The following is a 57,299-nucleotide window of genomic DNA, read 5'->3' as shown; positions in this document are numbered from 1 at the left end:
CCTCGCCCGCGACCGTGAACACGAAGTCGGTCTGCTGCTCGGGCACGAACTGGCCGGTGGTCTGCGAGCCGTGGAAGAGGCCGGAGCCGGTCAGACCGCCGGAACCGATGGCGATCCGCGCCTGGTTGGTGTTGTACCCGACGCCCGCCGGGTCGAGCTCGGGGTTGGCGAACGCGGCGAACCGGTTGATCTGGTACTCGTCCAGGACGCCGAGCTGCCAGATCGCCAGGGCGCCCAGGGTGCCCGTGCCCAGCAGGCCGAACACCCAGCGGTTGGAGGCGCCGGAGGCCAGCAGCACGCCCAGCACGATGATCACCATGACCATGACCGAGCCGAGGTCGGGCATCAGCAGCACGACCACCATCGGCACCGCGGCCAGGCCGAGGGCCTGGAGCACCGTGCGGTGGTCGGGGTAGGGCTTGTCGCCCGCGTCGACTCTCGCCGCCAGCAGCACCGCCATGCCCAGGATGATCGTGATCTTCACGAACTCCGAGGGCTGGAGGGAGAAACCGCCGCCGAGCACGATCCAGGAGTGCGCGCCGTTGACCGTGGAGCCCAGCGGGGTGAGCACCAGCAGGATCAGGAACACCGAGGCGCCGTACAGGACGGGCACGGCCGTGCGCAGGGTGCGGTGGCCGAGCCAGACCGTGCCGAGCATCAGGGCGAACCCGATGCCGGTGTTCATGAGGTGCCGGATCAGGAAGTAGTACTGGTCGCCCTGGTTGATCTCGGTGCGGTTGCGGGTGGCCGAGAAGACCAGCAGCGAGCCGATCAGCGACAGCGCGATCGCGGCCAGCAGTATCGGCCAGTCCAGCCGGCGGGCGAGCGAGTCGCGGGCGAGCAGCCGCGTCCAGCCGGCCCGCTCGGGTCCGTAGCCGGAGACCTGGAAGCTGTTGACGCCGGTCATGAGCACTTCCTCCGGCCGGGGCGGCGGGTCCGCCGTCGGCGCCGTGTCTCGCGGTTGCCGGTCTCCGGGGAGGCCACGGTCGCCGGCTGCTGTCCGTCCGCCGTGCCGGTGGCGTCGTCGTCCGGGTTCGCGGCGACCGTCTCCACCGTCTGCTCGGCGGGCTTCTGGTACTTCTGCTGGTCCTTCGCCGGGTCCTTGGACACCTTCGGCGCGGTGATCGAGCCGTCCGAGCGGATCGTCGGCAGGTTCCGCTGCGGGGTCGGCAGCAGCGCGTTCTTCTTGCTGATGACGCCGTCGTCGGAGATGCCGTACAGCGCGTCGTATATGTTGCGCACGGCCGGTCCGGAGGCCCCGGAACCCGTACCACCCTGGGAGATCGTCATCACGATCGAGTAGTCCTTGGTGTACGTGGCGAACCAGGAGGTCGTCTGCTTGCCGTAGACCTCGGCCGTACCCGTCTTGGCGTGCATCGCGATCTTGTCCTGCGGCCAGCCGCCGAACCGCCAGGCGGCCGTACCGCGCGTGGCCACACCGGCGAGGGCCTCGTCCATCTGAGCCAGCGTCGCCTTGTTCACCGGCAGCCTGCCGTGCGACTTGGGCTCGATGGGGGTGACCTTGCTGCCGTCGGCGCTGATGACCGCCTTGCCGACCGTCGGGTCGTACAGCGTGCCGCCGTTGGAGATGGCCGCGTAGATCGTCGCCATCTGGATCGGCGTCACCAGGGTGTCGCCCTGGCCGATGGAGTAGTTGATCTCGTCACCGGCGCGCATCTTGTTGCCCTCGAGGCAGTTCTCGTAGGAGATGCGCTCGACGTAGTCGCCGTCCTTCTTGCCGGTCTTGCACCAGGCGTCCTTGTTGGCCTTCCAGTAGTCCTGCTTCCACTGGCGGTCCGGGACGCGGCCGGTGACCTCGTTGGGCAGGTCGACACCGGTCTCCTCGCCCAGGCCGAACTGGTGGGCGGCCCTGAAGAACCAGTCGCTGGGCTTCTTCTTCGGGGCGATGCCGCCGTCCTTCTGCCACTGGGCGTGGGCCAGCTGGTAGTAGACGGTGTCGCAGGAGACCTCCAGCGCCCGGCCGAGGTCGATCGGGCCGTGGTTCTGGGACTCGAAGTTCTTGAAGACCTGGCCGCCGACGGAGTAGGAGCTGGAGCAGTTGTAGCGGCCGTCGAAGTCGTAGCCGGCCTGGACCGCGGCGGCCGTGGAGACCACCTTGAAGATCGAGCCGGGCGCCGCCTGGCCCTGGATGGCCCGGTTGAGCAGGGGGTAGTTGGAGTTCTTCCCGGTCAGCCGCCCGTAGTCCTTGGCGGAGATACCGCCGACCCAGGCGTTGGGGTCGTAGGTCGGGTTGGATGCCATGGCGACGATCCGGCCGGTCCTGGACTCCATCACCACGACCGCGCCGGCGTCCGCCTTGTAGCGCTCCTGGGTGTTGCGGTCCCACTCCAGACGGGCCGCCTTCATCGCCTCGTTGAGCTCGAACTCGGCGACGCGCTGCACCCGGGCGTCGATGCTGGTGACCAGGTGGGAACCGGCCTGGGCGGGGTCCGCCTCGGCCTGGCCGATGACCCGGCCCAGGTTGTCGACCTCGTAGCGGGTGACGCCCGCCTTGCCGCGCAGCGCCTTGTCGTACTGCCGCTCCAGTCCGGAGCGGCCGACCTGGTCGGAGCGCAGGAACGGCGAGTCGGTGTCCTCGGCCTCCTGGATCTCCTCGTCGGTGACCGGGGAGAGGTAGCCGAGCACCTGCGCGGTGTTGGACTTGCCGGGGGCCGGGTAGCGGCGGACGGCCTGCGGCTCCGCGGTGATGCCGGGGAAGTCCTCGGCGCGCTCACGGATCTGCAGGGCCTGGCGCGCGGTGGCCTCGTCGGTGATGGGGATCGGCTGGTACGGCGAGCCGTTCCAGCAGGGCTGCGGGGTCTCGGAGTCGCACAGCCGGACCTTCTCCTTGACCTCCTTCGGCCGCATGCCGAGGACGCCCGCGAGCTTGGTGAGGACGGCGTCGCCGTCGTCGGACATCTTCAGCAGCTCGGTGCGGGAGGCGGAGACGACCAGCCGGGTCTCGTTGTCCGCGAGGGGAACGCCGCGCGCGTCCAGGATCGAGCCGCGCACGGCGGGCTGGACGACCTGCTGGACGTGGTTCCCGGAGGCCTCCTTGGCGTAGGCCTCGCCCTCCCGGATCTGGAGGTACCACAGGCGCCCGCCGAGCGTGCCGAGCAGCGAGAGGACGAGGATCTGGATGACGACGAGCCGGATCTGGACGCGTGGGGTCCGCCCGGTCTCGGGAATGTTGGTCACTGCTGCCTCCCCCTCTCAGGCTGCGTGCGCGAAGGCTGCGTGCGCGAAAGCCGGTGCGACGACAACGGGTGCGTATGTGCGGACGGGCGACGACGGTCCGCGGCCGCCGGGAACCGGCCCGCGCACCACGGACACCGGTCCGCTCACGAGTGATGAACGAAGGGCACCCGCGCCGCGGTTCCGGCCCGGTTCCCCCGTCCGGGTGAACTCCTCCCTGCTCACAGCCGCTTGACCCCCTTGATGCGCCCGGCGCGTGCCGTGCGGGCGCGGGCCGCCTTCACCTTGAGGCCGCCGAGTCCCCCGCGCTGGCTGCCGATCCGCAGCCCGGTGCCGGAGGACAGCCAGCCGGAGGAGATGTCCGCCGCCTTGGTTCCCGAGCCCGACTCGACGAGCGGGTCGTTGTCCGCCCGGCGGGCCAGCGCCATGACCCCCGGCACCACGAAGGGCGCGAGCAGCAGGTCGTACAGCGCGGCGGTGAACAGCAGGCTGGGCAGGCCCACATGGCGGGCCGCGGTGTCGCCGACGAGGGCGCCGACACCGGCGTACAGCAGCGTCGTGCCGACGGCGGCGACGGCGACCACGGCCAGCGGGCCGGTCGCCGACTTCAGCCGGCCGTTCTCCGGCCTGACCAGGCCCGCCAGATAGCCGATGACGCACAGCACGAGCGCGTAGCGGCCGACCGCGTGGTCGGCGGGCGGGGCGAGGTCGGAGAGCAGTCCGGCGCCGAAGCCGACGAGGGCGCCGCCGACATGGCCGTAGACCAGCGCCAGGCCGAGGACGGTGAGCAGCACCAGGTCGGGCACCGCGCCCGGGAGATGCAGCCGGGCCAGCACGCTGACCTGGAGGACCAGGGCGACGACGACCAGGGTGACGGAGAGCAGGATCCGGTTGAAACGCATCGAGTTCGGCTCCCCTACTGCTGCTCTTGCTGGAACTGGCCGTCGGCCGGCGCGGACGGCGTGACGGTCACCGTCACGGTCGGCGTCGGGGTGGGCCTGGGCTTGGCCGGGAGCACGGTGTCGCGCGGATCCTTTACGGGTGCCTGGACGACGACGCCGACGATGTCGAGCTTGGTGAAGCCGACGTACGGCGTGACGTACAGGGTGCGGGTCAGGCCGCCGCCGGAGGGGTCGACGCGGGAAACCACGCCGACGGGGACGCCGGGCACGAAGGGCCGGTCGGCCTGGGAGCCGAAGGTGACCAGGCGGTCGCCCTTCTTGATCTCGGCCTTGCCGTTGAGCAGTTCGACGCGCAGCGGGCGGTCGCCCTGGCCGGAGGCGAAGCCGAGTTCGTCGGAGCCCTCCATACGGGTGCCGACGGTGAAGTCGGGGTCGTTGGCGAGCAGCACGGTCGAGGCGTTGGGGCCGACCGTGGTGACGCGGCCGACGAGGCCGTCGCCGTTGAGGACGGTCATGTCGCGCCTGATGCCGTCGTTGGCGCCGATGTCGATGGTGATGGTCCAGGAGAAGCCCTGGGCCGCTCCTATCGCGATGACCTCGGCGCCCTTTATGCCGTACTGGCCCTCGCCGGCCACCTTCAGCATCCGGTCGAGCTGGCGCAGCCGGCTGCGGTTGCGGTCGTCGGAGCCGAGCCGGGCCTTGAGCGCGGCGTTCTCCTTCTCCAGTGCGGCGACGCGGTCGTGGCGTTCACCGGAGTCGCGGACGGCGGCGACGGCGTTGCCGACCGGGTCGACCGCGGAGGCGACGCCGTTCTCGATCGGGCCGAAGACGGAGGCCGCGGCCTGGCGGGCACCGTCGACCGGCGAGTCCTCCCCACCACGGATGTCCACCGTGATCAGTGCGAACGCGATGGCAACCAGCAGCACCAGAAGCAGCCGGCTCTCTCGTGTGTCCCTCACGTGCGGCGGCCGTGCCCTTCCTCGATCGGAATTCGGGTAGCCCCTGGGGAAATCCGAGGGGCTCGTTTTGTGGCAGCTTATGCCTCTATATCAACGATCCGCCGTACGAGAGGAGATCATCTCGTACGGCGGAATCGAAGAGTTACGTCATCTGCGCGGCTGGGCGTCCAGAACCTGCTGGAGCGCCTCGAACTCCTCGACGCACTTTCCGGAACCGAGCGCCACGCTGTCCAGCGGGTCCTCGGCGATGTGGATCGGCATACCGGTCTCCCGGCGCAGCCGCTCGTCCAGCCCGCGCAGCAGGGCTCCGCCGCCGGTCAGAACGATTCCGCGGTCCATGATGTCGCCGGAGAGCTCCGGCGGGCACTTGTCCAGCGTCGTCTTCACGGCGTCGACGATGGCGTTGACGGGTTCCTCGATCGCCTTGCGCACCTCGGCGGCGGAGATGACGACGGTCTTGGGCAGCCCGGAGACGAGGTCCCGGCCGCGGATCTCGGTGTGCTCGTCGGCGTCGAGGTCGTACGCCGAACCGATCGTGATCTTGATCTGTTCGGCCGTGCGCTCGCCCAGCAGAAGGGAGTACTCCTTCTTGATGTGCTGGATGATCGCGTTGTCCAGTTCGTCGCCCGCGACCCGGATCGACTGGGCGGTGACGATGCCGCCGAGGGAGATGACCGCGACCTCCGTGGTGCCGCCGCCGATGTCCACCACCATGTTGCCCGTGGCCTCGTGGACCGGCAGGCCGGAACCGATGGCCGCGGCCATGGGCTCCTCGATGATGTGCACCTGACGGGCGCCGGCCTGGGACGACGCCTCGATGACGGCGCGGCGCTCGACGCCCGTGATGCCCGAGGGCACACAGACGACGACCCGCGGCCGGGCCAGATACCGCCGCTTGTGGATCTTCAGGATGAAGTAGCGGAGCATCCGCTCGGTGATCTCGAAGTCGGCGATCACGCCGTCCTTCAGCGGCCGCACGGCGACGATGTTGCCGGGCGTCCGGCCGATCATCTTCTTCGCCTCGGCGCCGACCGCGAGGATGCCACCGGTGTTGGTGTTGATCGCGACGACGGACGGCTCGTTGAGTACGATCCCGCGACCCCTGACGTACACCAGCGTGTTGGCGGTCCCGAGGTCGACAGCCATGTCACGGCCGATGAACGACATTGAGTTCCCCATCAGGATTCGTCTGGCCTTCCCGCTGGCTTTTGAGGGCTTGTCAGGTCGGCACGGTGGGTGCTGTGACGTGAAGTGCTTCCATCGTAGACGCGCTTTCACGGACCCTGCGTGAGGGTCATGGCCATTGTCAGCAGATGATGTGCGGGTTCGCTTCTGGAGACGGGCGTTCGGGGGCTCTCGTTCCCTCGATCGCCGCCCCCATGCCAGAAAAGTCCGGGGCGTCGCCCCGGACTTTCCAAGCGGCTTGCGGCGAAGAGTACGCCGTTACGCGCGCCCGGGGAAGAAGATCTTGACCTCGCGCTCGGCGGACTCCTCGGAGTCGGACGCGTGGATCAGGTTCTCCCGGACGATCACACCGAAATCGCCCCGGATGGAGCCGGGCGCGGCGGCGATCGGGTCGGTCGGACCGGCCAGCTGGCGCACACCCTCGATGACCCGCTCACCCTCGACGATCAGGACGACGACCGGGCCGGACAGCATGAACTCGACCAGCGGCTCGTAGAAGGGGCGGCCGACGTGCTCCGCGTAGTGCGTCTCCAGAGTGGCCCGCTCCAGGTTCCGCTGCTCCAGCGCGGTGATCGACCAGCCGGCCTTGCGCTCGATACGGCTGATGATCTCGCCGGTCAGGCCGCGACGGACGGCGTCCGGCTTGAGGAGGACGAGGGTGCGCTGGGTCACGACGGGACTCCTTCATACCTACAGGTGTGCGGTGTCACGAGGCTACAGGGCGCACCCCCGCGCCCGTTACGCAGCGTCAGGCTGGGAGGGTCCGCCCTCCGCGGCGAACCGCGCCTTCGCCTCGTCGACCTTCCGGCCGAAGTGCACCGACGCCCACCACAGGGCCGCGAACATCAGGCCCAGGACGTACATCAGCGGGACGAAGAAGCCGGAGGCGATCAGCCCGAGCTGGAGCGCCCAGCCGAGGGCGACGCCGCCCGGCCGGGTCACCAGGCCGCACAGCAGCAGGCTGAGGAGCATGGCGGTACCACTGACCGTCCAGACCGTCGCCATGGACAGGTCCGGGTCCTTCATCGCGACCAGAGCGGCGAAGCCGATCACGAAGAACTCGCCGATCAGGGTCGAGGAGCACAGCGTACGCATCGGAGGGTTCAGCCCTTCCCCAGGAGCAGGCGGGCCTCGCCCACCGTGATGACGGAACCGGTGACCAGGACGCCACCGCCGGTGAACTCGCCCTCCTCCTCGGCCAGCGTGATCGCGGCCTCCAGAGCGTCGGGCAGCCGCGGCTCGACCTGGACGCGTTCCTCGCCGAAGACCTCCACGGCGATCGCGGCCAGTTCGTCGGCGTCCATCGCGCGATGGCTGGAGTTCTGCGTGACGACGATCTCCGCGAAGACCGGCTCGAACGCCTCCAGCAGCCCGCGCACGTTCTTGTCGCCGCTCGCCCCGACCACGCCGATGAGCCGGCTGAAGTCGAAGGCCTCCCCGATCGCCTCGGCGGTCACCCGGGCGCCCGCGGGGTTGTGGGCGGCGTCCAGCACGACGGTCGGCGAGCGGCGCACGACCTCCAGCCGGCCCGGCGAGGACACGGCCGCGAACGCCTTGCGCACGGTGTCGATGTCCAGCGGCTCGGCCCGCAGCGCCCCGACGCCGAAGAACGCCTCGACCGCGGCGAGCGCCACGGCGGCGTTGTGCGCCATGTGCGCGCCGTGCAGCGGCAGGTACACCTCCGGGTACTCGCCGCCCAGGCCGCGCAGGGTGAGCATCTGGCCGCCGACGGCGACCTGCCGGGAGACGACGCCGAACTCCAGGCCCTCACGGGCGACCGTGGCGTCCACCTCGACGGCCTTCTTCAGCAGCACCTGCGCCGCGTCGACCGGCTGCTGGGCCATGATCACACCGGCGTCCTGCTTGATGATGCCGGCCTTCTCCCCCGCGATCTCGGCGGGCGTCTCGCCCAGCCGGTCGGTGTGGTCGAGGTCGATCGGCGTCACGACGGCCACGTCCCCGTCGATGACGTTGGTGGCGTCCCACGAGCCGCCCATGCCGACCTCGACGACCGCCACGTCGACCGGCGCGTCCGCGAAGGCGGCGTAGGCCATGCCGGTGAGCACCTCGAAGAAGGAGAGCCGGTACTCCTGCTGGGCGTCGACCATCTCGACGTACGGCTTGATGTCGTCGTACGTCTCGATGAACCGCTCGGCCTGGATCGGGGCGCCGTCCAGGCTGATGCGCTCGGTGATCGACTGCACGTGCGGGGAGGTGTAGCGGCCGGTGCGCAGTTCGAAGGCGCCGAGCAGGGCCTCGATCATGCGGGCCGTCGACGTCTTGCCGTTGGTGCCCGTGATGTGGATCGACGGGTACGACCGCTGCGGCTCGCCCAGGACGTCCATCAGCGCGGCGATACGGCTGACGGAGGGTTCCAGCTTGGTCTCGCCCCAGCGGGTGGCGAGGTCCGCCTCGACCTCGCGCAGGGCCTTGTCGACCTCGGGGTCCTCGGGGCGCGCGGGTACGTCGGCCTGCGGCCGGCCGCCCTGGGTGCGCAGGGTGCGGCTGCCGGCCTCGATGACCGCGAGGTCGGGGTCGCGGTCGGTCTCGGCCTCGACGATCTCGTCGAAGGGGTCGAAGGGGTCGGGCTGGTCGTCGCTGGGGTGGGTCACGGTGCCCAGTCTACGGAGCGGGGGTGACATCGCGGGCGGGGGCTTGAGTGTGCCTTGTGCCTCCGGCGGGGAGGCCGTGCGCCCACGGGGTGGGGAGCTTCTGCCGTCCGGCGGGCGCGGGTACGTCGTGGCTTGTCGCGCCCACGCGGCGGAGCGGCATATCGATACAGCCCCGCGCCCCCTGCGGGACGCGCAGGGCCCCGGCGTTTTCAGCGCCGGGGCCCTTCGAGACAACACCTACGCCGTAGGCAGCTTGTCCAGCTGGCTCTGGATGCGGGCGATGTCCTCGTCCGCCTTGGCGAGGCGGGTGCGGATCTTGTCCACCACGTTGTCCGGGGCCTTGGCCAGGAACGCCTCGTTGCCGAGCTTGGCGTTCGCCTGGGCCTTCTCCTTCTCCGCGGCCGCGAGGTCCTTCGCGAGGCGCTTGCGCTCCGCGGCCACGTCGATGGTGCCGGAGAGGTCCAGCGCCACCTCGGCGCCGCCGATCGGCAGGGTCGCCGTCGCCGTGAACGCGTCGCCCTCCGGCTGCAGGCGCAGCAGCTGGCGGATGGCGGCCTCGTGGGGGGCGAGGGCGGTGCCGTCGAGGGTGAGGCGGGCCGGGACGCGCTGGCCGGGCTGGAGGCCCTGGTCGGCGCGGAAGCGGCGGACCTCGGTGACGACCTGCTGGAGGTTCTCGATCTCCGCCTCGGCGGCGTCGTCGCGGAAGCCGCTGTCGGCGGGCCAGTCGGCGACGACGATCGACTCGCCGCCGGTCAGCGTGGTCCACAGGGTCTCGGTGACGAACGGCATCACCGGGTGCAGCAGACGCATCAGGACGTCCAGGACCTCGCCGAGGACCCGGCCGGAGGCCTTGGCGCCCTCGCCGCCCGCCATGAACGTGGTCTTGGACAGCTCGACGTACCAGTCGAAGACCTCGTCCCACGCGAAGTGGTACAGCGCCTCGCTGAGCTTGGCGAACTGGAAGTCGTCGTAGTACGCGTCGACCTGGGCGACCGTCTTGTTCAGCCGGGACAGGATCCAGCGGTCGGTCGCCGACAGCCGCTCGGCCGGGGGCAGGTCGCCCTCGATCGTGGCGCCGTTCATCATCGCGAAGCGCGTGGCGTTCCAGATCTTGTTGGCGAAGTTCCGGGACGCCTGGACCCAGTCCTCGCCGATCGGCACGTCGGTGCCGGGGTTGGCGCCCTTGGCCAGGGTGAAGCGGACGGCGTCGGAGCCGTACTTGTCCATCCAGTCCAGCGGGTCGACCACGTTGCCGAAGGACTTCGACATCTTCTTGCCGCGCTCGTCGCGGACCAGGCCGGTGAGGGCGATGGTCCTGAACGGGACCTCGCCGTCCATGGCGTACAGGCCGAACATCATCATCCGGGCGACCCAGAAGAAGATGATGTCGTGGCCGGTGAGCAGGACGTCGGTGGAGTAGAACTTCGCCAGGTCCGGGGTCTTCTCCGGCCAGCCGAGGGTGGAGAACGGCCACAGGCCGGAGGAGAACCAGGTGTCGAGGACGTCGGTGTCCTGGTGCCAGCCCTCGCCGGTGGGCGGCTGCTCGTCGGGGCCGACGCAGACGATCTCGCCGTCGGGGCCGTACCAGATCGGGATGCGGTGGCCCCACCAGAGCTGGCGCGAGATGCACCAGTCGTTCATGTTGTCGACCCAGTCGAAGTAGCGCTTCGACAGGTCGACCGGGTGGATGGCGACCCGGCCGTCACGGACCGCGTCACCGGCGGCCTGGGCGAGCGGGGCGACCTTGACCCACCACTGCATCGACAGGCGCGGCTCGACCGTGGTCTTGCAGCGCGAGCAGTGGCCGACCGAGTGCATGTACGGGCGCTTCTCGGCGACGATCCGGCCCTGCGAGCGCAGCGCGCCGACGACGGCGGAGCGGGCCTCGAAGCGGTCCAGGCCGAGGAAGGGGCCGTGGACGGTGATCACGCCGTGCTCGTCCATGATCGTCATGGCGGGCAGGCCGTGACGCTGGCCGATCGCGAAGTCGTTCGGGTCGTGCGCCGGGGTCACCTTGACGGCGCCGGTGCCGAACTCCGGGTCGACGTGGGTGTCGGCGACGACCGGGATGGTGCGGTCGGTCAGCGGGAGCTTGATCTGCTTGCCGACGAGGTGCTTGTAGCGCTCGTCGTCGGGGTGGACGGCGACGGCGGTGTCACCGAGCATCGTCTCCGCGCGCGTGGTGGCGACGACGAGGGAGTCGTCGCCCTCGCCGTAGCGGATGGAGACCAGCTCGCCGGCGTCCTCCTGGTACTCCACCTCGATGTCGGAGATGGCGGTCAGACAGCGCGGGCACCAGTTGATGATGCGCTCGGCGCGGTAGATCAGCTCGTCGTCGTAGAGCTTCTTGAAGATGGTCTGGACGGCCTTGGACAGTCCCTCGTCCATGGTGAAGCGCTCACGGGACCAGTCGACGCCGTCGCCGAGGCGGCGCATCTGGCCGAGGATCTTGCCGCCGTACTCCTCCTTCCACTGCCAGACCCGCTCGACGAACTCCTCGCGGCCCAGGTCGTGGCGGGACTTGCCCTCCTCGGCGAGCTGCTGCTCGACCTTGTTCTGGGTGGCGATACCGGCGTGGTCCATGCCGGGCAGCCACAGGGACTCGTAGCCCTGCATGCGCTTGCGGCGGGTGAGGGCGTCCATCAGCGTGTGCTGGAAGGCGTGGCCCAGGTGGAGCGAACCGGTGACGTTCGGCGGCGGGATGACGATGGTGTACGCGGGCTTGTCGCTGCCCGCGTCGGCGGTGAAGTACCCCTTGTCCACCCAGCGCTCGTACAGCGTCCCCTCTACCTCGGCCGGCGCGTACTGGGTCGGCAGTTCGGTCGTGGGCGCTGGTGGCTGCTGCTGAGTGTTGTCGGTCACGGGCCCAGTTTAGGGGTGTCACGGGGCCGTCCCGAAACGCGATTCCTTTGTAACGGTGCCGACCCCGATGCTCTGGGTGCCGTGCGCCTGCGTCAGGATGTCGAAGACGCATAAGTATCTGGAGGGGAACCCAGTAATGAGCTACAACCAGCCGGGCCCGTACGGCGGGCAGCCTCAGCAGCCGGGCCCGTACGGCCAGCAGCCCCCGCAGCCTGGCCCCTACGGCCAGCAGCCGCAGGCGCCGCAGCCCGGCTACGGGTACCCCCAGCAGCCCGCTCCGCCGCAACCGGGTTACGGCTACCCGCAGCAGCCGGTCCCCCCGCAGCAGGGCTACGGCCAGCAGCCGCCCTACGGCCAGGCTCCTTACGGCGTCCCCCAGCCCCCGGCCTCCGGCGGCGGCAAGAAGAAGACCGGTCTCGTCATCGGCGCGGTCGCGGTCGTCGCGGCCATCGCGGTCGGCGCGTACTTCGTCCTCGCCGGCAGCGGCAGCGGCAGCTCGGACATCGCGGACGACGGCCCGCACAAGCTCACGACGCCCGACACCGTCCTGACGGAGTACAAGAAGGACGACAGCGAGTCCGGCTCGATGACGAAGGACGACGTCAAGGACGCCGAGAAGTGGGGGGTGAAGAACCCCACCGACGTCAGCGCCCAGTACATGGCGGGCAACAAGGACAACCCGCTCGCCCAGAAGGTGCTCAGCTTCGGCGGCGTCTACGGCGAGATCGAGGACCCCGAGAAGGTCGTCGACGCCTTCCTCGCGTACATGAAGAAGGACGCGAAGGAGGAGGACGGCATGAAGGTCACCATGGTCGGTGAACCGAAGTCGTACGACAACGCCGACGGCGCGGTCCTGAAGTGCCAGGACGCCAAGATGGAGCCGACCGAGGCGGGCGGGGAGGGCCCCAAGGAGATGCACGTCACCTACTGCGCCTGGGGAGACCACAGCACCCTCGGCCTGGTGGCGCCCATCGAGCTCGCGAACCTCGCCTCGGAGAAGGCGTCGGACCCGGCCGCCGCTGCTGAGATCACGGCCAAGTTCCGCGAGGAAGTCCGCGTCAAGGCCTGACGCCGACGCACCACACAGAAGGGCGGGGCTCCCCGGTCGAACACGACCGCGGAGCCCCGCCCTTCTTCACACCCGCTCAGGCGCGCACGCAGGCTTCGAGCGCGTGGTTCGCGCGGACGCCGATCCCGATGAGGCCGGTCTGACACGTGATCCTGTCCGCGAGCGACTCCACGTCGTCGCAGGCGGACCTGACTCGCGAACCGATCCGGTAGCCCTTGCTGCTCAGGTAGTTGACGCAGTCGACCTGGCCGGCCTGGGCGGGGGCGGCGGTCACCAGCGGGACCACGCTCGCAGCCGCGACGACGCCGAGTACCGTGATGGCGTTCCTGATCTCCATCGGTGATCCTCCCGTCTTCCTGCCCAATCGCACGAACTGACGATCGAGTTGGTCGGGAGTCACTAGATCACGAAGTCCGTTTCACGCATCACACAGGACCGTTCACTTGGCGTGATCTGTGCAGGTGATGGCGTAGATCCAGCACACAAGGGCGCAACACACCGATGCCCGGCCCGCCTTGGGCGGGCCGGGCATCGGGAGGAACCGCGGGGGTGTTACGCCGACTTCGCCTCGCCCGAGCCGCGACCGCGGGCGTCGCGGGGGATCAGGGTCGGGTTGACGTTGGAGTGGACGACGTCGGCGGTGATGACGACTCGGGCGACGTCCTTGCGGGACGGGACCTCGTACATCACCGACATCAGGACCTCCTCCATGATGGCGCGCAGGCCGCGGGCGCCGGTCTGGCGGAGGATGGCCTGGTCGGCGATGGCCTCCAGGGCCTCGCGCTCGAAGTCCAGCTCCACGCCGTCGAGTTCGAAGAGGCGCTGGTACTGCTTGACCAGGGCGTTGCGCGGCTCGACCAGGATCTGGAGGAGGGCCTCGCGGTCGAGGTTGTGGACCGAGGTGATGACGGGCAGCCGGCCGATGAACTCGGGGATCATGCCGAACTTCACCAGGTCCTCGGGCATGACGTCCTCGAACTGGTCCTTGGACTCCAGCTCGCGCTTGGAGCGGATCGTCGCGCCGAAGCCGATGCCCTTGGCACCCGCGCGGGACTCGATGATCTTCTCCAGGCCGGCGAAGGCACCGCCCACGATGAACAGGACGTTCGTCGTGTCGATCTGGATGAACTCCTGGTGCGGGTGCTTGCGGCCGCCCTGCGGCGGGACCGAGGCCGTGGTGCCCTCGAGGATCTTGAGCAGTGCCTGCTGGACGCCCTCGCCGCTCACGTCGCGCGTGATGGAGGGGTTTTCACTCTTCCGCGCGACCTTGTCGATCTCGTCGATGTAGATGATCCCGGTCTCGGCCTTCTTGACGTCGTAGTCGGCCGCCTGGATCAGCTTCAGCAGGATGTTCTCGACGTCCTCGCCGACGTACCCCGCCTCGGTGAGCGCGGTGGCGTCGGCGATGGCGAACGGGACGTTCAGCATGCGCGCCAGCGTCTGCGCGAGGAGCGTCTTGCCCGAGCCCGTGGGGCCGAGCAGCAGGATGTTGGACTTGGCGAGCTCGATCGCGTCGTCGCGGCCGGCCCCGCCGCCGTTCTCCCCGGCCTGGACGCGCTTGTAGTGGTTGTAGACCGCCACGGACAGGGCCTTCTTGGCGGCCTCCTGGCCGACCACATAGCCCTCGAGGAACTCGTAGATCTCTCGCGGCTTGGGCAGTTCCTCCCAGCGCACCTCGCTGGTCTCAGCGAGCTCTTCCTCGATGATCTCGTTGCAGAGATCGATGCACTCGTCGCAGATGTACACACCAGGGCCTGCGATGAGCTTCTTGACCTGCTTCTGGCTCTTGCCGCAGAACGAGCACTTGAGCAGATCGCCGCCGTCACCGATGCGTGCCACGGTGTGCTTCCCCTTCGCCTGGGAGACGCCTGGACGCTTTCGCCTCCAGCGGCTCCTGGTGCTGCCTTATTCCGACGGTACCTTGCCGGGCCCCCCGTTCGGGCCCCCCTTGGCAGGGTTCACTTTGTCGTGCACCTTGTCGGGCACCGGGTGAGACCATGCCAAGGGGCGGCAGACGATACTCCCGCGCCCGCGTCAGCGGACAGAGCTGTTGTTCATCTTCCGGGTGGAGATGATCTGGTCGATCAGTCCGTACGACAGCGCGTCCTCGGCCGTGAGGATCTTGTCGCGCTCGATGTCCTCGCGGATCTTCTCGATCGGCGTGGTGGAGTGCTTGGCCAGCATCTCCTCCAGCTGCGCGCGCATCCGCAGGATCTCGTTCGCGGCGATCTCCAGGTCCGAGACCTGCCCGCGGCCGGTCTCGCTGTACGGCTGGTGGATCAGCACGCGCGCGTTCGGCAGGGCCATGCGCTTGCCGGGCGTACCGGCGGCCAGCAGGATCGCCGCGGCGGAGGCCGCCTGGCCCATGCAGACCGTCTGGATGTCCGGCTTCACGAACTGCATCGTGTCGTAGATCGCAGTCAGCGCGGTGAAGGAACCACCGGGGCTGTTGATGTAGACCGAGATGTCCCGGTCGGGGTCCATCGACTCCAGGCACAGCAGCTGCGCCATGACGTCGTTGGCGGAGGCGTCGTCGATCTGCACGCCGAGGAAGATCACGCGCTCCTCGAAGAGCTTCGCGTACGGGTCGTACTCGCGGATGCCCTGCGAGGTGCGCTCGACGAAGCGCGGGATGACGTAACGGGACTCCGCCGTGGGACCCGTGTACTCGGCGCGCGTGCGGTCGTACAGGCCGCTGCCGGGGAAGTCGTTCACTGTCTGTCTCCTAGGGGCTGAGCGGTCGGCTGAAGGGCTCTGAGGGGCTTCTGGGACCCTGGCGGGGGCCTCAGGCCGCCCCGGTGCCGCCGCCGCCCGGCATACCGGCGGCCGTGGGGATGACGTCGTCGATGAGGCCGTACTCCTTGGCCTCGAACGCGTCGAACCAGCGGTCGCGGTCCGAGTCGCGGGTGATCTGCTCGACCGACTGGCCGGTGTGCTGCGAGGTGAGCTCGGCCATGCGCTTCTTGGTGTGCAGCAGCCGCTCGGCGTGGATCTTGATGTCGGAGGCCGAACCGGCCAGACCGGCGGAGGGCTGGTGGATCAGGATCTCGGCGTTCGGCAGCGCGAAACGCTTGCCCGGGGTGCCCGCGCTGAGCAGGAACTGACCCATCGAGGCAGCGAGGCCCATGGCGATCGTCACCACGTCGTTCTTGATGAACTGCATGGTGTCGTAGATCGCCATACCGGCCGTGATCGAACCGCCGGGGCTGTTGATGTACAGGTAGATGTCCTTGTCCGGGTCGGCGGCAAGGAGCAGCAGCTGCGCGGTGATCTTGTTGGCGATGTCGTCGTCGACCGGCTGGCCGAGGAAGATGATCCGCTCGTTGAGCAGCCGGTTGTAGACCTGGTCGCCGAGGCCACCACCGATGGAAGGCTCGCCGGCGGCGGAGGGCATCAGATTCGTCACGTATCCACCTGCTCGTCTTGCGACGGCGCCGGGGCCGTCTCACGTGTACTACGTATTCATGGACCCTAACGCCGTAGCCCTTCCGGGGAATCCCGGTAACGGGGGTGTTCGCCGGGGGCGTAGCGCCTCAAGGTCCAGGTAGGCGAACGGACCCCGAGTCCGAAGCACTCGGGGTCCGTTCCACAGCGATTCAGGGCTGCCGGGCGGCTCAGGCCTCCGGCTTGTCCTCGGTCTCGGCGGCGGCCTCGACGTCGGTGCCCTCGACGGCCTCGACCGTCTCGACGGCGGCCTCGACCTCGTCCTCGTCGTCCAGGTCGATGACCTCGCCGTTGGTGTCCTTGACCGTGGCGGCCTCGACGACGACGGCCAGGGCCTTGCCGCGGGCGACCTCGCCGACCAGGAGCTGGACCTGGTTCTGCTGCACGACGGCCTGCGCGAACTGGTCGGGCGACATGCCGGAGGAGGCGGCACGGCGCATCAGGTGCTCGGTCAGCTCGTCCTGGCTGACGTTGAGCTTCTCGGTCTTGACGAGCTCGTCGAGGACGAACTGGGTCTTGATGCCCTTGACCGCGGCCTCGCGGGTCTCGGTGTCGAACTCCTCGGCGGTCTTGCCCTGGATCTCCAGGTACTTGTCGAGGTCCAGACCCATCTGGCCGAGCTGGTGGTGCTCCAGGTTGTGCTTGCGGGTGTTGATCTCGTCCTCGAGCAGCTTCTCGGGGACGGCCACCTCGACGAGCTCCAGCAGCTTCTCCAGGACGCGCTCCTGGGCCTGCGTGGCCTGGTCGAACTGCTTCATGTTCTCGAGGCGCTTGCGGCTGTCGGCGCGGAGGTCTTCCAGCGTGTCGAACTCCGAGGCGAGCTGCGCGAAGTCGTCGTCCAGCTCGGGCAGCTCACGGGCGGCCACCTGGGTGACCTTGACCGTGATCTCGGCCTCCTTGCCGGCCGCCGAGCCGCCCTTGAGCTCGGAGGTGAAGGTGGCCTCGCCACCGGCCTCCACGCCCTTCACGGCGTCGTCGATGCCGTCGAGCAGCTCGCCCGAGCCGATCGTGTAGGAGACACCGCTGGCGATGCCGTCGGCGAGGACCTCGCCGTCGACCTTGGCCTCCAGGTCGATCGTGACGACGTCGCCTTCCTCGGCGGCGCGCTCGACCGGGGAGGTGGACGCGAAGCGCTCGCGGAGCTGCTCCACGGCCTTCTCGATGTCCTCCTCGGTGACCTCGACCGCGTCGACCTCGACCTCGATGCCGGAGTAGTCCGGGATCTCGATGACGGGGCGGACGTCGACCTCGGCGGTGAAGTTCAGCGTCTCGCCGTCCTTCAGCTCCGTGATGTCGACCTCGGGCTGGCCGAGGACGTCCAGCTCGGCCTCGGTGACGGCCGCCGTGTAGAACTTCGGGAGCGCGTCGTTGACGGCCTCCTCCAGCACGGCACCACGGCCGAAGCGCTGGTCGATGACCCGGGCCGGGATCTTGCCCTTGCGGAAGCCCTTCACCGTGACCTGCTGGTTGATCTTCTTGTACGCCGCGTCGAGGCTGTCCTTGAGCTCCTCGAAGGGCACCTCGACAGTGAGCCGAACCCGGGTCGGGTTCAGGTTCTCAACGGCGCTCTTCACGGTTCGGTCTCCTTGATGGCTGACTTCTGGGTTCTGCCGGAGCCAGACGGTTCCGGCGGATCTGGCCGCCCGGAGTACTTCAGTGATGAGACATACGGGCGCGCAGCTTGCATAGTAACCGCAGCCGCCGAACGCCCCAAAAGGCGATCACCGCGACGATCTCGCGGATGGATCGGATGGGTGGTCGGGGTGGCGGGATTTGAACCCACGGCCTTCCGCTCCCAAAGCGGACGCGCTACCAAGCTGCGCCACACCCCGTCTGGTGCGACACGTAGGGTACATGCCCGCAGGCAGCGGGGCCGCCGCATTTCCACAGCCGCTTCCGCGTCCGCCACGACGGCCGGGAATGGGGTGTGCGGGCCGGGGGTGCGACCCGCTACGATGCGTGCAGTGCCGCGGCCCTCGCACCTGCGGCGCGTGCTGTGCGGGCGTAGCTCAATGGTAGAGCCCTAGTCTTCCAAACTAGCTACGCGGGTTCGATTCCCGTCGCCCGCTCTTTCCGGTCCGGGGCCGGACGGAGATTCGATTCTCCGTCCGGCCCCGGAGCGTTTTCCGGGGTCTTTTTCGCCCGCTCGGGCTCACAGGCGGTTGACGTCGACGGTGTAGACGGAGCGGTCGCCGTAGGAGACGTACAGGGCGTCGCCCACCAGGAGGGGGCGGGGGCCGGGGAAGGACAGGGAGACACCCCGGCCGGCGTCGTCGAAGCCGGGGCGGCTGGCGGTGATCTCGCCGGTGCGCCGGTCCATCGCGGCGAGGCGGCCGCTGCGGGAGGCGACATAGACCCGGGTGGCGGAGACCGCGGGGGGACCGGGGTGTTCCACGGTCGAGTTGTTCTCCCACGCGCGGCGGCCGGTGAGCGGGGAGTAGGCGCGCAGGGTGCCGCTGTCCCAGGTGAGGTAGACCGTGTCGCCGGCCAGGTACGAGCGGAATCCCTCGGCCGGGGCGGGGGACAGCACGGTGCGGGTGACCGCGCGGGTCTCGGGGTCGAGCAGGACGAGGGCCGGCTCCTCCTGGGACGTGTCGGCGAGGACGAGCCTGCCGTCGCTCTCGCCCAGCAGTCTCAGGGTGCCCGTGATCCCGACGGTCCAGCGGGCCGTGCCGGTGGCGGGGTCGAGCCGGACCACGTCGGTGCTGACGGACTTCGTGTTCGGCTCGTGCTCGACGAGCCAGTACGCGGCTCCGGCGGCCTCCTCCAGCGTCTGGTTGGCCCCGGCGGGCATCGGGCGCTTCCAGCGGACCCGGCCGTCGTCGGGGTCGAGCAGCGCGTAGGACTCCGCGTAGTCGCCGTAGCGGGCGATGACGCCCTCGGGGACGACCGCGGTGTTGTCGGGGGTGGGTGAGAGCGCCCAGCCGCCCTTGCCGGTCACCGTGCGCCATTTCTCCTTGCCGGTGACCGCGTCCAGGGAGAGCAGGAGCGCGCGGGACGGGCTGCCGGAGCCGGGGTCCTCGGGCTCCTCGCCGTAGACGAGCACGTTGCCCCGGTGGAGGCCGAGGACGGCGCCCCGGTCGCTGTGGCCGCCGTCGCCCTCCGCGCTCTGGACGGGCCGGGACCAGGCCCCGCGGCCGTCGGCCAGGTTCCAGCCCGCCCCCATCAGGTCGCTCCCGGCGCACACGAGGGTCTTGCGGGTCCTCTCGCAGTCCAGCGGCTCACCGAAGCCCCCCGAGTCCCCCTCGGCCTTGGTCCGCCACGGCTGCCATCCGGAGGGCAGGTCGCTCGCGGCCACGGGCTCCTTGACAGCCGTCGAGCCCTGCTCTCTCTCGGAGCGCAGGGAGAGCAGGCCCGAGGCGACGGCCGCCAGGGCGACGGCGGCGGCGCCCCAGCCGAGCAGCCGGCCTCGCCGTCGGCTGCGGTCGCCGGCCGGTGCGGCGGAGGGTTCGGACGCGGATGCGGGTTCAGGGGCGGGGACCCGATCGGCCCGTAGGACGGTGTCCGAGTCCGGCCAGTCCGGCGCGGCCGGGTCGGACAGCCAGTCGGCGCTCCGGCGCTCCGGCGGTGTGCCCCGCTCGCCGACCAGGGTGAGCAGTTCGTGGGCCGTCGGGCGGTCCTCGGGGTGCTTCGCGAGGCAGCGGCGGATGACCCCGGCCAGTTCGGCGGGCACGTCCGTGAGGTCCGGATCGCCCTCGACGACGCGGACGGCCGTCTCGTAGGGGCTGCCGCCGTCGAAAGGGCCCCGGCCCGTGGCGGCGAAGGTGAGCACCGCGCCGAGGGAGAACACGTCGGCGGCCGGGCCCACGTCCTGCGGGGCGGAGAACTGCTCGGGCGACATGAAGGGCGGCGTACCCATGACACGGCCGGTCTGGGTGAGGGCGTCGGAGGGCCCGAACTCGGTGGCGCGCGAGATGCCGAAGTCGATGACGCGGGGGCCGTCCTCGGCCAGCATCACGTTGGCGGGCTTCAGGTCGCGGTGGACGACCCCGGCCCGGTGGATGTCGCGCAGCGCCTCGGCGAGACCGGCGGCGAGGTCGCGCAGTTCGGCCGGCGGCAGCGGGCCGTGCTCGCGGACATGGTGGGTGAGGTTCTGTCCTGGGATGTAGAGCGTGGCCATCCAGGGCCGTCCCGCGTCGGCGTCGGCGTCCACCACGGGGGCCGTGAAGGCGCCGCTGACCTGGCGGGCGGCGGTCAGTTCCCGGCGGAAACGGGTGCGGAACTCGGCGTCGTCGGCGTACTGCTCGTGGACGACCTTGACCGCGAGGCGGCGCCCGGAGGCGGAGCGGGCGAGGAAGACCACCCCCATGCCGCCCGAGCCGAGGCGGTCCTCGATGAGGTAACCGCCCACTTCCACCGGGTCGGCATCGCGCAGCACCATCCCCGTGACATCCCCCGTCCGCGTCGGCCATGGTCGGGGACGAGCGTATCCGTACCGGCCTGCGGCCACTTCGGCCGCACCGGGGTCAGAAACTGATCGAGTTGATCGTCTCCGCTATCGAGTCCAGGAAGCGCTGGATCGACGGCGCCATGCCGGTCGAGGCGAGGAAGAAGCCGAACAGCACGGCGACGACGGCCGGTCCCGGCTTGATCGAGCCTCCGCGCATGAGGACCACCAGGATGATCGCCAACAGCAGCACCACGGACAGCGAAATGGCCACAACTGATCACACCCTCGGTAGGTCTGCGCTCTCCCGCCGGAAGCGCCGCCCCGCCGCGCCCCCGCCAGAACCATCGTGCCACCAACCGGCCCGGGCTATGCGACCCGTGACACATCGTCGGTGAACCGTGGCCGCGCCGGCGGTGGGCCGGCGCGCCGCGCGGGCCGATCTCCCGTGCCCCGCAAGGGAATTCGATGATTTCCCGGTGGGGGAATTCCCACACCTTCGCACACACCGTTTCCATACCCGGGTTTCCGGTTCCGCACATCGGGCACACGGAGAATTCGAATACGGTGACAGCGTCCGGACATTGGCTCGCTATGGGAGGGTTAGTCCGGATCAATACGGACACTTCGGACCGCGAGGGGGCCAAAGTCATTCCGCGGAGCGAGAAATTGGTCTCTGACGTCGGAGGTTTTACGGAAACGCGCGGGCCGGGCTAGGGTGCCTCAGATGTTCCACGCTGTGACGACCCCACTCCGACAGCATGGCCGCGACAGAACATCCCTTCCCCCACACCGCGACGCGTTCTTCGACAACGCCAAGTACCTGGCGATCGTCCTGGTCGCCGTCGGCCACGCCTGGGAGCCGCTGAAGGCGGACAGCCGGCTCCTGGAGGGCGCCTACACGTTCGTGTACGCCTTCCACATGCCGGCGTTCATCATCATCTCCGGCTACTTCTCCCGGAACTTCGACCTGCGCCCCGAGCGGGTCAGACGGCTGGTCACCGGCGTTCTCGTGCCCTACCTCCTCTTCGAGACGGCGTACTCCCTCTTCGAGCGGCTGGCCGGCGACGACCCCGCGCAGCCCCTCTCGCTGCTCGACCCCTGGTATCTCACCTGGTTCCTGATCGCCCTGTTCATGTGGCGGCTCACGACCCCGGTGTGGAGGCAGATCCGCCGGCCCCTGCCGGTCGCGCTCGGCATCGCGATGCTGGCCTCCGTCACCCCCGAGATCGGTGACGACCTCGACCTCCAGCGGGTGCTCCAGTTCCTGCCGTACTTCGTGCTCGGACTGTGCCTGAGGCCCGAGCACTTCCGGCTCGTGCGCCGCCGCTCGGCGCGGCTGCTCGCGGTGCCGGTGTCCGCCGCCGCGTTCGCCGTGGCCTGGTGGAGCGTGCCGCACATGAACACCGGGTGGTTCTACCACCGCGACTCCGCGCAGGAGTTGGGTGCGCCGTGGTGGTGCGGGCCGGTGATGGTGCTCGCGCTGTTCGGCTGCTCGGTGCTGCTGGCCGCGTGCTTCCTGTCCTGGGTGCCGGGCCGCTCGCTGTGGTTCACCGCGCTGGGCGCGGGCACGCTCTACGGCTATCTGCTGCACGGCTTCCTGACCAAGGCCGGTGACTACTACGGCTGGTACGACGCCGCCTGGCTGCACGGGCCGCTCGGCGCCCTCACCGTGACACTCCTCGCGGCGGCCGCCGTCACGCTGCTGTGCGGACCGCCCGTCCAGCGGGTCTTCCGGTGCGCGGTGGAGCCGAGGATGACCTGGGCGTTCCGGCGCGACGCCGGGCAGCGGGCCCGTGAGCGGGAACTGGCCGGGACCTGAGAGCGCCGCCTCACAGCCCGAGAAGTGCGCGCATCCCCGCGTACTTCCCGGCCAGCCGCGCCCGGGTCGCCTCGTCCAGCACCGCCAGCCGCGCCGGGTCCGCGTTGTGCGCCAGGTCCGCCCGCTTGACCAGCAGGGCGCCCGGGGTGGCGAGGATCCGCCCGGCGTACTCCTGCGGGGCCTCCCCCGCCCGCTTGGTGACCGCCAGCACGATGTCCTTCGTACGGCGGCTCAGCGCGGCCTCCTCGAGCCACCGCTCGGACAGCGCGTCGTCCTCGACCGCGTCGTGCAGCCAGGCCGCGGCGATCTGCTCGCTGTCGCCGCCGAGCTCGCGCACGCCCGCGGCCACGGCGGCGAGGTGCTCGGCGTAGGGCCGCCCGGCCTTGTCGGTCTGGCCCTCGTGGGCCGCGCGGGCGAGGGCCTCCACCTCGGTGAGGGTGAGCACGGCGGGCGCCTCCTTCAAGAAGAGTGGGCCGTCGGGCCCTCACGGCAGATCAGCAGCAGCGCCCGGTCGTCGTTGACGTCCTTGGCGACGGCCTCGATGAGATGCCAGGCCGCGCCGCGGAAACCGGCGGCGACATAGCGGTCGGCCTCGCCGGTGAGCCGGTCGATGCCCTCGACGATGTCCCGGTCGGAGGTCTCCACCAGGCCGTCGGTGAACAGCATCAGCACGTCCCCGGGGCGCAGCACGCCCTTGACGGGGTCGAACTGGGCACCGTCGTACACCCCGAGGAGCGGGCCCTCGGCGGCCTTCTCCTCCCAGCGGCCGCTGCCCGCGCTGAGCTGGAGCCCGGGCGGGTGGCCCGCCGAGTAGAGCTCGTAGTCGCCCGAGTCCAGGTCCAGGACGAGGTGGATGGAGGTCGCGAAGCCCTCGTCCCAGTCCTGGCGCAGCAGATAGCCGTTGGCGGCCGGGAGGAAGGCGTGCGGGGGCAGCGAGCCGAGCAGGCCGCCGAAGGCGCCGGACAGCAGCAGGGCGCGCGAACCGGCGTCCATGCCCTTGCCGGAGACGTCGGTGAGGACGACCTCCAGGGTGCGTCCGCCGCCGGTGCGGGCCGCGACGACGAAGTCGCCGGAGAACGACTGGCCCCCCGCGGGGCGCAGCGCCATCTCGTGGTGCCAGCCGCGCGGCAGCTTGGGCAGCCGGCTCTGGGTGCGGATGCGCTCGCGCAGGTCGAACAGCATGGTGCCGCCGCGCCGCCAGGGCACGCCGACCCGGCTGCGGAACTGGGCGATGAGCAGGCCGAAGAATCCGCAGGCGGCGACCACGAGGACGACCCCGGGGGTGACCCGGGCGGGGCCCTCGGTGTAGGGCCCGAGCTGGACCGACTCGACGATCAGCGCGGTGGCGGCGGCCGCGTACAGCCCCAGCAGGCTCGCCGGGCGCAGCAGCAGGCCGCCCGTGACGATGGGCAGGACCAGCGCGGCGGGTGAGCACCACACGGGGTTGCCGAGGGTGGCGGCGGCGATCAGCGGGACGGTCAGCAGCAGACCCGCGAGGGCGATCCAGTCGGAGCCGTCGCCGCGGAAGTAGTCGACGGCACTTCTGCGCAGGCCGACGCGGACCCGGTGCCAAAGCATCCGCACCCGGGCCGGGAGCGTCTCGGCGGCCGTGCGCCGCTCTCGTCCTGCTGCCATCGTCCGGACCCTATCCACCCGACCGGCCGCATGGCACGGGAGGTCCCACTTGTCCCCCGTCCGAGGCCGGACTTCGCCGTGGCTCTCAGTGAACTCCACCAGGGGCGGGCTCGCCCCGGGCGCGGAGAAATCGGTTGGCTCGTCCCGCATTGCGCTGGTAGTGATGGCGGCATGGCGAATGACACTGCGGGCCCGGTGCCGACGATCCGGGAGCTGCGCCCCGAGGACTGGGATCCGTGGTACGACAACCTGATCCGCGCCTTCGGCGGGTCCGAGGAGCCGGCCGAGGAGCGCGAGCTGTTCAACGGGCTCACCGAGCACAGCCGTTCCATCGGCGTCTGGGACGGCGCGGAGTGCGTGGGCACGGCCGGGGCGTACTCGTTCCTGGTCACGGTGCCGGGCGGGGCCTCGGTGCCGGCGGCGGGCATCACGATGGTGAGCGTGGCGGCCACGCACCGCCGGCGCGGGCTGCTGACCGCGATGATGCGGCGGCAGCTGGACGACATCCGTTCCTGGGGCGAGCCGCTGGCCGTGCTGACGGCCTCGGAACCGGCGATCTACGGCCGGTACGGCTACGCCGCGGCCACCCGCCAGCTGAGCGCCGAGATCGACACCACCCAGGTCCGGCTGTCCGTGCCGCCCGGGACGGACGACGTACGCGTGCGGTACGCGGCGCCCGCCGACGTGCTCGACGCGTGCGAGGCGGTGTACGCGTCGCTGGTGTCCCGCCGCCCCGGCATGCTGGCCCGGCGGCCCGGCTGGGAGCGGCTCGGCCTGCTGGACCCGCCGTCGCATCGCGACGGGGCCTCGGCGCTGCAGTGTGTCGTCGCCGAGCGGCGGGGCGAGATCACCGGGTACGCCCGTTTCCGTACGAAGGCGGAGTGGATCGCGTCCGGGCACAACGGCGTCGTCACGCTGGCCGACCTGGCGGGTGGGGACCCGGCGACCGAGGCGGCGCTGTGGCGGTTCCTGTTCGGGATCGACCTGATGACCCGGCTGGTGGTGCGCGGACGTCCGCTCGACGAGGCCTGGCAGTACCAGGTCTCCGACATCCGGCGCTGTCTGCCGCGGCTGGGGGACTCGCTGTACGTCCGGCTCGTGGACGTCGGCGCGGCCCTCGGGGCGCGGACGTACCAGGCGCCGGTGGACGTGGTGTTCGAGGTGGAGGACGTCTTCTGCCCGTGGAACGGGGGCCGTTGGCGGCTGTCCGGGGACCCGAAGGGCGCGGTGTGCGAGCGCACGGCGGACGCGGCCGATCTCGCGCTGTCCGTGCGGGAGTTGGGCGCCGTCTATCTGGGCGGGGTGAGCCTCGCCGCGCTGGCTGCGGCCGGGCGGGTGCGCGAGCTGCGCGAGGGGGCGCTGGCGGAGGCGGCGACCGCCTTCGGTTCCGCTGTGGCCCCGTGGCTGCCGCACGGGTTCTGAGCGGGCGTCAGGCCTTCTGGCAGTCCGGGCACCAGAAGAGGTTGCGGGCGGCCAGCTCCGCGGTGCGGATCCCCCCGCCGCAGAGGTGGCACGGCAGGTTCGCCCGGCGGTAGACGTAGACCTCGCCGCCGTGGTCGTCGACGCGCGGCGGACGGCCCATCGCCTCGGGGGTGTGCTCCGGGCGGACGGTGTCGATGCGGTTGAGGCGTACGCCCTCGCGCATCAGGCCGACGAGGTCGGCCCAGATCGCGTCCCACTCGGCGGCCGTGACGTCCTTCCCGGCCCGGTAGGGGTCGACGCCGTGCCGGAAGAGGACCTCGGCGCGGTAGACGTTGCCGACGCCCGCGATCACCTTCTGGTCCATCAGCAGCGCGGCGATCGTCGTACGGCTGCGGGAGATCCGCCGGTACGCGGCCCCCGGGTCGGCGTCCGCGCGCAGCGGGTCGGGGCCCAGACGGCCGTGTATCGCGTCCTTCTCGGCGTCGGTGATCAGCGCGCAGGTGGTGGGCCCGCGCAGGTCGACGTACGAGGTGGTGTTCGCCAGGCGCAGCCGGACCGTGCCGGTCGGCGGGGGCGCGGGCACGGCGCCGAAGGCCACCTTGCCGAACAGGCCGAGGTGGATATGGACCCAGGACGCGCCGAAGCCCAGGAAGAGGTGCTTTCCATGGGCGTCGGCGGTGTGCAGGACGCCGCCGTCGAGCAGGGCGGCGGCGTCGCTGAACTTGCCCTGGGGGCTGGTCACACGCGGGGCGGTGCCGGAGAAGGCGGCGGCGTAGTCCTGGGCCAGCCGGTGGATCGTGTGCCCTTCCGGCACGGTGCCCTGCCTTCCTACTGCTGCGGGTGGTGCGCCGGGATCGGGGGCAGGTCGCCGGTGGTCTCGTAGGCCGCGAGCATGTCGATGCGGCGGATGTGGCGCTCGTCACCGGAGAACGGCGTGCCCAGGAAGATCTCGACGAACTTCGTCGCCTCCTCCTGGGTGTGCATCCGGGCGCCCACCGCGACGACGTTGGCGTCGTTGTGCTCGCGGCCGAGCGCGGCGGTCTGCTCGCTCCAGGCGAGGGCCGCCCGGACGCCCTCGACCTTGTTGGCGGCGATCTGCTCGCCGTTGCCGGAGCCGCCGATGACGATGCCGAGGGAGCCGGCGTCCGCGGCGGTGCGCTCGGCGGCCCGCAGGCAGAACGGCGGGTAGTCGTCCTGGGCGTCGTAGATGTGGGGGCCGCAGTCGACGGGCTCGTGCCCTGCCGCCTTGAGCCACTCGACGAGGTGGTTCTTGAGTTCGTAGCCCGCATGGTCGGAGCCGAGATACACGCGCATGAGAGGAGTGTGTCATGCGCGGCCGGGTAGCGGCGGGAGGGGGCTACCGAAGGCAAGGCTGTGAGAAAGACTACAGAACCTCAGGAAAACCTCAAGTAACGATCTGGATTCAAAGGTTCACGAATCCCGTAGCCTCCGATTCACTGGACCGGCTCGTGCGCCGCTCCGTGATCGCGCACGAGTTCCCCCCTCCCCCGGCGCAAAGGAAATCCATCCAATGACCTCGCAGCCGAACCCGACAAAGACCGGAACCGGCGATCCCGGTTCCGGTCTTCAGGCGGGGCTGAAGAACCGGCACCTCTCCATGATCGCCATCGGCGGTGTGATCGGTGCCGGTCTGTTCGTGGGCTCCAGCTCCGGCATCGCCACCGCCGGCCCTGGCATCCTGCTCTCGTACGCGCTCGTCGGCACGCTCGTGGTGCTGGTGATGCGGATGCTCGGCGAGATGTCCGCGGCCAACCCGTCGTCGGGTTCCTTCTCCGCGCACGCCGACCGGGCGCTCGGCCGCTGGGCCGGGTTCTCCATCGGCTGGCTGTACTGGTTCTTCTGGGTCGTCGTGCTCGCCGTCGAGGCGACCGCGGGCGCCGCGATCCTGGAGGGATGGATCCCCGCCGTCCCGCAGTGGGCCTGGGCGCTGATCGTGATGGTCGTGCTGACCGCCACCAACCTGGTCTCCGTCGGCTCCTACGGTGAGTTCGAGTTCTGGTTCGCCGGTATCAAGGTCGTCGCCATCGCCGCGTTCATCGTCGTCGGCGGCCTCGCGGTCTTCGGTGTGCTGCCCGGTGTCGAGGCCGACAAGGCAGGGCTGTCCAACCTGACCGGGCACGGCGGCTTCCTGCCCAACGGGCCCGGCGCGATCCTGACCGGTGTGCTGCTGGTCGTCTTCTCCTTCATGGGCAGCGAGATCGCCACCCTGGCCGCCGGTGAGTCCGAGGACCCGCAGCGCGCGGTCACCAAGTCCACCAACAGCATCATCTGGCGTATCGCCGTCTTCTACCTCGGCTCGATCCTCGTCGTGGTCTCCCTGCTGCCGTGGAACGACCCGGCCATCAAGGAGGACGGCTCCTACGTCGCCGCGCTGGACTCCCTGGGCATCGCCCACGCCGGCGAGATCATGAACTTCATCGTGCTGACCTCGGTGCTGTCCTGTCTCAACTCCGGTCTGTACACCGCCTCCCGCATGGCCTTCTCGCTGGGCCAGCGCGGTGACGCGCCGAAGGCCTTCGCGAGGACCACGGCCAACGGTGTGCCGCGCACGGCCATCCTGGTCTCCGTGGTGTTCGGCTTCGTCGCGGTGTTCTTCAACTACAAGTTCCCGGACTCCGTCTTCCTCTTCCTGGTCAACTCCTCCGGCGCGGTCGCGCTGTTCGTGTGGCTGGTGATCTGCTTCTCGCAGCTGCGCATGCGGAAGATCATCCAGGCCGAGTCGCCGGAGAAGCTCGTCGTGAAGATGTGGCTGTACCCGTACCTGACCTGGGCCGCGGCCGCGCTGATCGTCTTCGTCCTCGGCTACATGCTCACCGACACCGAGCACAACGGCCGCGAGACCGTGCTGCTGTCGCTGATGGTCGCCGCGGTCGTGCTGGTGATCGCCGTGGTCCGGCAGCGGACCGGCGCCGGGCGTCCGGCCGCCGCCGTCGCCGAGGCGGCCCCGGCCGAGCCGGCGGACAAGGTCACGACCGGCTGATCTCCTGCCTCACGGGGCCCCGCGGCAGTGCTCGCCGCGGGGCCCTTCGGCGTTCCCAGAGCACCGTGAAGCTCTTTCTGACGTCCTCGTACGCGGCGAGCGCCTGCTCCTCGATCGCCGGCTGGTACCAGGTGTTGACCTGGTAGGACTTGCCGTCGACGTTGGGGCCGAGGAGCCGGGCGTGCCAGGCGACGCCCTCCAGCGTGAAGGTGTACTCCCACACGACGGCCGGCCCGCCGCGGAACGTGGTCTCCTCCAGGCGGATCTTGCGGTAGTCCCGGCCCTGGTGGACGTTCTCCTCCGAGGTCCTCCAGGTCTCCATGAGGTCGCCGCGGGCCAGGGAGGACTCGGCGACGAGTTCCCGCGCGCCGTCGGGCGAGGTGTAGTGCACCTCGGCGCCCGTCTCCACGTCCCGCCGCCAGCCCTCGGGCGTGGCCCAGGCGTAGCCGCCCGCCTCCTGGCGGACGCCCGGGGGCGGGCTCGGCGGCCGGTAGGTGCCCTCCACGGTGGCCGTCACGGTGGGCGAGGGGCCGCCGCCACCACCGCCCGTCCGGTCGCCGTCGTCGTCCCGGGGCGATCTGGCCGTCGTCGCCGTCGTGGCGAGCACGACGGCGACGACGGCCCCCACCGCAGCGACCCCGGCCGCGGCGGCCGGGGCGGTACGGCGGCGGCGCCACCAGGGGCCGGGACCGGGCGGCCGCGGGGGTGCGGGCGAAGGTGGTTCCGGCCGCTGGTGCGGGCCGGGCCGCGGCTGGGGGTGCGGCGGGCGCGGTGCGGGCCGGGGCAGCGTCACCGTCGGTGCCGGCTCGGGGTGCGCGATCGGGCGGAGTGCCGCCTCCAGGGCGTCCAGCGCGGGCCGGGCCTGCGGGTCCTCGGCCAGCAGCGCGGTCAGCAAGGGGGGTGACGGCGCCTCGGCAGTCCGCCGGCCTGGCCGGACCGCCGAAGAGGCCCGCCGGTCGAGCCGGCGGGCCTCTTCGGGGACGTACGGCGCCCGTCGGGCCGTACGGCGGGCGTTCAGCGCTTGACGAGCTTCCAGGCGCTCGGCAGCAGGCCCATCGCGAGGGCGGCCTTGAGGGCGTCGCCCAGCAGGAACGGCGTGAGGCCCGCGGCGATCGCGGCGGAGGCGGACATGCCCGTGGCGAGGGCGAGGTAGGGCACGCCCACGGCGTAGACGACCGCCTCGCCCAGCAGCATCGCGGCGGCCGTGCGCGGCACGCTGCGGTCGGCGCCGCGGCGGGCGAGAGCGCCCACGACGGTGGAGGCCAGGATCATGCCGAGGATGTAGCCGAAGGAGGGGGCGGTGGCGCCCGAGCCGGCGTCGGCGAACCACGGCACACCGGCGATGCCCGCGAGCGCGTACAGCGCGAGGGAGAGGAAGCCGCGGCCCGCGCCCAGGGTGGTGCCGACGAGCAGCGCGGCGAAGGTCTGGCCGGTCACCGGGACCGGGGAGCCGGGCACGGGCACCGCGATCTGCGCCGCGAGACCGGTCAGCGCGGCGCCGCCGACGACGAGCGCGATGTCACGGACGCGCGAGGCCGGCAGCAGGTCGGCGAGGACCTGCCCGGGGTGGACGGGGGCGGCGGCAGCGGTGCTCATGGGGACTCCGCGAAGAGTGGGGGCGGTCGGGGACGTCGCGACGCTATCCCAGCGCCCCGGAGTCGATCACCGTCAGTGATCGACAAAGGGCGAAGTGCGGGCTTGGTGGAGTCTCGACAAAGGATGCCTCATACATGCGAGTGGAGGTGATGACAGTCACTGAGGCAGTGGCGATCCGGTCACACGCGGAGTGTTTCAAGTTTATGTAGAGACTCACCAAACACCCTGTCACGCCCTGGCCGGACCCCGAGCACAGGGCCTACCCTTCCAGCCATGGTCGCCCAGGCTCGGAACCTCACGTCGCGTCGCTATGTCGACCTGCGCCGCCAGGGCACGGCCACCTGTCGCCGACTCCCCGGGTGAGGCGGCACCGACCGCTTCGGCTTCTCCTCGCCCGGTGCACGGCACAGTGTCGGCCCGGCCCCTGAGGAACTGTCATGCCCCGTACCGCGGTACCCGCCCGCGTCTCCCCCGTGCCCCGCGCCGCCGACAGCGACCGGCGGCGCACCAGTGCCAGCGTCGTGCTCCGCTCGGTGCTGGAGCACGGGCCGGTGGCCCGCAGCACCGTCGCCCGGCTGACCGGGCTGTCCCCGGCGTCGGTGACGGACTACTGCGCCCGGTTCGCCGAACTGGGTCTGCTGCGCGAGACGGCGGCCCCGCCGCGCACCCGGGGCGCCGGGCGGCCGCATGTGCCGGTCGACCTCGACCTCTCGCGGTTCCTGGTGGCCGGGGTGCACATCGCCGTTCCCTACACCACCGTCGCCCTGCTGGACCTGCGCGGCCGGGTACTGGCCGAGCGGGAGCTGCCGCACGAGAGCACCGAGCCCTCCCGTGTGCTGGCGCGGGCCGCCACCGCGCTCGCGGCCCTGTTCGCCGGGGCGCCGGGCACCCGGCCGCTGGGCGTCGGGGTGGCGGTGGGCGGCTGGGTGGACCGGCAGGCGGGCACGGTCGTCGACCATCCGCTGCTGGGCTGGCGGGACGTGCCGGTACGGGAACGGCTCGGCGCGCTGACCGGGCTGCCGGTCCGGGTGGACGGGCACGCGCGGGCGCTGGTCGACGGCGAGCGGCTGTTCGGCCGGGCACGCGGCAGCCGCAGTCTGCTGCATCTGTTCGCCGGCAACGTGGTGGACGCGGCGTTCGCCACCCATGACGAGGTGCACCACGGCCCGCGCTCCCAGGCCGGGGCGATCGCCCATCTGCCGCTGCCCGGCGGCACGGAGCCGTGCGAGTGCGGCCGGACCGGCTGCCTCCAGGCCGAGCTGAGCGAGCGGACGCTGTGCCGCCGGGCGCGTGCCGCCGGGGTAGCGGCGGGCACGAACCCGATGCGCGTGGTGGCCGCGGCGGCGGCCGGCGACGGGGTGGCGGCCGGGCTGCTGGTGCGGCGGGCCCGGCTGGTGGGGCGTGCGGCAGGCCTGCTGCTGGACGTGCTCAACCCGGAGACGGTCGTCGTCACCGAGGTCGGGGTGATGTACCGCGAGGACTGTCTGGCGGCCCTGCGCGAGGAGGCCGGGCCGGAGCGCGCGGCAGCCGTGCTCCCGACCAGCTTTCCACGATCCGTGCTGGCCGTGGCGGGCGGCTCGGTGATTCTCGACGCCCTTTATCGAGACCCGCTGAGCGTGTCGCCCGGGACGAATTAATTCAGAAACTCCGAATGTTGACAGCGACCGGTGAAAGCAAGGAACATCCTGGTCATGAGCGTTCGCCTGCACTGTTGTGCCTCTTGTTGCTGACACGTTGCCCCGTGTGAAGCGCTCATTTCCTGTTGCGTGAATTTCCCTGTCGGACCACCCGCGTCCGTATTTTCTCCTGCATTTCTCACTCCATGCACAAAGGAGTCCGCCATGCCTTCTCCCACCCTGTCCGGCCTCGATCGCCGCCTCTTCCTGACCTCCACGCTCGGTGCCGCGGCAGCGGTCGCCGGGCTGAGCGGCTGCGCCGAGAGCAGCGCCGCCACCTCCTCGAAGGGCTCCTCCACGGCCCCGCTCGCCGACAAGGTCCCGGCGGGCACCAGCCTGAAGGTCAGCTCCTTCCAGGGCACCCAGCAGCTCCAGTTCAAGCTGGCGAAGCTCGGCGAGCTGCCGTTCGAGGTGTCCAGCTGGGTGAACGTCGCGGCCGGGCCCGATGTCATCAACGCCTTCCGCGCCAACTCCCTGGACCTCGCGAACAACGCGGGCATCCCGCCGATCCAGGCGCACTTCCAGGGCTTCGACGCCAGGATCGTCGCGATCAACATCACCCGCAGGCCCAACTACGTCTTCGCCACCAAGCCCGGCAGCGACATCCGCACGGTGGCCGACTTCAAGGGCCGCAAGCTCGCCTTCTCCCAGGGCCAGGCCCAGGGAGTGGTCCTGCTGCGGGCGCTGAAGAAGGCCGGTCTGGCCTACGACGACGTACAGCTGGTGCCGCTGACCAGCAACCAGTTCCTCACCGCGCTGCAGTCCGGCCAGGTGGACATCGCCCCGCTCGGCAACACCCAGTCGCCCGCCTATCTGGCGCAGTACGAGTCCAAGGGCGCCCGGATCATCACCACCGACGTGGTCGACCTGCTCAACCTGCTGTGGGCGCCGGCCGCCGTGCTGAACGACCCCGCCAAGGCGGCCGCGGTCGCCGCGTACATCCCGTACTGGGCCAGGGGCACCGTCTGGGCGTACGAGAACCCCGGCATCTGGAACGAGGAGTTCTACGTCAAGACGCAGAACCTCACCGCCCAGCAGGCCAAGAGCATCAGCGATCTCGCCAACAAGCCGCTGTTCCCTCCCAGTTGGGCCGAGGCCATCCGCTGGGAGCAGGAGACCGCCGATCTGCTGGCGGAGGGCGGCTTCGTGAAGAAGTTCGACGTCTCCTCGCTCTTCGACCACCGCTTCGAGGCCATCGCCGCACGGTCCGTGACAGCGGAGTACCGGAAGTGAGCGCCGCGACCACGCTCACGACGACGCCCGCGCCCGCAGCCGAAGAGACACCGAAGGGCACCCGCAGGCGTCGCCGCGGTCTCTCCCCGGGCAGGAGCCTGCCCGCCGCCCGGCTGGTCGGCCCCCTGCTGCTGCTCGGCCTGTGGGCCGCGGCCTCGGCCGCCGGGCGGCTGGACCCGGGAGCGGTCCCGGCCCCCTGGACGGTGGTGGAGACAGGGGCCCGGCTGTGGACCGACGGCACCCTGACCGACGACGTGCTGACCTCGCTCCAGCGGGCCGCCTCCGGGTTCGCCATCGGACTCACCGCCGGTGTCGTGCTGGCACTGGCGTCCGGACTGAGCCGGGTCGGGGAGGCGCTGATCGACGGGACGGTCAACCTCAACCGGGCCATCCCCACCCTCGGTCTGATCCCGCTGTTCATCCTCTGGCTGGGCATCGGCGAGACCTTCAAGATCGCCATCATCGCGATCGTCGTCTACATACCGATCTACCTCAACACGCACGCGGCGCTGTCCGGCATCGACAGCCGGTTCGTCGAACTCGCCGAAGTACAGGGGCTGAACCGCTTCCAGTTCATCCGCCAGATCGTCGTCCCCGGCGCACTGCCCGGATTCTTCGTGGGACTCCGGCTCGGCGTGACCGGCTCCTGGCTCGGCCTGGTGGTGCTGGAGCAGATCAACGCCACCAGCGGACTCGGCTACATGATGTTCCAGGCCCAGAACTACGGCCAGTCGGACGTCATCCTCGTCGGCCTGGTCGTCTACGGGATCTTCGGCCTCGCCTCCGACAGTGCGGTCCGCCTCATCGAACGAAGGGTGCTGTCATGGCGACGCACACTGAGCAGCTGACCCGTCCCGCCGTCCAGTTGCGCGGCCTGACCAGGTCCTTCGACGGACGCACGGTGCTCGACGGCATCGACCTGGACATCCCGGCCGGGCAGTTCATCGCCCTGCTCGGGCACAGCGGCTCCGGCAAGTCCACGCTGCTGCGGGCCGTCGCCGGACTGGACCACGAGGTGACCGGGAGCGGACAGCTCACCGCCCCGGAGCGGGTCTCCGTGGTGTTCCAGGACTCCCGGCTGCTGCCCTGGCGCCGGGTTCTGGACAACGTACTGCTCGGCACCGAGGGCGCGGACGCGGCGGACAAGGGGCGCGCGGCACTCGAGGAGGTCGGGCTGAAGGGACGCGAGCGGGCCTGGCCGAACGAGCTGTCCGGCGGTGAGGCGCAGCGCGCGGCGCTCGCCCGGTCACTGGTGCGCGAGCCAGAACTGCTGCTGGCGGACGAGCCGTTCGGGGCGCTCGACGCGCTCACCCGCATCCGGATGCACGGCCTGCTGCGGGAGCTGTGGGAACGCCACAAGCCGTCGGTGCTGCTGGTCACGCACGACGTGGACGAGGCGATCGTGCTCGCCGACCGCGTGCTCGTGCTCGACGGCGGCCGTATCGGCCTCGACCTGACCATCGAGCGCCCGCATCCGCGCTCGTACCGCGATCCACGGCTCGGCGAGTACCGGGAGCGGCTGCTGGCCGCCCTGGGCGTCACGGAGGACCACTGATGACCAGACAGCTGCACCTCAACGCGTTCCTGATGAGCACCGGCCACCACGAGGCGTCCTGGCGGCTCCCGGAGAGCGATCCCCACGCCCACGTCGACCTGGCGCACTACGTACGTCTGGCGCGGATCGCCGAGCGGGGCACCTTCGACTCGCTGTTCCTCGCCGACGGGCCGCATCTGTGGGGCAGTGTGGGCCAGCGGCCGGCCGGCGCGCTGGAGCCGCTGACGCTGCTGACCGCGCTCGCGACGGCCACCGAGCACATCGGGCTGATCGCCACCGCGTCCACCTCGTACAACTCGCCCTACAACCTGGCCCGCAGGTTCGCCTCCCTGGACATCGTCAGCGGTGGCCGGGCCGGCTGGAACATCGTCACCACCGCCGGGGCGGACGCGGCCCGCAACTTCGGCCTGGACGCCGAGCCCGCGCACGCCGAACGGTACGCGCGCGCCGCGGAGTTCCTCGACGTGTCGCTGAAGCTGTGGGACAGCTGGGAGGACGACGCGATCGTCGCCGACAAGGCGGCGGGCGTGTGGGGCGACGACGGCCGCATCCATCCCCCGCGCCACAAGGGCACCTACTTCAGCGTCGAGGGCGCGCTCAACGTGCCGCGCTCGCCGCAGGGTTACCCGCTGCTGGTGCAGGCGGGCTCCTCGGAGGACGGCAAGGACTTCGCCGCCCGCTACGCGGAGGCGGTGTTCACCGCGCAGCAGACGGTCGAGGACGCGCAGGCCTTCTACGCCGACCTCAAGTCCCGCACGGCCGGCGCGGGCCGCGACCCGGACCACGTCAAGGTGCTCCCCGGCATCGTCCCGGTGGTCGGCTCCACCGAGGCCGAGGCACGCGCCCAGGAACAGGTGCTGGAGGACCACATCGTGCACACGCACGGCGTGACCAACCTGGAGCGGCTGCTGAACCTGCCCGCCGGAACCCTGGAGCTGGACGGCCGGCTGCCCGGCGACCTGCCCCCGGACTCCGCGATCGAGGGCGCCCGCAGCCGCTACACCCTCGTGGTGGAGCTGGCCCGGCGCGAGCGGCTGACCGTACGGCAGCTGATCGGACGGCTCGGCGGCGGACGCGGCCACCTCACCTTCGCGGGCACGCCCGGCCAGGTCGCCGACACCATCGAGACCTGGTTCACCCGGGGCGCCGCCGACGGCTTCAACATCATGCCCGCCGTGCTGCCCTCCGGCCTGGAGACCTTCGTCGACCAGGTCGTCCCGTTGCTGCGCGCCCGCGGCCTGCTGCGCACCGAGTACGGCCCGCGCCGCACCCTGCGCGACCGCTACGGCCTGCCCCGACCCGCGAACCAGCACACCCTCGCCGACTCCCTCGTCTGAAAGGAACCCTCCCCATGAGCATCGACATCCGCAAGGTCACCGCCCGTATCGGCGCCGAGGTCACCGGCGTCGACCTCACCGGGCCGCTGGAGGAGAAGACCGTCACCGCGATCCGGGAGGCGCTCAACGTCCACAAGGCGCTCGTGTTCGACGCGGCCGGCCTGGACGACGAGGGCCAGCAGGCCTTCGCCCGGCACTTCGGCGAGCTGACCACCGCCCACCCGACCGTGCCGGCCGTCGAGGGCGCGCCGAACGTGCTGCCCGTCGACAGCGAGGCCGGCCGCGCCAACCACTGGCACACGGACGTCACCTTCGTCCTCAACCCGCCGCAGGCCAGCACCCTGCGCAGCATCACGGTCCCGCCGTACGGCGGCGAGACGCTGATCGCGAACGCGGCCGCCGCCTACCGGGACCTGCCCGAACCGCTGCGGAAGCTGGCGGACACCCTGTGGGCGGAGCACACCAACGACTACGACTACGCGGTGCCCGAGGAGGACGTGGACGAGGACCGGGCCGCCCAGCGCGCCCAGTTCACGTCGGTCACGTACCGCACCGCGCACCCGGTGGTCCGCGTCCATCCGCTCACCGGGGAGCGGGGGCTCTTCATCGGCGGGTTCGCCCAGCGGATCGTCGGCCTGTCGGTGGGCGAGTCCCGCAGGATCCTCGACCTGCTCCAGGCGTACGTCACCCGGCCGGAGAACGTCCTGCGGCACCGCTGGTCGCCGGAGCAGCTGGTGCTGTTCGACAACCGCATCACCCAGCACTACGCCATCGACAACTACGACGGTCTGCCGCGCCGGCTGCACCGGGTGACGGTCGCCGGTGACGTGCCGGTCGGCATCGGTGGCGAGGAGAGCCGCTCGATCGAGGGCGACGCGGCGCACTACACGGCCGTCGCGGGGTAACCGGCCGTCGGGTACGCCGGGCAGCGGGCCCGCGCGGCCGGGTACTGACCCCCCGCCGACGCCTGGCACGTCCCGCCCCGCCGCACGTCTGGCCCGCCGCGGCCCCGCCGCTACGGCTCGAAAGCCCCCGGGTGATCCACCCGGGGGCTTTTTGCTGTTAGCTTGTTGTTGCGAACTACTTGCAATAAGAGGTCGGAGGGGGCCCTCATGCCCGTGTACACGCTGCCCGAACTGCCGTACGACTACTCCGCGCTGGCACCCGTGATCAGCCCGGAGATCATCGAGCTGCACCACGACAAGCACCACGCGGCGTACGTGAAGGGCGCCAACGACACCCTGGAGCAGCTCGCCGAGGCACGGGACAGGAACGCGTGGGGCTCCGTCAACGGCCTGCAGAAGAACCTGGCCTTCCACCTCTCCGGCCACATCCTGCACAGCATCTACTGGCACAACATGAGCGGTGACGGCGGTGGGGAACCGCTGGAGAAGGACGGCGTGGGCGAGCTCGCCGACGCCATCGCGGAGTCCTTCGGGTCGTTCGCCGCCTTCAAGGCCCAGCTGACCAGGGCCGCCGCCACCACCCAGGGTTCCGGCTGGGGCGTGCTGGCCCACGAGCCGCTCAGCGGCCGTCTGATCGTGGAGCAGGTCTACGACCACCAGGGCAACGTCGGCCAGGGCTCCACCCCGATCCTGGTCTTCGACGCCTGGGAGCACGCCTTCTATCTCCAGTACCGGAACCAGAAGGTCGACTTCATCGACGCGATGTGGGCGGTCGTCGACTGGCAGGACGTGGCCAGGCGCTACGCCGCCGCCAGGGAGCGCGGGGACGTCCTGCTGCTCGCGCCCTGACGAGACGCCCTGACGAGACGTCCTGCTCGTGATCGTCTTCTCACCGCTGACCGGGCAGGCGCGTGGAAAGGCAGGCCCCCGCGAGAAACGTGACTCGCGGGGGCCTGCTTCGTTCGAACCGGCAGTGGTCTCCGCATCGGCGGAGGTGTTCCGTCCGGCCCCTTGGTTCGTGTCCGGTTGACTTCCTCGTCTCCGCAGTCGCGGAGGTCAGTCGAACACTGGCCCGCGCGTACGGGTCCGCTTGATCTCGTAGAAGCCTGGCACCGAGGCGACCGCCACCGCTCCGTCCCACAGACGGACCGCGTCCTCGCCCTTGGGGGCGGGGGTGACGACCGGGCCGAAGAACGCTATCTGCTCGCCGTCCGGGCCGGGCAGGGCGATGACCGGGGTGCCGACGTCCTGGCCGACCTTGTCGATGCCCTCCTTGTGGGAGGCGCGCAGCTCGGCGTCGAACTCGAAGTTCTCCTGATCGGCGTACCCGATCAGGTCGGCGGGGAGCCCCACGTCGGCGAGCGCGCCGGCGAGGGCCTCGAGGGTGGCGCCCTCGCCCCGGTTGTGGATGCGGGTGCCGAGGGCGGTGTAGAGCGGGCCGAGGACGTCCTCGCCGTGCTTCTGCCAGGCGGCGGTGACCACGCGCACCGGCTGCCAGGCCTTGGTGGCGAGCATCTCCCGGTATTCCTCGGGCAGTTCGTCGAGCTTGGGTTCGTTCAGGACGGCGAGGCTCATGATGTGCCAGCGGACCTCGATGTCCCGGTGCTTCTCGACCTCCAGCACCCAGCGCGAGGTCATCCACGCCCAGGGACACAGCGGGTCGAACCAGAAGTCGACGGGGGTCTTCGCGGGCGCGGGCGCTGTCTCGGACATGGCTCTCCTCTTCGTACGGGCTTCCCACCTCGCAACACCCCGGTGCGGCTGCCCCATTCCCGGCTGTCCCGCGTCAGGGGCGCATGGCAGGATCGGTGCTGTTCAGCATCCGAGACGACCGGCCGACGACGACCGGCGCCGAGGACGACGTAGATCCGCAACGACCCGAGGGAGTGCCGCCCGTGCCCGGTGAGAATCTGTCCCGCGACGAGGCCCGCGAGCGGGCCGCGCTGCTGTCCGTCGACGGCTACGAGGTCTCGCTCGACCTGCGAACCGCCGTCGGTGAGCACAGCGGGGACGGGCCGCGGACCTTCCGGTCCGTGACGACGATCCGGTTCCGCTGCGCCGAGCCCGGCGCCAACAGCTTCGCCGACCTCATCGCCCCGAGTGTGACGGCCGTCTCGCTGAACGGCCGTGACCTGGACCCGGGCGAGGTCTTCGACGGGTCCCGCATCCTGCTGGAGGACCTGGCCGCCGACAACGAGCTGGTCGTGGACGCCCAGTGCGCCTACTCGCGCACGGGTGAGGGTATGCACCGCTTCGTCGACCCCGAGGACGGCGAGGTGTACTTGTACACCCAGTACGAGCCGGCCGATTCACGGCGGGTTTTCGCCAACTTCGAGCAGCCCGACCTCAAGTCCCCGTTCCGCTTCGAGGTGCGCGCGCCCGAGGGCTGGACGGTGTGGAGCAACGGGGAGGGCCGGCTCGCCGACGGGGTGTGGCGGTTCGCCGAGACCAAGCCGATCTCGACGTACATCACCTGTGTGGTGGCGGGGCCGTACCACTACGTGACCGACAGCTACGCGCGGACGTTCGAGGACGGCACCACGCTGGAGATCCCGCTCGGCGCGATGTGCCGCAAGGGGCTCGCCCCGCACTTCGACGCCGACGACGTCTTCCTGGTCACCAAGCAGGGTCTGGACTTCTTCCACGACCACTTCGACTACCCGTACCCGTTCGGGAAGTACGACCAGGCGTTCGTGCCCGAGTACAACCTCGGCGCGATGGAGAACCCGGGTCTGGTGACCTTCCGCGAGGAGTACATCTTCCGCGGCAAGGTGACGCAGGCCTCGTACGAGGCGCGGGCCAACGTCATCCTGCACGAGATGGCGCACATGTGGTTCGGCGACCTGGTCACCATGGAGTGGTGGGACGACCTGTGGCTGAAGGAGTCGTTCGCGGACTTCATGGGCTCGTTCGCGCTGGTGGGCGCGACCCGCTTCACCGACGGCTGGATCACCTTCGCCAACCGCCGCAAGGCCTGGGCCTACCGGGCCGACCAGCTGCCGTCCACGCATCCCGTCACGGCGGACATCCGTGACCTCCAGGACGCCAAGCTGAACTTCGACGGCATCACCTACGCCAAGGGCGCGTCCGTGCTCAAGCAGCTGGTGGCGTACGTCGGCCAGGACGCGTTCCTGGAGGGCGCCCGGCGGTACTTCAAGCGGCACGCGTACGGCAACACGCGGCTCGGGGACCTGCTGTCGGCGCTGGAGGAGACCAGCGGGCGGGACATGGGCGCGTGGGCGCGGTCCTGGCTCCAGACGGCCGGGGTGAACTCGCTGACCCCGCAGGTGCTGCTGACGCCCGAGGGGCGGATCGAGGAGCTGGCGGTGGTCCAGGAGGCCGCCGAGGCCTACCCCGAGCTGCGGCCGCACCGGGTGGCGATCGGTCTGTACCGGCGGAGCGAGGGGCCCGGGGGTCCGGTGCTGGAGCGGTACGCGCGCGCCGAGACGGACGTGGACGGGGCGCGCACGGTGGTGGCGGAGCTCGCGGGCGCCGAGGCGCCGGACCTGGTGCTGGTCAACGACGACGACCTGACGTACTGCAAGACCCGGTTCGACGAGACCTCGCTGGCGGCGCTGCGGGCCGGTCTCGGTTCCATGACCGATCCGCTGGCGCGGGCGCTGTGCTGGTCGGCGCTGTGGAACATGACGCGGGACGCGCTGCTGCCGGCGCGGGAGTTCATCGGTCTGGTGCTGAGGTTCGCGGGGCGGGAGACCGACATCGGTGTCCTGCAGATGCTGCACGCGTGGGCGGAGTCGGCGGCGGTGCACTACGTCGCGCCCGAGTGGCGCGAGGAGGCCGGGCGGCAGCTGTGCGAGGGCGCCACGGCCGAGCTGCTCGCGGCGGAGCCCGGCAGTGAGCAGCAACTGGCGTGGGCGCGGTTCTTCGCGCACGCGGCCGATGCCCCTGACGCCTTCGAGCTGTTGAGCGCGCTGCTGGACGGCACGCGGTCGCTGCCGGGGCTGGAGGTCGACCAGGAGCTGCGCTGGGCGTTCCTCCAGGCGCTGGCCGTGCACGACGTGGCCGGCGAGAAGGAGCTGGCCGAGGAGCTCTCGCGGGACGACACCGCGTCCGGCAAGCGGCATCAGGTGCGCTGCCTGGCCTCGCGGCCGGTGGCGGCGGTCAAGGCGCAGGCCTGGGCGCAGGTGGTGGAGTCGGACGAGCTGTCCAACGCGCTGGTGGAGGCGACCATCGCGGGCTTCGCCCCGGCCTCGCAGCGGGAGCTGACCGCGCCGTACGCGGCGAAGTACTTCGCCGTGATCGAGCGGATCTGGGCGGAGCGGTCGATCCAGATCGGCATGGACGTGGTGAAGGGGCTGTTCCCCTCGCTGCAGGACACGCCGGAGACGCTGGCGGCCACGGACGCCTGGCTGTCGGAGCACGAGGACGCGCCGCCCGCGCTGCGGCGGCTGGTGCTGGAGGCCCGGGACGACCTGGCGCGCGGGCTGCGCGGCCAGGCGTGCGACGCGGCGGCGGGCTGAGGCGCGGCCTTCCGTCGGCGGGCTGAGGGCCGACGGCCCGTCCGAAGGCTGAGGCCCGGCGGCCCGTCCGCGAGCTGACCCCGGCGGCCTGTCCGCGGACTGACCCCGGCGGCCCGTCCGAAGGCCGAGGCCCGGCGGCCCGTCCGCGGACTGACCCCGGCGGCCCGTCCGTGGGCTGACGGGCCCGCCGCCCGAGCGCGTGCCGGGAGTGCTCGCCCCCGTTCGCGGGGGCGGGGCTCCGGAGCCTGATCCTTGGCCACGGATTCGGCGGAAGGTGACCGTTACCGAATCCGGGCACGCACGGCCGTAACCCCTGGTTCCCGATGTCGGGACCAGGGGTTTTCCGCGCATTGTCGGCATCCGAACACCCGTCCTTTAGTGCAGGCTTGTCCGGCTTTGTCGACGGGCTTGTAACAACGGTACGCAGGCGCTCCGCAGGCGGGAATCTGCACGGCATGGACCACGACACCCCCCTCTCCCCCCACCCCCTGCGTCGGCTGTCCGAGGTGCACCGCCGTGTGCTGAGCACCGCCCAGCTGCGTGCGCACGGGATCACGGCGGCCGACCTCACCGCGCGGTGCCGGGCCGACGGGCCCTGGCAGCAGATCCTTCCGGGGGTGTTCCTGCTCCACCCCGGACCCCCCACCAGCGAGGAACGGCTGCACGCGGTGCTGATGTACGCCGACCGGGAGACCAGGGCGGCCGGCGTGCCCGCGCAGCCCGGGTCGGTGGAGCCGCGGGCCGGGTACCCCGAGGCGATGATCACGGGGCTGGCGGCGCTGAACCTGCACGGGTTCGCCGGCGCGCCGCCGCTGCCGCAGCTGGAGCGGATCGACGTACTAGTGCCGCGGCTGCGGCGGCTGCGGTCGACGGGCTGCGCCCGCGTGGTGCGCACGCCGGCCCTGCCGGACCCCTGCCAGGTCACCGGCCTGCCGGTCGCGCCGGTGCCGCGGGCGCTGGCCGACGCGGTGGCCCAGCTGTCGGACGCGGCCACGGTACGGCGGCTGCTGACGGAGGCCGTGCGCGGCGGGCACTGCGAGGCCTCCTCGGTGGTGCGTGAGCTCAACCAGGCCAGGCTGCTGGGCCGTTCGCACGTGGTGGACGCGGTGGACTCCCTGGTGGCGGAGGGCCGGGCCGTCGCGGAGGACCGGCTGTACCGCATGGTGCGCGAGCACGGCCTGCCCGCCCCGCTGTGGAACGTCGACCTGCGGCTGCCGGGCGGCCCCCACCTCGGCGGGGTCGACGCCTTCTGGCCGGAGCAGGCGGTCGCGGTGGAGCTCGACACGCGCGCCGCCCGGCAGGGCCTTCGGCGGGACGACGACGCCATGTGGTCGGAGTCGGCCCGTACGCGGGAGCATCTGGAGCGGCTGGGCATCACGGTCGTCCACGTCACGCCGAGGAAGCTGCGCGACGGCCTCGAGCAGCAGGCCGCGGTGGTCCGCACGGCCCTGATGGCCTCCCGCGACCGGGAACCGGCCGCCTATGTCGTGGTGCTGCCCCGTTAGCGAGGCAGCGGGCGGGCGTCAGGAGGGGAGAGGAGGGGCCACCGGGTCGTACCGGGTGGCCCCTCCTCACCGTCTCTTTCAGCGGCCGCCGCCGCAGGACTCGGCCCAGTGGCACCGCGGGTTCTCTACGGTGTCGTCGAGCGAGAGGCGTCCCTCCGCCTCCAGTTGGAGCAGGACGGTGGCGACGAAGGTCTTGGTGACGCTGCCGACGCGGTAGCGGTCGGCGGTGGAGCGCGGCGCGCCGGTGCGCAGGTCGCCGACGCCCGCGGTGGTGCGCCAGGTGCCGCGGGAGTCCCTGGCGGTGGCGGTGACCCCGGGGACGCCGTCCTTCACCGCGGCGCGCAGGGCGTCGTACGTGGCCAGGTGCCGGGGCCGGTCGTGGTGGGGGGCGGCCACGGCGGGGCCGGCCAGCGGCGACGGGTGCCTCGCGCTGGGCGGGTACGGCGGGGGCGGCCTGGCTGTCGAGGGGGCGCAGGGTGTGGCCGATGCCCGCGGACACGGTCACCGCGCCCGCGGCGGCGAAGAGGGTGCGGCGGTCGACCGCCAGGGCGGAGACGGCGGAGGCGGCGACAGAGCGTGAGCGCGACATGGCGCGATCTCCCGGAGTGCGAACGCGTCGGCAGGGAACGCGGGGTGGTCCGCAGGGCGGACCTCCCGCTCGCTTCGGATCGTTGGCATCGGGAATGGCCTGCGTGTGAACGCGGCGGCAACGAGCGGCGCCGATCTCGTACGTGGATCACGCGTCGGCCGGCAGGACCCGAGCCGCTCGCACGGCGGCCCGGAACCGGTCACTCGGAGTTCATCTCGTGGGGTGGTTGCCCTGGCCCCCGGCCGGGCGTTCGCGCCACAGCCGCAGGGCGACGTCGACGAGCGGGATGCGGGTGAGTCCGGGTACGGCGTCGAGGTCGTGCCAGGCGGCCAGGTCGGTGGAGCCGTTCTCCTCGAAGCGGAGTTCGCCGCCGCTGATCCGGCCCTCGTAGACGAGGCGTACGCCGTGGTGGTCGACGGCTCGCCGCAGCCCGCGGCGCGGCAGCGTGTGGTGGTGGGAGTGCGTGCCGAGGAGACCGGTGACCTCGATGCGGTAGCCGGTCTCCTCGGTGACCTCGCGGCGGACGGTGTCGTACGGGTCCTCGCCGTGCTCCGTGCCGCCGCCGGGCAGCACCCACTCCGGGATGCCCTCGTCGTTCCGTGAGAGGGCGAGCAGGAGCTGTCCGTCGCGTACGCATACGGCGTAGGCCGCCACCCTCAGCTTTCTCCGCATCCGGGGAAGTTAGCGCGCCGGAACGGGATTGGCAGGTGAGTATTCGGGCGCGGACCAGCGCAGCGGCACGGCCGAGGGTGTCTCGATCACCTCCGTGAGGGTGAAGCGGACCGTGCGCCCGCCGTCCTCGGCGATCTCGGTGCGGGCCTCGCCGGTGAGCCGCAGCGCGGTGCCGTCGGTCCAGTCCAGGAGGAGCAGTCCGGCGCGGGGGTCGGCGGCGAGGTTGCCGAGAGTGAGGAACATGGAGTTGCCCGGGTAGTCGGGCCAGGCCAGTTCGCGCGGGGAGACGACCTCGAGGAAGCCGGGGTTGCCGCCGCGGTGGCTGACGTCGGCGCCGCCCTCGTGCACGGTGGCCAGGAAGAAGGTGTCGGCCGCCGCGACGAACGCCCGCTGCGCCGCGGTCAGCGCGTCGCCGTGCCGGCCGGCACCGGGGGCGCGGCCGGGCACGACCTCGTAGGTCTCCCGCTTCTGGAGGTACTTGGGACAGTTGGAGAAGACCTTGTCGGCCTCGATCCCGAGGCCGCGTTCCGCGGTCGTGACGCGGCCGTTGAGGCGCATCCGGCGGCGGGTGCGCGGGTCGAGGGCGAGGGTGCCGACGGCGGTGCCGGGTGTGGTGAGGGCCGTGGCGAGCGGGTCGGCGGGGGCGGGCCGGCCCGCGACGGAGACGGAGTGCGGGCCGGTGGCCCGGACGAAGCCGGGCGCACCGGTCAGCGGGGAGGCCCAGACCTCGCCGGTCGCCGGGTCGGCGGCCCCGGCGACCAGCAGCGGCTGGAGCTCCAGGAAGGCCGCGGCCACCGGCTTGATGCCGGAGCCGACGGACCGGCCGACGTGGTCGGCGGCCTCGCGCACCCCGAGGCGGTCCTGAAGGGTGCGCGAGCCCGCGTGGTAGACGGCCATGGCTAGAAGAACCCGCAGGTCGGCGCGGTCTCGCTGGGCGCGGGGGCCTCTTCGGCGCCGGTCGGCACGGAGATCTCCAGCCGGGTGCCGTCCGGGTCGTGGAAGAAGATGCCGCCAGAGGCGGAGCCCTCGCGGTGGGCGACCAGGCCGTCGTGGGCGAAGTCGGCTCCGTAGGCCTTCAGGGCCGTCTCGTACTCCCGGACCCGCTCCACGGAGTCGGCCTCGAAGGCCAGGTGGTGCAGCCCCGCGCGGGAGGGGTCGAAGGACCGGCCGGCCTGCTCCCAGAGGGTGAGCAGGAGCCGCTCCCCGTCGCCGAGGAAGGCGAAGCGGCTGTCACCCTCCTTGCCCTCGCCGGCCACGGTGAAGCCGAGGACGTCCCGGTAGAAGGCGAGCGAACGGTCGAGGTCGGTGACGCTCAGGCCGACGTGGCCGGTGCGCAGGGTCTTCGTGATCATGGCTGTTCCCCTTCGGCTGACTTCCTCTAACCTGTGAAAATCACATTAGCGGTTAGAATCCAAGAGCGTCAACCAGTCACGTACTCTTGGGCGGTTAGCTCGAAGGAGCGGCCGGCTCGAAGGGAGCCCCAGATGTCCGCCGACCCCCGCCCCCTGACCGGTGAGCCGCTCGCCCTCGACCTGCTGAACACGCGGTGGATGCGGGACGGCGAGCTCCAGGACCTGCTGACCGGCACCGACGGGCTCACGGTCTGGCTCACGGCGAACGGGCTCCAGGACCGCTTCACCGCCGACGCGGCGACCCTGCGGCACACCCTGCGGGCGCGGGACGCGCTGGCGAACGCGGTCGACGGCCCGCTGGAGCGGGGGGCCGGCGCGGTGGACGCCGTCCTCGCGCACGGCCGGATCCGGCCGACCCTCGGCGCCGGCGGACCCGGCGAGCACCCCGAGTTCGCCGACCCGGCCTGGGGACCCGCCTGGCTCGCCGCACGGGACTACCTGCACCTGCTGGCCACCGCCCCGGACCGCATCCGCTCCTGCGCGCACGAGGCCTGCGTCCTGCACTTCTTCGACACCTCGCGCAACGGCACCCGGCGCTGGTGCTCGATGGCCGTGTGCGGCAACCGCGCGAAGGCGTCCCGCCACTACGCGCGCGGCAAGGACGCCTGAGCACAAGAGGACTTAAGGGGATCAAACACCGCACACCGCATCGCGGGTTTTCCCCACACCTCCATTTCGGTTCGGCCAACTCTCCCCAAAGAGCAGTCCCTTGCGTAAGGCTGAGCGACCGTCCGGGATCGCATTCCGGACTCCTCTGTCCTTTACGTGCAAGGGATGCCGATGACCAACACCCCCCAGCGTGAGTCGATATCGGCCACCAGACGCACGGCCCGCATCGCCGTGGCCGCCGGTCTGGTGGCCGCCCTGTGCGCGCCGATCCCCGTCGCCCTCGCCGACGACTCGGGCCCGATCGTCGCCGACTCCGGTGTCAAGTCCGCCCAGGCCAAGCTCGGTTCGGACGACGCCGACCTGCTGGCCGAGGCCAAGGCAGACGGCGACAAGACCGTCACGCTGATGGTCGCCACCGCGCCCGGCCAGACCGAGCAGGTCGCCGGCCAGCTGGACGCAGTCGAGGGCGGCCTGGTAGGCCGTACCCACGACAAGCTCGGCTACGTCCGGGCCACCGTCCCGACCGGCAAGGCGGACGCGGCCATCGCCGCCGCGGCCAAGCTCTCCTCCGTGCACGGCATCGACCTGCGCCAGGAGATCGCGCTGGACGACCCGACGCCGGCCGCCGACCGGGCCAAGGGCGCCCCCGCCGCGACCGCGGGCAGCTACCCGGCGCCGGGGAAGAACACCCCCGCCGAGAACCCGTACAACCCGTCCTTCGAGACGGGCGCGGTCGACTTCGTCGAGGACCACCCGAAGGCCGACGGCCGCGGGGTCACCATCGGTGTCCTGGACTCCGGCGTCGACCTCGGCCACCCGGCCCTGCAGAAGACCACCACCGGCGAGCGCAAGATCGTCGACTGGGTCACCGCCACGGACCCGGTCGCCGACGGCGACGCCACCTGGCGGCGGATGAACAACCCGGTCAGCGGCCCGACCTTCGCCATCGCGGGCGCCACCTGGCAGGCCCCCGCGGGCAGCTACCAGTTCAACCTCTTCCGCGAGTCGGTCACCGCGGGCGGTGACGCCAAGGGCGACGCCAACCGTGACGGCGACACCACCGACGTCTGGGGCGTGCTCTACGACGCGGCCGCCGGCACCGTCCGGGTCGACCTGAACAACAACAACGACTTCGGCGACGACGAGGCGATGAAGCCGTACAAGGACGGCTTCCAGATCGGCTGGTTCGGCACCGACGACCCGGCCACCGACGTCGCCGAGCGCCAGCCGTTCGTCGTCGAGATCCGCAAGGACGTCGTCTTCAACGCGGCGGGCGACAAGGCCGACTACGTCAACATCGGCGTCATCGAGTCCGAGCACGGCACCCACGTCGCGGGCATCACCGCCGCCAACGGCCTGTTCGGCGGCCGGATGAACGGCGCGGCCCCCGGCGCGAAGATCGTCTCCTCGCGCGCCTGCACCTGGACCGGCGGCTGCACCAACGTCGCGCTCACCGAGGGCATGATCGACCTCGTCGCCAACCGCGGCGTCGACATCGTCAACATGTCCATCGGCGGTCTGCCCGCGCTGAACGACGGCAACAACGCGCGCGCCGAGCTCTACACCCGTCTGATCGACACCTACGGTGTCCAGCTGGTGATCTCCGCGGGCAACTCCGGCCCCGGCGCCAACACCATCGGCGACCCCGGCCTCGCCGACAAGGTCATCTCGGTCGGCGCGTCCATCTCCAAGGAGACCTGGGCCGCCAACTACGGCTCGGCCGTGGAGTCCCGGTACGCGATGCTGCCCTTCTCCTCGCGCGGCCCGCGTGAGGACGGCGGCTTCACGCCGACCCTGGTCGCCCCGGGTGCCTCGATCAACACCACCCAGACCTGGCTGCCCGGCGGCCCGGTGACCGAGGCGGGCTATCAGCTGCCGGCCGGCTACTCCATGCTCCAGGGCACCTCGATGGCCTCCCCGCAGGCCGCCGGCGCCTCCGCGCTGCTGCTGTCCGCCGCCAAGCGCAAGGGCATCGAGCTCACCCCGGCCACCCTGCGCACCGCGCTGACCTCGACCGCCGACCACATCCCCGGTGTGCAGGCGTACGCCGAGGGCGCCGGTCTGATCAACATCCCGGACGCCTGGGACTCGATCCTGGACGGTGCCACCGCCCACCAGTACACGGTCAAGGCGCCGGTCGACACCGCGATCGACCAGTTCCTGAAGACCCCGGGCTTCGGCACGGGCCTGTACGACCGCGAGGGCGGCCTGAAGGCCGGCCAGAAGAAGACGTACGAGGTCACCATCACCCGTACGACGGGCGCGGACCGCGACATCCGTCACGAGCTGTGGTTCGAGAACAACGCGGACCGCACCTTCCGGATCGTCGGCTCCGACGAGGTCCGTCTGCCGCTGAACAAGCCGGTCACCGTCAAGGTCCAGGCCGCCCCGGGCTCCGCCGGTCTCAAGAGCGCGATCCTGGAGGTCGACGACCCCCGCACCGAGGGCATCGACAAGCAGGTCCTCTCCACGGTCGTCGTCTCGGCCCCGCTGGGCTTCACCTACTCGGCGTCGTCCTCGGTCCAGCGCAACGCGCACAAGTCCTACTTCGTGACCGTGCCCGAGGGCGCGAAGTCCCTGGAGGTCGCGATCGGCGGCCTGGCCGACAAGAGCCAGACCCGCTTCATCGCCATCCACCCCTACGGCGTCCCGGCGGACACGACCGGCACCCCGTACTGCTACAACAACTACCTGGACGGCAACGGCTGCAAGCCCGGCGTCCGCTCCTACGCCGACCCGCAGCCGGGCGTCTGGGAGATCGAGGTCGAGTCCCGCCGCACGTCGCCGGTGCTGAACAACCCGTTCAAGCTGGACGTCTCCGTCCTCGGTGCCGCATTCGACCCGGAGACGGTGACCGTCTCCGAGGCCAAGGTCGGCGTCCCGACCGCCGCGTCCTGGACCGTGAAGAACAACTTCGCCGCGATCGACGGCAAGCTGGTCGGCGGTCCGCTGGGCTCTTCCAAGGCCGCTCGCCCGACCATCGCCGAGGGCGACACGCAGATCTCCACGGTCGTGGTGCCCGAGGGCGCCGCGTCGCTGGACGTCGCCATCGGCAACGTCTCCGACGCCGCCGCCGACCTGGACCTGACGGTCAAGAACGCGGCCGGCACGGTCGTCGGCTCCGCCGCCGACGGTGACTCCGAGGAGGCCGTGTCCGTCAAGAACCCGGCGGCCGGCACCTACACGATCGAGGTCGCCGGCTACGCGGTGCCCGCGGGCTCCACCGCGTACGACTACCTGGACGTGTTCTTCTCCGCCGCCCTGGGTTCGGTGACCGTCGACGCCGGTGCGGGCGTCAAGCTCGGCACGGGCGCCACGGCGACCGTCTCGGGCGACGTGGTCGCCGCCGCTCCGGCCCCCGAGGGCCGCGAGTTCTTCGGCCAGGTCTCCCTGGTCAACGCCCGCGGCACGGTCGCGGGTCTGGGCAACGTGAAGATCGAGAAGGTCACGCCGTAACGGCCTGACGATCCGAACGGGTCACGAGGGGCGGGTGTCCGTGAGGGCACCCGCCCCTTCGGCTTGTCGCCGTGCGGCGGGTGTCCGTGACCGTGCGGCGGGTGTCCGTGAGGGCACCCCCGGTCCTTCGGCCTGTCGCCGTGCGGCGGGTGTCCGTGACCGTGGGGCAGGTGTCCGTGAGGGCACCCCCGGTCCTTCGGCCTGTCGTCGTGCGGGCGACCGTCCCTCCCGTCACCGGCAGGCCATCGCGCGCGACTGCGGGAGCGCCTCGTCGATCCAGGCGCGGCTGCGGGCCACGTCCTGGTCGCCCACGCTCCAGACGTCGGGGGCGGCCGAGCCGCTCGGGATCGAGACCAGCGCGTGGTCGCCCACCCGCAGCCGGGGATCGGAGTCGCGGTCCATCACGAAGGTGACCACGGCCCGGCCCTTGTCGGGCTTGAGGTAGCGGGTGACGCGCAGGGTGACCCGGTCCCGGGCGGTGCCGGGCACGGGGTCGACGGCGGTGACGTCGCCCTCGGCCACGAGGCGGGCGCAGGCCAGATAGCCGGGGGCGCTCATGTCCGCCTGTGCCTCGGAGGCGGACTTATCGTCGGAGGCCGCCGCCTTGCTGCCCGCGTCGGACGACGCGCCGACGCCGCCTCCCGCCCGCAGCACGGCCCAGCCCGTCACGGAGAACACCCCGATCGCGCAGGCCACGCCCACGGCACGCACCGCGAGGACGAAGGGCCGGCGCCGGCGCACGGGTGTTCGCACGGCCGCAGGTCGCGGGGCGGGGCTCTTCGGGGCTTCGACGACGGGTTCCCTGACGGCTTCACCGACGGGCCCGGCGAGGGGTTCGCCGACAGGTCCGGCGAGGGCCTCGCCGAGGAGGCCCAACTGCTCGCGCAGCAGCGCGACATCGGCCTCGGCGGAGCGGTGCGCGGCCATGAAGGCGGCGTCCGCGCGGGCCTCGACCGGCAGGGGTTCGCCGGTGAGCACCGCCATCAGCGGGTCGGGGCGGTCGCCGTCGAAGCCCTCGCCTCCGTCGAAGCTGTCGTGTTCGACGGTCACGTCACACCACCTCGTCCTCGTGCAGCCGGGCGCGCAGGGCCCGGACCGCGGTGTGCAGCCTGCTCTTGACCGTGCCCTCGGGGATGCCGAGTTCCTCCGCTATGCCGCGCACGGGCAGATCGGCGAAGAAGCGCAGCACGAGCACCTGCCGCTGGGCGTCGGGCAGTTCGTCCAGGCCCTGGGCGACGGCGAGGGAGAGCACACTGGTGTCCTCGCCGGAGGGGTGCTCGGTCTGCCGCAGGGAGGCCAGCCGCTCCCCGATGCGTTCCTGACGGCGCTTGGACCGGTGCCAGTCCATGGCGAGGTTGGAGGCGACCACGGCCGCCCACGCGGACACGTCCCGCGGCGCCTCGCGGCCGCTGGCGGCCCGCTCCAGCAGCCGCAGGCGGACCTGCTGCACCCCGTCCAGCAGGTCCGCCTGCGGCACCCCGCCGAGCGCGAGCACCGCCCGCACCCGGCGCTCCTGCGCCGCGTCCAGCGGGTCGTCCACAGCGTGGTCCGCCCCCTGGCCGCGGCGGGCCTTTCTGCGCAGCACAGCCACCCCTCTCCTGCCGCGTTTCCCCTATGACGCGGGTGGGAGCGGAAACGTTCGGCCCGGTTTCCGGAATCCCGTCATCGATCTTCGCCGATCCCCGCACCGGTTCATCCGTCGATCTTTTCCTCACAGGTCCCCACTGTCAGCATGGGCCGCATGAGCCACATCACCAAAGGCGCCAACACACCTGTCCCCGCAGCTCCGTTGCGGGTCGCGGTCGGCCGGGCCGCCGTCGCGGGCACCCCTGACGTGAACGCCTCCGCGCTGCTCCTCGACGCCGAAGGCCGGGTGCGCGGGGAAGCCGACCTCGTCCTGCGCGGCCGGCCCGCGCACCCGTCGGGCGCGGTGCGGCACGGGGGCGTGGGACAGGGCGGCGGACAGTCCGCGGAATGGCTGGAGCTGGACCTGCCGTCCATCGAACCGGACGTGCGGCGCGTGGTGATCGCCGGCTCCTGCGCCGACGGGACCTTCGGGCAGGTGCCCGGCCTGTACGTCCAGGCGATCACGGCGGACCTCACGATCGTCACCCACTACGAGGTGACCGACGCGTCCACCGAGACGGCCTTCGTCCTCGGCGAGTTCTACCGGCGTGAGGGCGGGTGGCGGTTCCGCGCGGTGGGACAGGGCTACGACTCGGGCCTGACCGGGCTCGCGGCCGACTTCGGGGCGGCCCCCGGGGCGGCGGTGTCCTCGGGCCCGGTGCCGCTGACCGGCGTGTCCAAGACCGGATCGGCGCCCTCCGGGGCGGCCACGCCGGTGGGGACGCCCCCGCCGATACGGGCGGACACACCGGGACCCACCGGTCCGGTCCCGCCGCACGGAGCCGGGCAACCGGACCGCGTGCCCGCCGGGGCGTCCGCGTCTCCCGTGCCCGCCGCGTCCCCCGTATCCGCCCCCGCCGCCCCGTTCACCTGGGGCAAGGACTTCAAGCCGTTCGTCCGCCGCGGCAAGGGCGAGGAGACGTTCACGGTGCGCGCGGGGCTCTCGGAGGGGCCCGTGATCGTGGAAGGGCAGGGCACGGAAGGCGGTTGGTTCGAGGTACAGGCCGTCGAACAGGACCGCTTCGGCCCCGACACCATCCTGGACGTCTACGACAGACAGGCGTTCCACGGCCGCGCCCTGTTCCACCCGCGCCCCGACCGCCCCCTTCGGCTGAAGGTCCGCCACGAGGGGAAGTGGACGGTCTCGATCCGGCCGCTGTCCGCGGCACTCCCCCTGGGGACCGGGGCGACGGTCACGGGCAGGGGCCCCGAGGTCTTCGCCTACACGGGCCCCTCCGCCGATCTGGACGTACGGCTCGACCTCGCCGACGGCAAGCAGATCTGGTTCGAGCTGGAGTGCCACGAGGCCCGCCTCCTCGGGGACCGCGACAGCGCCGAGCGGCTCGTCGACAAGCACACCGGCCCGTTCGAGCGGACCCTCGCCGTCCCCGACGGCCCGCTCCTGCTCTTCGTGCGCAAGGGCGACGGCGACTGGCGGCTCACCACCCGCCCGCTGCCCGTGCGCGACCCGGAGGAGATGCGGCGCACGGGACACTACGAGGGACGGGGCGGCAAGGAGCTCCCGCTGTTCAACCCCAGGCCCGGCCGCCCGGCGCTGGTCCGGTACGAGTTCACCGACGTCGACGACCAGTACGCCATCAGGGTGACCGACGTCGACGAGGTCACCGACCTGCTCACCGGCGGCTCCAACGGCGTCGGCGGCACGGCCGTGCTCTTCGGCTCCGGCCAGGACCGGCAGAACCTGCGCATCCGGCACAAGGGCGGCTGGTCCCTGCGGCTGCTGCCCGAGGAGGAGGCGCCCCTGTTCACCGGCCCCGTGGAGGGCCGGGGCAGCACGGTCCTGCGCTACCAGGGCCCGCCGACCCTGATGTCCGTGCGGCAGACCTCGTCGCCCTCCGACTGGAACATGACGGTACGGGCCTACAACCACCCGCAGGGAAAGTCCGCGGTCGTGGCCGGCACCTGGGGCGCCGACCGCCCGGTCCTCGGTCCCGTCTGGGTCGATCCGGGCGGAACCTGCTTCCTGATCGTCCGTGCGCAGGACGACACGACGTGGCGGCTCGAGCCGGCTCCGTTCGACGCGGCGCCCGTGCTCGGCGAGCGGACCGAGGGGCACGGATACGGAGTCGTACGTCACACCGGGCCCGAGACCGAGATGCGGTTCGCGCCCTCCGGGGACCCCGAGTCGCGCCCGCTGATGCACATCTTCGCCCTGGACGAAAACCTGTTCCCGGCGCACAAGGTCGGTTCATCCTTCGGCCGGCACCATGTCCCGGGCACATTCCTCCAGGTCCGCTCGGACGGCCGGTGGGCGGTCGAGGGACCCGGCCGAAGGGAGTGAGCGTCCACCCATCGGGCAAACGATTGGACACATACGCCCGGGTCACCCGCATGATGGAAGGGTCCCGGCCGTATGGGCACACAGGCACGTCACGCAGAGGAGTCCCCGTGAAGGTAGGAATCGTCGGAGCCACCGGCCAGGTCGGCACGGTCATGCGCAGGATTCTCGCCGAGCGGGAGTTCCCCCTGGACGAGCTGCGACTGTTCGCCTCGGCCCGCTCCGCGGGGACGGTCCTGGACGGCGTGACGGTGGAGGACGCGGCCACGGCCGACTACTCCGGCCTGGACATCGTGCTGTTCTCCGCGGGCGGCGCGACCTCGAAGGCGCTGGCCGAGAAGGTCGCCTCGCAGGGCGCCGTCGTGATCGACAACTCCTCGGCCTGGCGCAAGGACCCCGAGGTGCCCCTGGTGGTCTCCGAGGTCAACCCGCACGCCGTCGCGGACCGCCCCAAGGGCATCATCGCCAATCCGAACTGCACCACGATGGCCGCGATGCCCGTCCTCAGGCCGCTGCACGACGAGGCCGGCCTCGAGGCGCTGGTCGTCGCCACCTACCAGGCCGTCTCCGGCTCGGGCGTCGCGGGCGTCGCCGAGCTGCACGGCCAGGCGCAGAAGGTGATCGCCGACGCCGACAAGCTCACCCACGACGGCGGGGCCGTGGACTTCCCCGAGCCGGGCGTCTACAAGCGGCCCATCGCCTTCAACGTCCTGCCCCTCGCGGGCTCGATCGTGGACGACGGCCTGAACGAGACCGACGAGGAGCAGAAGCTCCGCAACGAGTCCCGCAAGATCCTGGAGATCCCGGGCCTGAAGGTCTCCGGCACCTGTGTGCGCGTCCCGGTCTTCTCCGGCCACTCGCTCCAGGTCAACGCCCGCTTCGCCCGCCCGATCAGCGCGGAGCGCGCCACCGAGCTGCTCGCCGGCGCCCCCGGCGTGGTGCTCAGCGACATCCCGACCCCGCTCCAGGCCGCCGGCAAGGACCCGTCGTTCGTCGGCCGCATCCGCCGGGACGAGACGGTCGAGCACGGCCTCGCACTGTTCATCTCCAACGACAACCTCCGCAAGGGCGCCGCGCTGAACGCGGTGCAGATCGCGGAGCTGGTGGCGGCCGAGCTCAAGGCGGCCCGGGCCCAGTAGGCGCCTCAGGGCCTGCGCACCTCGTAGAGGAAGCAGCCGTACTCGACGGCCCGGACGTGGACCAGTGCCACGGCCGGGTCGTCGAACGCTTTCCGCAGGGCGTCCTCGAAGCCGGTCTCCACCAGCAGTCCGCCCAGGATGCGGCCGTCGGCGGAGTAGTGCCGCAGCACCCGGCGGGCCTGGGTGAAGGGCAGGCTCCCGCCCTCGAACCCCGCGCACTCCCCGGCGTGCACGAAGACCGGGCCCTGCTCGTCGTACGCGGCCGGGTCCACGCCCGTCGCCGCCGCCCAGCGCCGCAGCGGGGCGTACGCGACCAGCGCGATCCGCTCCCCCGGCCGGCTCCTGCGCAGACAGCAGCGCAGCGGGGCGCCGCCCTCCTCGTCCGTGAACGGAAACGTCCGGCGTCCCGAGTCGTCGACATGGCGCAGCTCATTCAGGACCGGTGCCTCGACGGGTCGTGCGATGTAGGTCGTCATGCGCCCAGACTCGCCCCGTCGCGCCCCCCGCACCGGCGGAATCCGGACATCACGCTCCCGCCCGCGCCCCCTGCGGCGGGGTGCCCCGCCCGGCAGAGGGTTTCCCCTCGCCTCGCCCGCGGCGGGCCTCGGCCAGCCCGGATCGGCTGATGCGCATGGAAGGATGACCGGACCGACACATACGAGGTGACCGAGGAGATGACCGCGTGCCTGGCACAAACCTGACTCGCGAAGAGGCGCAGCAGCGGGCGGAGCTGCTCACCGTTGACTCGTACGAGATCGATCTCGACCTCTCCGGCGCGCAGGAGGGCGGCACCTACCGGTCCGTGACCACGGTGCGCTTCGACGTGGCCCGCGGGGGCACGGAGTCCTTCATCGACCTGGTGGCGCCGGCCGTCCACGAGGTGACCCTGAACGGCGACGCGCTCGACGCGGCCGAGGTCTTCGCCGACTCCCGGATCGCGCTGCCCGGCCTTCTCGAGGGCCGCAACATCCTGCGCGTGGTCGCGGACTGCGCGTACACCAACACCGGTGAGGGCCTGCACCGGTTCGTCGACCCGGTCGACGACCAGGCCTACCTGTACACCCAGTTCGAGGTTCCGGACGCCCGGCGGGTGTTCGCGTCGTTCGAGCAGCCCGACCTGAAGGCGACCTTCCAGTTCACCGTGAAGGCGCCCGAGGGCTGGACGGTCGTGTCGAACTCGCCGACGCCGGAGCCCAAGGACAACGTCTGGGTCTTCGAGCCGACCCCGCGGATCTCGACGTACATCACGGCCCTGATCGTGGGCCCGTACCACTCCGTGCACAGCGTGTACGAGAAGGACGGCCAGTCGGTGCCGCTCGGCATCTACTGCCGTCCTTCGCTGGCCGAGTACCTGGACTCGGACGCCATCTTCGAGGTGACCCGGCAGGGCTTCGAGTGGTTCCAGGAGAAGTTCGACTACGACTACCCGTTCGCGAAGTACGACCAGCTGTTCGTACCGGAGTTCAACGCGGGCGCGATGGAGAACGCGGGCGCGGTGACCATCCGCGACCAGTACGTGTTCCGCTCCAAGGTGACCGACGCGTCGTACGAGCTGCGCGCGGAGACCATCCTGCACGAGCTGGCCCACATGTGGTTCGGCGACCTGGTCACCATGGAGTGGTGGAACGACCTGTGGCTGAACGAGTCGTTCGCCACCTACACCTCCATCGCCTGCCAGGCCTACCACCCCGCCTCGAAGTGGCCGCACTCGTGGACCACGTTCGCGAACTCGATGAAGACCTGGGCGTACCGGCAGGACCAGCTGCCCTCCACGCACCCGATCATGGCCGAGATCCGTGACCTGGACGACGTCCTGGTCAACTTCGACGGCATCACCTACGCCAAGGGCGCCTCGGTCCTCAAGCAGCTCGTCGCCTACGTCGGCATGGACGAGTTCTTCACCGGCGTCCAGGCGTACTTCAAGCGGCACGCGTTCGGCAACACCCGCCTCAGCGACCTGCTCAGCGCGCTGGAGGAGACCTCCGGCCGCGATCTGAAGACCTGGTCGAAGAAGTGGCTGGAGACGGCCGGGATCAACGTCCTGCGCCCGGAGATCACCACCGACGCCGACGGGGTGATCACCTCCTTCGGCATCCGCCAGCAGGCCCCGGCGCTCCCGGCCGGAGCCCAGGGCGAGCCGGTGCTGCGCCCGCACCGCGTCGCGGTCGGCCTGTACGACCTGAACGAGGCCGGCAAGCTGGTGCGCACCGACCGCGTCGAGCTGGACGTGGACGGCGAGCTGACGCACGTCGAGGCCCTGGTGGGCCGCCGCCGCCCGGCCGTGGTGCTGCTCAACGACGACGACCTGTCCTACGCCAAGGTCCGCCTCGACGAGGAGTCGCTGGCCTTCGTCACCGAGCACCTCGGCGACTTCGAGGCGTCCCTGCCGCGCGCCCTGTGCTGGGCGTCCGCGTGGGACATGACCCGCGACGCCGAGCTGGCCACCCGGGACTACCTGTCGCTGGTGCTGTCCGGCATCGGCAAGGAGTCCGACATCGGTGTCGTGCAGTCGCTGCACCGCCAGGTGAAGCTGGCCGTCGACCTGTACGCCGACCCGGCCGCCCGCGAGGCGCTGCTGACCCGGTGGACGGACGCCACGCTGGCGCACCTGCGCGCGGCCGAGCCGGGCGGCGACCACCAGCTGGCGTGGGCGCGTGCCTTCGCGGCGACGGCCCGTACGCCGGAGCAGCTGGACCTGCTGGAGGGCCTGCTGG

Annotated in this window: 47 protein-coding genes, 2 tRNA genes and 1 pseudogene (2 of these 50 only partly in view); 19 read left to right on the top strand and 31 right to left on the bottom strand. The window is 71.3% G+C overall.

What is annotated here, in order from left to right; all coding sequences use genetic code 11:
- The 9 genes from rodA to ACFYR0_RS01890 all read right to left on the bottom strand — a co-directional run.
- A protein-coding gene (gene rodA / locus ACFYR0_RS01930) for a rod shape-determining protein RodA (RefSeq protein WP_389320657.1) crosses the window boundary here: on the bottom strand, window positions 1–907 show its 5' portion. The gene continues 293 nt to the left of window position 1, outside the view; the window shows 907 of its 1,200 coding nt (coding positions 1–907); it begins with the start codon at window positions 905–907; the stop codon falls past the left edge of the window.
- Window positions 904–3,198, bottom strand: coding sequence for a penicillin-binding protein 2 (mrdA, locus tag ACFYR0_RS01925; RefSeq protein ID WP_389320655.1), 2,295 nt, complete (start codon window positions 3,196–3,198; stop codon window positions 904–906). The genes rodA and mrdA overlap by 4 nt, the downstream gene beginning before the upstream one ends.
- A 218-nt stretch (window positions 3,199–3,416) precedes the next feature.
- The gene (mreD, locus tag ACFYR0_RS01920; RefSeq protein ID WP_389320652.1) at window positions 3,417–4,097 is read right to left on the bottom strand and encodes a rod shape-determining protein MreD; all 681 of its coding nucleotides are present in this window, start codon (window positions 4,095–4,097) and stop codon (window positions 3,417–3,419) included.
- A 14-nt stretch (window positions 4,098–4,111) separates the two neighbouring features.
- Entirely contained in the window at window positions 4,112–5,056 is a 945-nt protein-coding gene (gene mreC / locus ACFYR0_RS01915; protein WP_389320649.1) for a rod shape-determining protein MreC, read from the bottom strand.
- A 147-nt stretch (window positions 5,057–5,203) separates the two neighbouring features.
- A complete protein-coding gene (locus tag ACFYR0_RS01910; RefSeq protein WP_004931372.1) occupies window positions 5,204–6,223 on the bottom strand; it encodes a rod shape-determining protein in 1,020 nt (339 codons plus the stop codon).
- Between the two features lie 276 nt (window positions 6,224–6,499).
- Window positions 6,500–6,913 carry a nucleoside-diphosphate kinase gene (gene ndk, locus ACFYR0_RS01905; RefSeq protein WP_386378502.1) on the bottom strand — a complete coding sequence of 138 codons (414 nt, stop codon included), beginning with the start codon at window positions 6,911–6,913 and terminating at the stop codon, window positions 6,500–6,502.
- A gap of 66 nt (window positions 6,914–6,979) precedes the next feature.
- A complete protein-coding gene (locus ACFYR0_RS01900) occupies window positions 6,980–7,336 on the bottom strand; it encodes a DUF4233 domain-containing protein (protein ID WP_389320646.1) in 357 nt (118 codons plus the stop codon).
- A gap of 8 nt (window positions 7,337–7,344) precedes the next feature.
- On the bottom strand, window positions 7,345–8,883 hold the full coding sequence (locus tag ACFYR0_RS01895) for a bifunctional folylpolyglutamate synthase/dihydrofolate synthase (protein WP_389320643.1): 1,539 nt from the start codon (window positions 8,881–8,883) through the stop codon (window positions 7,345–7,347).
- A gap of 207 nt (window positions 8,884–9,090) precedes the next feature.
- A complete protein-coding gene (locus tag ACFYR0_RS01890) occupies window positions 9,091–11,715 on the bottom strand; it encodes a valine--tRNA ligase (RefSeq protein WP_389320640.1) in 2,625 nt (874 codons plus the stop codon).
- Between the two features lie 136 nt (window positions 11,716–11,851).
- Here ACFYR0_RS01890 and ACFYR0_RS01885 point away from each other — a divergent pair, with 136 nt between their 5' ends.
- The gene (locus ACFYR0_RS01885) at window positions 11,852–12,784 is read left to right on the top strand and encodes a hypothetical protein (protein WP_389320637.1); all 933 of its coding nucleotides are present in this window, start codon (window positions 11,852–11,854) and stop codon (window positions 12,782–12,784) included.
- Window positions 12,785–12,860: 76 nt separating this feature from the next.
- Here the strand turns inward: ACFYR0_RS01885 and ACFYR0_RS01880 are convergent, their stop codons facing one another.
- From ACFYR0_RS01880 to ACFYR0_RS01855, 6 genes are all read right to left on the bottom strand, one after another.
- Complete coding sequence (locus ACFYR0_RS01880; protein ID WP_389320634.1) at window positions 12,861–13,121, bottom strand: hypothetical protein; 261 nt, start codon at window positions 13,119–13,121, stop codon at window positions 12,861–12,863.
- Between the two features lie 215 nt (window positions 13,122–13,336).
- Window positions 13,337–14,623 (bottom strand): ATP-dependent Clp protease ATP-binding subunit ClpX, encoded by a 1,287-nt coding sequence (gene clpX / locus ACFYR0_RS01875; protein WP_386378509.1) that lies wholly within the window; start codon window positions 14,621–14,623, stop codon window positions 13,337–13,339.
- A gap of 195 nt (window positions 14,624–14,818) precedes the next feature.
- Entirely contained in the window at window positions 14,819–15,499 is a 681-nt protein-coding gene (locus tag ACFYR0_RS01870) for an ATP-dependent Clp protease proteolytic subunit (protein WP_389320630.1), read from the bottom strand.
- Between the two features lie 70 nt (window positions 15,500–15,569).
- Complete coding sequence (locus tag ACFYR0_RS01865) at window positions 15,570–16,178, bottom strand: ATP-dependent Clp protease proteolytic subunit (RefSeq protein ID WP_055570713.1); 609 nt, start codon at window positions 16,176–16,178, stop codon at window positions 15,570–15,572.
- Between the two features lie 220 nt (window positions 16,179–16,398).
- The gene (gene tig / locus ACFYR0_RS01860) at window positions 16,399–17,802 is read right to left on the bottom strand and encodes a trigger factor (protein ID WP_389320628.1); all 1,404 of its coding nucleotides are present in this window, start codon (window positions 17,800–17,802) and stop codon (window positions 16,399–16,401) included.
- A gap of 181 nt (window positions 17,803–17,983) precedes the next feature.
- Window positions 17,984–18,060 (bottom strand) — tRNA-Pro (locus ACFYR0_RS01855).
- A 166-nt stretch (window positions 18,061–18,226) separates the two neighbouring features.
- On the opposite strand from ACFYR0_RS01855, the gene ACFYR0_RS01850 reads away from it, so the two are divergent.
- Window positions 18,227–18,297 (top strand) — tRNA-Gly (locus ACFYR0_RS01850).
- 83 nt (window positions 18,298–18,380) lie between these two features.
- Here ACFYR0_RS01850 and ACFYR0_RS01845 read toward each other — a convergent pair.
- Window positions 18,381–20,609 (bottom strand): protein kinase, encoded by a 2,229-nt coding sequence (locus ACFYR0_RS01845; protein ID WP_389320626.1) that lies wholly within the window; start codon window positions 20,607–20,609, stop codon window positions 18,381–18,383.
- Window positions 20,610–20,694: 85 nt separating this feature from the next.
- Window positions 20,695–20,889 (bottom strand): hypothetical protein, encoded by a 195-nt coding sequence (locus ACFYR0_RS01840; RefSeq protein WP_386378533.1) that lies wholly within the window; start codon window positions 20,887–20,889, stop codon window positions 20,695–20,697.
- Between the two features lie 453 nt (window positions 20,890–21,342).
- On the opposite strand from ACFYR0_RS01840, the gene ACFYR0_RS01835 reads away from it, so the two are divergent.
- Window positions 21,343–22,437, top strand: a complete 1,095-nt coding sequence (locus ACFYR0_RS01835; RefSeq protein WP_389320623.1) for an acyltransferase family protein — start codon at window positions 21,343–21,345, stop codon at window positions 22,435–22,437.
- 10 nt (window positions 22,438–22,447) lie between these two features.
- On the opposite strand, the gene ACFYR0_RS01830 is transcribed toward ACFYR0_RS01835, so the two are convergent.
- Both ACFYR0_RS01830 and ACFYR0_RS01825 read right to left on the bottom strand, forming a co-directional pair.
- Window positions 22,448–22,882: an HD domain-containing protein gene (locus ACFYR0_RS01830; RefSeq protein ID WP_389320619.1), complete on the bottom strand. Its 435-nt coding sequence runs from the start codon at window positions 22,880–22,882 to the stop codon at window positions 22,448–22,450.
- 14 nt (window positions 22,883–22,896) lie between these two features.
- Entirely contained in the window at window positions 22,897–24,072 is a 1,176-nt protein-coding gene (locus ACFYR0_RS01825; RefSeq protein ID WP_389320616.1) for a PP2C family protein-serine/threonine phosphatase, read from the bottom strand.
- A gap of 171 nt (window positions 24,073–24,243) precedes the next feature.
- Here ACFYR0_RS01825 and ACFYR0_RS01820 point away from each other — a divergent pair, with 171 nt between their 5' ends.
- Window positions 24,244–25,494, top strand: coding sequence for a GNAT family N-acetyltransferase (locus ACFYR0_RS01820; protein ID WP_389320614.1), 1,251 nt, complete (start codon window positions 24,244–24,246; stop codon window positions 25,492–25,494).
- A 7-nt stretch (window positions 25,495–25,501) separates the two neighbouring features.
- Here the strand turns inward: ACFYR0_RS01820 and ACFYR0_RS01815 are convergent, their stop codons facing one another.
- Window positions 25,502–26,308, bottom strand: a complete 807-nt coding sequence (locus ACFYR0_RS01815) for an Fpg/Nei family DNA glycosylase (protein WP_389320611.1) — start codon at window positions 26,306–26,308, stop codon at window positions 25,502–25,504.
- Window positions 26,309–26,322: 14 nt separating this feature from the next.
- The gene (locus ACFYR0_RS01810; RefSeq protein ID WP_389320608.1) at window positions 26,323–26,808 is read right to left on the bottom strand and encodes a ribose-5-phosphate isomerase; all 486 of its coding nucleotides are present in this window, start codon (window positions 26,806–26,808) and stop codon (window positions 26,323–26,325) included.
- A 217-nt stretch (window positions 26,809–27,025) separates the two neighbouring features.
- On the opposite strand from ACFYR0_RS01810, the gene ACFYR0_RS01805 reads away from it, so the two are divergent.
- On the top strand, window positions 27,026–28,495 hold the full coding sequence (locus ACFYR0_RS01805) for an amino acid permease (RefSeq protein WP_389320606.1): 1,470 nt from the start codon (window positions 27,026–27,028) through the stop codon (window positions 28,493–28,495).
- On the opposite strand, the gene ACFYR0_RS01800 is transcribed toward ACFYR0_RS01805, so the two are convergent.
- Both ACFYR0_RS01800 and ACFYR0_RS01795 read right to left on the bottom strand, forming a co-directional pair.
- Window positions 28,482–29,390, bottom strand: coding sequence for a hypothetical protein (locus ACFYR0_RS01800; protein ID WP_389320603.1), 909 nt, complete (start codon window positions 29,388–29,390; stop codon window positions 28,482–28,484). The two genes, ACFYR0_RS01805 and ACFYR0_RS01800, sit on opposite strands and share 14 nt — an antisense overlap.
- A 119-nt stretch (window positions 29,391–29,509) precedes the next feature.
- A complete protein-coding gene (locus ACFYR0_RS01795) occupies window positions 29,510–30,091 on the bottom strand; it encodes a biotin transporter BioY (protein ID WP_389320600.1) in 582 nt (193 codons plus the stop codon).
- Window positions 30,092–30,528: 437 nt separating this feature from the next.
- On the opposite strand from ACFYR0_RS01795, the gene ACFYR0_RS01790 reads away from it, so the two are divergent.
- From ACFYR0_RS01790 to ACFYR0_RS01760, 7 genes are all read left to right on the top strand, one after another.
- Entirely contained in the window at window positions 30,529–31,728 is a 1,200-nt protein-coding gene (locus tag ACFYR0_RS01790; RefSeq protein ID WP_389320597.1) for an ROK family protein, read from the top strand.
- 204 nt (window positions 31,729–31,932) lie between these two features.
- A complete protein-coding gene (locus ACFYR0_RS01785; protein WP_389320594.1) occupies window positions 31,933–33,000 on the top strand; it encodes an ABC transporter substrate-binding protein in 1,068 nt (355 codons plus the stop codon).
- Complete coding sequence (locus ACFYR0_RS01780; RefSeq protein ID WP_389320590.1) at window positions 32,997–33,848, top strand: ABC transporter permease; 852 nt, start codon at window positions 32,997–32,999, stop codon at window positions 33,846–33,848. The genes ACFYR0_RS01785 and ACFYR0_RS01780 overlap by 4 nt, the downstream gene beginning before the upstream one ends.
- Entirely contained in the window at window positions 33,824–34,555 is a 732-nt protein-coding gene (locus ACFYR0_RS01775) for an ABC transporter ATP-binding protein (protein ID WP_389320587.1), read from the top strand. Before ACFYR0_RS01780 ends, ACFYR0_RS01775 begins: the two co-directional genes overlap by 25 nt.
- The gene (locus ACFYR0_RS01770; protein WP_389320584.1) at window positions 34,555–35,892 is read left to right on the top strand and encodes an LLM class flavin-dependent oxidoreductase; all 1,338 of its coding nucleotides are present in this window, start codon (window positions 34,555–34,557) and stop codon (window positions 35,890–35,892) included. Before ACFYR0_RS01775 ends, ACFYR0_RS01770 begins: the two co-directional genes overlap by 1 nt.
- Before the next feature lie 14 nt (window positions 35,893–35,906).
- Window positions 35,907–36,797 carry a TauD/TfdA dioxygenase family protein gene (locus tag ACFYR0_RS01765; protein ID WP_389320581.1) on the top strand — a complete coding sequence of 297 codons (891 nt, stop codon included), beginning with the start codon at window positions 35,907–35,909 and terminating at the stop codon, window positions 36,795–36,797.
- 207 nt (window positions 36,798–37,004) lie between these two features.
- A complete protein-coding gene (locus ACFYR0_RS01760) occupies window positions 37,005–37,646 on the top strand; it encodes a superoxide dismutase (protein WP_389320578.1) in 642 nt (213 codons plus the stop codon).
- Between the two features lie 207 nt (window positions 37,647–37,853).
- On the opposite strand, the gene ACFYR0_RS01755 is transcribed toward ACFYR0_RS01760, so the two are convergent.
- A complete protein-coding gene (locus ACFYR0_RS01755; protein WP_389320575.1) occupies window positions 37,854–38,510 on the bottom strand; it encodes a DsbA family protein in 657 nt (218 codons plus the stop codon).
- 182 nt (window positions 38,511–38,692) lie between these two features.
- Here ACFYR0_RS01755 and pepN (ACFYR0_RS01750) point away from each other — a divergent pair, with 182 nt between their 5' ends.
- The gene (pepN, locus tag ACFYR0_RS01750; protein WP_389320572.1) at window positions 38,693–41,278 is read left to right on the top strand and encodes an aminopeptidase N; all 2,586 of its coding nucleotides are present in this window, start codon (window positions 38,693–38,695) and stop codon (window positions 41,276–41,278) included.
- 455 nt (window positions 41,279–41,733) lie between these two features.
- Complete coding sequence (locus tag ACFYR0_RS01745) at window positions 41,734–42,783, top strand: hypothetical protein (RefSeq protein WP_389320569.1); 1,050 nt, start codon at window positions 41,734–41,736, stop codon at window positions 42,781–42,783.
- Between the two features lie 123 nt (window positions 42,784–42,906).
- On the opposite strand, the pseudogene ACFYR0_RS01740 reads toward ACFYR0_RS01745, so the two are convergent.
- The 4 genes and pseudogenes from ACFYR0_RS01740 to ACFYR0_RS01725 all read right to left on the bottom strand — a co-directional run.
- A pseudogene (locus ACFYR0_RS01740) lies at window positions 42,907–43,194 on the bottom strand (serine hydrolase); the annotation flags it as partial.
- Between the two features lie 388 nt (window positions 43,195–43,582).
- On the bottom strand, window positions 43,583–44,044 hold the full coding sequence (locus tag ACFYR0_RS01735; protein WP_389320567.1) for an NUDIX hydrolase: 462 nt from the start codon (window positions 44,042–44,044) through the stop codon (window positions 43,583–43,585).
- A 9-nt stretch (window positions 44,045–44,053) separates the two neighbouring features.
- Window positions 44,054–44,941: a pyridoxamine 5'-phosphate oxidase family protein gene (locus ACFYR0_RS01730; RefSeq protein ID WP_389320564.1), complete on the bottom strand. Its 888-nt coding sequence runs from the start codon at window positions 44,939–44,941 to the stop codon at window positions 44,054–44,056.
- A gap of 2 nt (window positions 44,942–44,943) precedes the next feature.
- Window positions 44,944–45,396: a VOC family protein gene (locus ACFYR0_RS01725; protein ID WP_389320561.1), complete on the bottom strand. Its 453-nt coding sequence runs from the start codon at window positions 45,394–45,396 to the stop codon at window positions 44,944–44,946.
- Between the two features lie 132 nt (window positions 45,397–45,528).
- On the opposite strand from ACFYR0_RS01725, the gene ACFYR0_RS01720 reads away from it, so the two are divergent.
- Both ACFYR0_RS01720 and ACFYR0_RS01715 read left to right on the top strand, forming a co-directional pair.
- Window positions 45,529–46,065 (top strand): CGNR zinc finger domain-containing protein, encoded by a 537-nt coding sequence (locus tag ACFYR0_RS01720; RefSeq protein WP_389320559.1) that lies wholly within the window; start codon window positions 45,529–45,531, stop codon window positions 46,063–46,065.
- Window positions 46,066–46,236: 171 nt separating this feature from the next.
- Complete coding sequence (locus ACFYR0_RS01715; RefSeq protein ID WP_389320556.1) at window positions 46,237–49,521, top strand: S8 family serine peptidase; 3,285 nt, start codon at window positions 46,237–46,239, stop codon at window positions 49,519–49,521.
- Between the two features lie 231 nt (window positions 49,522–49,752).
- Here the strand turns inward: ACFYR0_RS01715 and ACFYR0_RS01710 are convergent, their stop codons facing one another.
- Complete coding sequence (locus ACFYR0_RS01710; protein WP_389320553.1) at window positions 49,753–50,571, bottom strand: hypothetical protein; 819 nt, start codon at window positions 50,569–50,571, stop codon at window positions 49,753–49,755.
- 1 nt (window position 50,572) lies between these two features.
- Complete coding sequence (locus ACFYR0_RS01705) at window positions 50,573–51,112, bottom strand: RNA polymerase sigma factor (protein ID WP_386378562.1); 540 nt, start codon at window positions 51,110–51,112, stop codon at window positions 50,573–50,575.
- A 150-nt stretch (window positions 51,113–51,262) separates the two neighbouring features.
- Between ACFYR0_RS01705 and ACFYR0_RS01700 the strand changes: the two genes are divergently transcribed.
- The gene (locus ACFYR0_RS01700; RefSeq protein ID WP_389320550.1) at window positions 51,263–53,449 is read left to right on the top strand and encodes a TerD family protein; all 2,187 of its coding nucleotides are present in this window, start codon (window positions 51,263–51,265) and stop codon (window positions 53,447–53,449) included.
- Between the two features lie 107 nt (window positions 53,450–53,556).
- Window positions 53,557–54,585, top strand: coding sequence for an aspartate-semialdehyde dehydrogenase (locus tag ACFYR0_RS01695; RefSeq protein ID WP_389320547.1), 1,029 nt, complete (start codon window positions 53,557–53,559; stop codon window positions 54,583–54,585).
- Between the two features lie 5 nt (window positions 54,586–54,590).
- Here ACFYR0_RS01695 and ACFYR0_RS01690 read toward each other — a convergent pair whose 3' ends face one another.
- A complete protein-coding gene (locus ACFYR0_RS01690) occupies window positions 54,591–55,061 on the bottom strand; it encodes a DUF1203 domain-containing protein (protein WP_389320544.1) in 471 nt (156 codons plus the stop codon).
- Between the two features lie 206 nt (window positions 55,062–55,267).
- Here ACFYR0_RS01690 and pepN (ACFYR0_RS01685) point away from each other — a divergent pair, with 206 nt between their 5' ends.
- A protein-coding gene (gene pepN, locus ACFYR0_RS01685) for an aminopeptidase N (RefSeq protein WP_389320542.1) crosses the window boundary here: on the top strand, window positions 55,268–57,299 show its 5' portion. It continues 542 nt past the right edge of the window; 2,032 of the gene's 2,574 nt are visible here — the first part of the coding sequence; the start codon lies at window positions 55,268–55,270; the stop codon falls past the right edge of the window.

Source organism: Streptomyces sp. NPDC005017 (assembly GCF_042873115.1).
Classification (GTDB): Bacteria; Actinomycetota; Actinomycetes; order Streptomycetales; family Streptomycetaceae; genus Streptomyces.
Note: the sequence above shows the minus strand (reverse complement) of the source record. Positions and strands in the feature narration are given on the sequence as shown.

What these genes read in the sequence shown, in the direction of transcription:
- mreD (WP_389320652.1), bottom strand. Translation starts at nt 4,097, where the DNA reads ATGCGTTTCAACCGGATCCTGCTCTCCGTCACCCTGGTCGTCGTCGCC.
- ACFYR0_RS01910 (WP_004931372.1), bottom strand. Translation starts at nt 6,223, where the DNA reads ATGTCGTTCATCGGCCGTGACATGGCTGTCGACCTCGGGACCGCCAAC.
- ACFYR0_RS01900 (WP_389320646.1), bottom strand. Translation starts at nt 7,336, where the DNA reads ATGCGTACGCTGTGCTCCTCGACCCTGATCGGCGAGTTCTTCGTGATC.
- ACFYR0_RS01895 (WP_389320643.1), bottom strand. Translation starts at nt 8,883, where the DNA reads ATGTCACCCCCGCTCCGTAGACTGGGCACCGTGACCCACCCCAGCGAC.
- ACFYR0_RS01885 (WP_389320637.1), top strand. Translation starts at nt 11,852, where the DNA reads ATGAGCTACAACCAGCCGGGCCCGTACGGCGGGCAGCCTCAGCAGCCG.
- ACFYR0_RS01880 (WP_389320634.1), bottom strand. Translation starts at nt 13,121, where the DNA reads ATGGAGATCAGGAACGCCATCACGGTACTCGGCGTCGTCGCGGCTGCG.
- ACFYR0_RS01865 (WP_055570713.1), bottom strand. Translation starts at nt 16,178, where the DNA reads ATGCCCTCCGCCGCCGGCGAGCCTTCCATCGGTGGTGGCCTCGGCGAC.
- ACFYR0_RS01845 (WP_389320626.1), bottom strand. Translation starts at nt 20,609, where the DNA reads ATGGTGCTGCGCGATGCCGACCCGGTGGAAGTGGGCGGTTACCTCATC.
- ACFYR0_RS01835 (WP_389320623.1), top strand. Translation starts at nt 21,343, where the DNA reads ATGTTCCACGCTGTGACGACCCCACTCCGACAGCATGGCCGCGACAGA.
- ACFYR0_RS01825 (WP_389320616.1), bottom strand. Translation starts at nt 24,072, where the DNA reads ATGGCAGCAGGACGAGAGCGGCGCACGGCCGCCGAGACGCTCCCGGCC.
- ACFYR0_RS01820 (WP_389320614.1), top strand. Translation starts at nt 24,244, where the DNA reads ATGGCGAATGACACTGCGGGCCCGGTGCCGACGATCCGGGAGCTGCGC.
- ACFYR0_RS01810 (WP_389320608.1), bottom strand. Translation starts at nt 26,808, where the DNA reads ATGCGCGTGTATCTCGGCTCCGACCATGCGGGCTACGAACTCAAGAAC.
- ACFYR0_RS01805 (WP_389320606.1), top strand. Translation starts at nt 27,026, where the DNA reads ATGACCTCGCAGCCGAACCCGACAAAGACCGGAACCGGCGATCCCGGT.
- ACFYR0_RS01795 (WP_389320600.1), bottom strand. Translation starts at nt 30,091, where the DNA reads ATGAGCACCGCTGCCGCCGCCCCCGTCCACCCCGGGCAGGTCCTCGCC.
- ACFYR0_RS01790 (WP_389320597.1), top strand. Translation starts at nt 30,529, where the DNA reads ATGCCCCGTACCGCGGTACCCGCCCGCGTCTCCCCCGTGCCCCGCGCC.
- ACFYR0_RS01785 (WP_389320594.1), top strand. Translation starts at nt 31,933, where the DNA reads ATGCCTTCTCCCACCCTGTCCGGCCTCGATCGCCGCCTCTTCCTGACC.
- ACFYR0_RS01775 (WP_389320587.1), top strand. Translation starts at nt 33,824, where the DNA reads ATGGCGACGCACACTGAGCAGCTGACCCGTCCCGCCGTCCAGTTGCGC.
- ACFYR0_RS01770 (WP_389320584.1), top strand. Translation starts at nt 34,555, where the DNA reads ATGACCAGACAGCTGCACCTCAACGCGTTCCTGATGAGCACCGGCCAC.
- ACFYR0_RS01765 (WP_389320581.1), top strand. Translation starts at nt 35,907, where the DNA reads ATGAGCATCGACATCCGCAAGGTCACCGCCCGTATCGGCGCCGAGGTC.
- ACFYR0_RS01760 (WP_389320578.1), top strand. Translation starts at nt 37,005, where the DNA reads ATGCCCGTGTACACGCTGCCCGAACTGCCGTACGACTACTCCGCGCTG.
- ACFYR0_RS01755 (WP_389320575.1), bottom strand. Translation starts at nt 38,510, where the DNA reads ATGTCCGAGACAGCGCCCGCGCCCGCGAAGACCCCCGTCGACTTCTGG.
- ACFYR0_RS01745 (WP_389320569.1), top strand. Translation starts at nt 41,734, where the DNA reads ATGGACCACGACACCCCCCTCTCCCCCCACCCCCTGCGTCGGCTGTCC.
- ACFYR0_RS01735 (WP_389320567.1), bottom strand. Translation starts at nt 44,044, where the DNA reads ATGCGGAGAAAGCTGAGGGTGGCGGCCTACGCCGTATGCGTACGCGAC.
- ACFYR0_RS01730 (WP_389320564.1), bottom strand. Translation starts at nt 44,941, where the DNA reads ATGGCCGTCTACCACGCGGGCTCGCGCACCCTTCAGGACCGCCTCGGG.
- ACFYR0_RS01725 (WP_389320561.1), bottom strand. Translation starts at nt 45,396, where the DNA reads ATGATCACGAAGACCCTGCGCACCGGCCACGTCGGCCTGAGCGTCACC.
- ACFYR0_RS01720 (WP_389320559.1), top strand. Translation starts at nt 45,529, where the DNA reads ATGTCCGCCGACCCCCGCCCCCTGACCGGTGAGCCGCTCGCCCTCGAC.
- ACFYR0_RS01715 (WP_389320556.1), top strand. Translation starts at nt 46,237, where the DNA reads ATGACCAACACCCCCCAGCGTGAGTCGATATCGGCCACCAGACGCACG.
- ACFYR0_RS01700 (WP_389320550.1), top strand. Translation starts at nt 51,263, where the DNA reads ATGAGCCACATCACCAAAGGCGCCAACACACCTGTCCCCGCAGCTCCG.
- ACFYR0_RS01690 (WP_389320544.1), bottom strand. Translation starts at nt 55,061, where the DNA reads ATGACGACCTACATCGCACGACCCGTCGAGGCACCGGTCCTGAATGAG.